Annotated in this window: 55 protein-coding genes and 1 pseudogene; 23 read left to right on the forward strand and 33 right to left on the reverse strand. The window is 72.8% G+C overall.

Translation table 11 applies throughout. The features are described 5' to 3' along the window. The 8 genes from ACWCPM_RS13305 to ACWCPM_RS13340 all read left to right on the forward strand — a co-directional run. The coding region (locus ACWCPM_RS13305) for a hypothetical protein (RefSeq protein WP_450976258.1) at positions 1–310 on the forward strand (310 nt) is incomplete at its 5' end. 138 nt (positions 311–448) lie between these two features. After that, positions 449–1,708 carry a helix-turn-helix domain-containing protein gene (locus tag ACWCPM_RS13310; RefSeq protein WP_450976259.1) on the forward strand — a complete coding sequence of 420 codons (1,260 nt, stop codon included), beginning with the start codon at positions 449–451 and terminating at the stop codon, positions 1,706–1,708. A 164-nt stretch (positions 1,709–1,872) separates the two neighbouring features. Next, complete coding sequence (locus tag ACWCPM_RS13315; protein ID WP_450976260.1) at positions 1,873–2,655, forward strand: ABC transporter ATP-binding protein; 783 nt, start codon at positions 1,873–1,875, stop codon at positions 2,653–2,655. Then, on the forward strand, positions 2,652–3,449 hold the full coding sequence (locus ACWCPM_RS13320; protein WP_450976261.1) for an ABC transporter ATP-binding protein: 798 nt from the start codon (positions 2,652–2,654) through the stop codon (positions 3,447–3,449). The genes ACWCPM_RS13315 and ACWCPM_RS13320 overlap by 4 nt, the downstream gene beginning before the upstream one ends. Then, on the forward strand, positions 3,446–4,342 hold the full coding sequence (locus ACWCPM_RS13325; RefSeq protein ID WP_450976262.1) for a branched-chain amino acid ABC transporter permease: 897 nt from the start codon (positions 3,446–3,448) through the stop codon (positions 4,340–4,342). The genes ACWCPM_RS13320 and ACWCPM_RS13325 overlap by 4 nt, the downstream gene beginning before the upstream one ends. Further along, a complete protein-coding gene (locus tag ACWCPM_RS13330) occupies positions 4,335–5,429 on the forward strand; it encodes a branched-chain amino acid ABC transporter permease (RefSeq protein ID WP_450976263.1) in 1,095 nt (364 codons plus the stop codon). The genes ACWCPM_RS13325 and ACWCPM_RS13330 overlap by 8 nt, the downstream gene beginning before the upstream one ends. Then, positions 5,426–6,694 carry an ABC transporter substrate-binding protein gene (locus tag ACWCPM_RS13335; RefSeq protein WP_450976264.1) on the forward strand — a complete coding sequence of 423 codons (1,269 nt, stop codon included), beginning with the start codon at positions 5,426–5,428 and terminating at the stop codon, positions 6,692–6,694. The genes ACWCPM_RS13330 and ACWCPM_RS13335 overlap by 4 nt, the downstream gene beginning before the upstream one ends. A 179-nt stretch (positions 6,695–6,873) precedes the next feature. Beyond that, positions 6,874–7,698 (forward strand): SAM-dependent methyltransferase, encoded by an 825-nt coding sequence (locus tag ACWCPM_RS13340; protein ID WP_450976388.1) that lies wholly within the window; start codon positions 6,874–6,876, stop codon positions 7,696–7,698. 53 nt (positions 7,699–7,751) lie between these two features. On the opposite strand, the gene ACWCPM_RS13345 is transcribed toward ACWCPM_RS13340, so the two are convergent. Both ACWCPM_RS13345 and ACWCPM_RS13350 read right to left on the reverse strand, forming a co-directional pair. Beyond that, positions 7,752–8,672 carry a helix-turn-helix domain-containing protein gene (locus tag ACWCPM_RS13345; protein ID WP_450976265.1) on the reverse strand — a complete coding sequence of 307 codons (921 nt, stop codon included), beginning with the start codon at positions 8,670–8,672 and terminating at the stop codon, positions 7,752–7,754. A gap of 73 nt (positions 8,673–8,745) precedes the next feature. After that, on the reverse strand, positions 8,746–8,976 hold the full coding sequence (locus ACWCPM_RS13350) for a DUF397 domain-containing protein (protein ID WP_450976266.1): 231 nt from the start codon (positions 8,974–8,976) through the stop codon (positions 8,746–8,748). Between the two features lie 209 nt (positions 8,977–9,185). Here ACWCPM_RS13350 and ACWCPM_RS13355 point away from each other — a divergent pair, with 209 nt between their 5' ends. After that, positions 9,186–9,725 (forward strand): hypothetical protein, encoded by a 540-nt coding sequence (locus tag ACWCPM_RS13355; protein ID WP_450976267.1) that lies wholly within the window; start codon positions 9,186–9,188, stop codon positions 9,723–9,725. A 180-nt stretch (positions 9,726–9,905) separates the two neighbouring features. Beyond that, positions 9,906–10,148, forward strand: coding sequence for a DUF5133 domain-containing protein (locus tag ACWCPM_RS13360; RefSeq protein ID WP_450976268.1), 243 nt, complete (start codon positions 9,906–9,908; stop codon positions 10,146–10,148). A 21-nt stretch (positions 10,149–10,169) separates the two neighbouring features. Here the strand turns inward: ACWCPM_RS13360 and tgmB are convergent, their stop codons facing one another. From tgmB to ACWCPM_RS13380, 4 genes are all read right to left on the reverse strand, one after another. Further along, the gene (gene tgmB / locus ACWCPM_RS13365) at positions 10,170–11,153 is read right to left on the reverse strand and encodes an ATP-grasp ribosomal peptide maturase (RefSeq protein WP_450976269.1); all 984 of its coding nucleotides are present in this window, start codon (positions 11,151–11,153) and stop codon (positions 10,170–10,172) included. Between the two features lie 16 nt (positions 11,154–11,169). Further along, positions 11,170–11,361, reverse strand: a complete 192-nt coding sequence (tgmA, locus tag ACWCPM_RS13370) for a putative ATP-grasp-modified RiPP (protein ID WP_450976270.1) — start codon at positions 11,359–11,361, stop codon at positions 11,170–11,172. Between the two features lie 314 nt (positions 11,362–11,675). Next, positions 11,676–11,990, reverse strand: a complete 315-nt coding sequence (locus ACWCPM_RS13375) for a DUF1232 domain-containing protein (protein ID WP_450976271.1) — start codon at positions 11,988–11,990, stop codon at positions 11,676–11,678. 204 nt (positions 11,991–12,194) lie between these two features. Then, entirely contained in the window at positions 12,195–13,388 is a 1,194-nt protein-coding gene (locus ACWCPM_RS13380; protein ID WP_450976272.1) for a hypothetical protein, read from the reverse strand. A gap of 181 nt (positions 13,389–13,569) precedes the next feature. Here ACWCPM_RS13380 and ACWCPM_RS13385 point away from each other — a divergent pair, with 181 nt between their 5' ends. Then, positions 13,570–14,364 carry an SDR family NAD(P)-dependent oxidoreductase gene (locus ACWCPM_RS13385; protein ID WP_450976273.1) on the forward strand — a complete coding sequence of 265 codons (795 nt, stop codon included), beginning with the start codon at positions 13,570–13,572 and terminating at the stop codon, positions 14,362–14,364. A 136-nt stretch (positions 14,365–14,500) separates the two neighbouring features. On the opposite strand, the gene ACWCPM_RS13390 is transcribed toward ACWCPM_RS13385, so the two are convergent. The 3 genes from ACWCPM_RS13390 to ACWCPM_RS13400 form a co-directional block, all read right to left on the reverse strand. Then, complete coding sequence (locus ACWCPM_RS13390; protein WP_450976274.1) at positions 14,501–15,865, reverse strand: FAD-dependent oxidoreductase; 1,365 nt, start codon at positions 15,863–15,865, stop codon at positions 14,501–14,503. Positions 15,866–16,404: 539 nt separating this feature from the next. Further along, the gene (locus ACWCPM_RS13395; RefSeq protein WP_450976275.1) at positions 16,405–17,295 is read right to left on the reverse strand and encodes an arginase family protein; all 891 of its coding nucleotides are present in this window, start codon (positions 17,293–17,295) and stop codon (positions 16,405–16,407) included. A gap of 81 nt (positions 17,296–17,376) precedes the next feature. Beyond that, a complete protein-coding gene (locus ACWCPM_RS13400; RefSeq protein ID WP_450976276.1) occupies positions 17,377–18,027 on the reverse strand; it encodes a class I SAM-dependent methyltransferase in 651 nt (216 codons plus the stop codon). Positions 18,028–18,132: 105 nt separating this feature from the next. Here ACWCPM_RS13400 and ACWCPM_RS13405 point away from each other — a divergent pair, with 105 nt between their 5' ends. Next, positions 18,133–18,588, forward strand: a complete 456-nt coding sequence (locus tag ACWCPM_RS13405) for a flavodoxin family protein (RefSeq protein WP_450976277.1) — start codon at positions 18,133–18,135, stop codon at positions 18,586–18,588. A 42-nt stretch (positions 18,589–18,630) separates the two neighbouring features. Here ACWCPM_RS13405 and ACWCPM_RS13410 read toward each other — a convergent pair whose 3' ends face one another. Then, positions 18,631–20,400 (reverse strand): hypothetical protein, encoded by a 1,770-nt coding sequence (locus ACWCPM_RS13410; protein ID WP_450976278.1) that lies wholly within the window; start codon positions 20,398–20,400, stop codon positions 18,631–18,633. Positions 20,401–20,509: 109 nt separating this feature from the next. Here ACWCPM_RS13410 and ACWCPM_RS13415 point away from each other — a divergent pair. After that, positions 20,510–20,810: pseudogene (locus tag ACWCPM_RS13415) on the forward strand (tripartite tricarboxylate transporter permease); the annotation flags it as partial. A gap of 280 nt (positions 20,811–21,090) precedes the next feature. Here the strand turns inward: ACWCPM_RS13415 and ACWCPM_RS13420 are convergent. From ACWCPM_RS13420 to ACWCPM_RS13430, 3 genes are all read right to left on the reverse strand, one after another. After that, positions 21,091–21,783: a GAF and ANTAR domain-containing protein gene (locus ACWCPM_RS13420; protein WP_450976279.1), complete on the reverse strand. Its 693-nt coding sequence runs from the start codon at positions 21,781–21,783 to the stop codon at positions 21,091–21,093. 264 nt (positions 21,784–22,047) lie between these two features. Further along, positions 22,048–23,298 carry a PP2C family protein-serine/threonine phosphatase gene (locus ACWCPM_RS13425; RefSeq protein ID WP_450976280.1) on the reverse strand — a complete coding sequence of 417 codons (1,251 nt, stop codon included), beginning with the start codon at positions 23,296–23,298 and terminating at the stop codon, positions 22,048–22,050. Beyond that, the gene (locus tag ACWCPM_RS13430) at positions 23,295–24,878 is read right to left on the reverse strand and encodes a sensor histidine kinase (RefSeq protein ID WP_450976281.1); all 1,584 of its coding nucleotides are present in this window, start codon (positions 24,876–24,878) and stop codon (positions 23,295–23,297) included. The genes ACWCPM_RS13425 and ACWCPM_RS13430 overlap by 4 nt, the downstream gene beginning before the upstream one ends. 160 nt (positions 24,879–25,038) lie before the next feature. Between ACWCPM_RS13430 and ACWCPM_RS13435 the strand changes: the two genes are divergently transcribed. From ACWCPM_RS13435 to ACWCPM_RS13450, 4 genes are all read left to right on the forward strand, one after another. Then, positions 25,039–25,362, forward strand: coding sequence for a hypothetical protein (locus ACWCPM_RS13435; protein WP_450976282.1), 324 nt, complete (start codon positions 25,039–25,041; stop codon positions 25,360–25,362). Positions 25,363–25,364: 2 nt separating this feature from the next. After that, positions 25,365–25,799, forward strand: a complete 435-nt coding sequence (locus tag ACWCPM_RS13440) for a response regulator (RefSeq protein WP_450976283.1) — start codon at positions 25,365–25,367, stop codon at positions 25,797–25,799. Between the two features lie 213 nt (positions 25,800–26,012). Further along, complete coding sequence (locus ACWCPM_RS13445) at positions 26,013–27,089, forward strand: NAD(P)H-dependent amine dehydrogenase family protein (protein ID WP_450976284.1); 1,077 nt, start codon at positions 26,013–26,015, stop codon at positions 27,087–27,089. A gap of 3 nt (positions 27,090–27,092) precedes the next feature. Continuing rightward, positions 27,093–27,578 carry a carboxymuconolactone decarboxylase family protein gene (locus ACWCPM_RS13450; protein WP_450976285.1) on the forward strand — a complete coding sequence of 162 codons (486 nt, stop codon included), beginning with the start codon at positions 27,093–27,095 and terminating at the stop codon, positions 27,576–27,578. Positions 27,579–27,584: 6 nt separating this feature from the next. Here the strand turns inward: ACWCPM_RS13450 and ACWCPM_RS13455 are convergent, their stop codons facing one another. Beyond that, entirely contained in the window at positions 27,585–29,228 is a 1,644-nt protein-coding gene (locus tag ACWCPM_RS13455; protein ID WP_450976286.1) for a GMC oxidoreductase, read from the reverse strand. Between the two features lie 214 nt (positions 29,229–29,442). Between ACWCPM_RS13455 and ACWCPM_RS13460 the strand changes: the two genes are divergently transcribed. After that, positions 29,443–30,663 (forward strand): alginate lyase family protein, encoded by a 1,221-nt coding sequence (locus ACWCPM_RS13460; protein ID WP_450976287.1) that lies wholly within the window; start codon positions 29,443–29,445, stop codon positions 30,661–30,663. A gap of 66 nt (positions 30,664–30,729) precedes the next feature. Here the strand turns inward: ACWCPM_RS13460 and ACWCPM_RS13465 are convergent, their stop codons facing one another. Further along, positions 30,730–31,494 (reverse strand): carbonic anhydrase, encoded by a 765-nt coding sequence (locus tag ACWCPM_RS13465; RefSeq protein WP_450976288.1) that lies wholly within the window; start codon positions 31,492–31,494, stop codon positions 30,730–30,732. Positions 31,495–31,768: 274 nt separating this feature from the next. Here ACWCPM_RS13465 and ACWCPM_RS13470 point away from each other — a divergent pair, with 274 nt between their 5' ends. Both ACWCPM_RS13470 and ACWCPM_RS13475 read left to right on the forward strand, forming a co-directional pair. Continuing rightward, positions 31,769–33,448, forward strand: coding sequence for a hypothetical protein (locus ACWCPM_RS13470; protein WP_450976289.1), 1,680 nt, complete (start codon positions 31,769–31,771; stop codon positions 33,446–33,448). Positions 33,449–33,664: 216 nt separating this feature from the next. Beyond that, positions 33,665–35,560 (forward strand): LamG-like jellyroll fold domain-containing protein, encoded by a 1,896-nt coding sequence (locus ACWCPM_RS13475; protein ID WP_450976290.1) that lies wholly within the window; start codon positions 33,665–33,667, stop codon positions 35,558–35,560. Between the two features lie 100 nt (positions 35,561–35,660). Here the strand turns inward: ACWCPM_RS13475 and ACWCPM_RS13480 are convergent, their stop codons facing one another. From ACWCPM_RS13480 to ACWCPM_RS13490, 3 genes are all read right to left on the reverse strand, one after another. Further along, entirely contained in the window at positions 35,661–36,281 is a 621-nt protein-coding gene (locus ACWCPM_RS13480) for a hypothetical protein (protein ID WP_450976291.1), read from the reverse strand. Between the two features lie 271 nt (positions 36,282–36,552). Continuing rightward, positions 36,553–37,713, reverse strand: a complete 1,161-nt coding sequence (locus ACWCPM_RS13485; protein ID WP_450976292.1) for a S1 family peptidase — start codon at positions 37,711–37,713, stop codon at positions 36,553–36,555. 191 nt (positions 37,714–37,904) lie between these two features. Continuing rightward, on the reverse strand, positions 37,905–38,357 hold the full coding sequence (locus ACWCPM_RS13490) for a hypothetical protein (protein WP_450976293.1): 453 nt from the start codon (positions 38,355–38,357) through the stop codon (positions 37,905–37,907). A gap of 281 nt (positions 38,358–38,638) precedes the next feature. On the opposite strand from ACWCPM_RS13490, the gene ACWCPM_RS13495 reads away from it, so the two are divergent. The 3 genes from ACWCPM_RS13495 (at position 38,639) to ACWCPM_RS13505 (ending at position 40,606) form a co-directional block, all read left to right on the forward strand. Next, the gene (locus ACWCPM_RS13495) at positions 38,639–40,033 is read left to right on the forward strand and encodes a diacylglycerol/lipid kinase family protein (protein ID WP_450976294.1); all 1,395 of its coding nucleotides are present in this window, start codon (positions 38,639–38,641) and stop codon (positions 40,031–40,033) included. Positions 40,034–40,140: 107 nt separating this feature from the next. Continuing rightward, complete coding sequence (locus ACWCPM_RS13500; RefSeq protein WP_450976295.1) at positions 40,141–40,392, forward strand: DUF6400 family protein; 252 nt, start codon at positions 40,141–40,143, stop codon at positions 40,390–40,392. After that, positions 40,376–40,606, forward strand: a complete 231-nt coding sequence (locus ACWCPM_RS13505; protein WP_450976296.1) for a hypothetical protein — start codon at positions 40,376–40,378, stop codon at positions 40,604–40,606. The genes ACWCPM_RS13500 and ACWCPM_RS13505 overlap by 17 nt, the downstream gene beginning before the upstream one ends. A 209-nt stretch (positions 40,607–40,815) precedes the next feature. On the opposite strand, the gene hypE is transcribed toward ACWCPM_RS13505, so the two are convergent. The 15 genes from hypE to ACWCPM_RS13580 all read right to left on the reverse strand — a co-directional run bounded on the left by hypE (position 40,816) and on the right by ACWCPM_RS13580 (position 55,684). After that, complete coding sequence (hypE, locus tag ACWCPM_RS13510) at positions 40,816–41,883, reverse strand: hydrogenase expression/formation protein HypE (protein WP_450976297.1); 1,068 nt, start codon at positions 41,881–41,883, stop codon at positions 40,816–40,818. Continuing rightward, positions 41,876–43,027, reverse strand: coding sequence for a hydrogenase formation protein HypD (hypD, locus tag ACWCPM_RS13515; protein WP_450976298.1), 1,152 nt, complete (start codon positions 43,025–43,027; stop codon positions 41,876–41,878). The genes hypE and hypD overlap by 8 nt, the downstream gene beginning before the upstream one ends. Beyond that, positions 43,024–43,323, reverse strand: a complete 300-nt coding sequence (locus ACWCPM_RS13520) for a HypC/HybG/HupF family hydrogenase formation chaperone (RefSeq protein WP_450976299.1) — start codon at positions 43,321–43,323, stop codon at positions 43,024–43,026. Before ACWCPM_RS13520 ends, hypD begins: the two co-directional genes overlap by 4 nt. 60 nt (positions 43,324–43,383) lie before the next feature. Then, entirely contained in the window at positions 43,384–45,759 is a 2,376-nt protein-coding gene (hypF, locus tag ACWCPM_RS13525; protein ID WP_450976300.1) for a carbamoyltransferase HypF, read from the reverse strand. Next, positions 45,756–46,451 carry a hydrogenase nickel incorporation protein HypB gene (gene hypB / locus ACWCPM_RS13530; protein ID WP_450976301.1) on the reverse strand — a complete coding sequence of 232 codons (696 nt, stop codon included), beginning with the start codon at positions 46,449–46,451 and terminating at the stop codon, positions 45,756–45,758. The genes hypF and hypB overlap by 4 nt, the downstream gene beginning before the upstream one ends. A 2-nt stretch (positions 46,452–46,453) precedes the next feature. Next, on the reverse strand, positions 46,454–46,849 hold the full coding sequence (locus ACWCPM_RS13535) for a hydrogenase maturation nickel metallochaperone HypA/HybF (RefSeq protein ID WP_450976302.1): 396 nt from the start codon (positions 46,847–46,849) through the stop codon (positions 46,454–46,456). 137 nt (positions 46,850–46,986) lie between these two features. Then, positions 46,987–47,103, reverse strand: a complete 117-nt coding sequence (locus ACWCPM_RS13540) for a DUF6893 family small protein (RefSeq protein ID WP_450976303.1) — start codon at positions 47,101–47,103, stop codon at positions 46,987–46,989. Between the two features lie 46 nt (positions 47,104–47,149). Next, a complete protein-coding gene (locus ACWCPM_RS13545) occupies positions 47,150–47,683 on the reverse strand; it encodes a hydrogenase maturation protease (protein WP_450976304.1) in 534 nt (177 codons plus the stop codon). Beyond that, positions 47,680–49,140, reverse strand: a complete 1,461-nt coding sequence (locus ACWCPM_RS13550; protein WP_450976305.1) for a hypothetical protein — start codon at positions 49,138–49,140, stop codon at positions 47,680–47,682. The genes ACWCPM_RS13545 and ACWCPM_RS13550 overlap by 4 nt, the downstream gene beginning before the upstream one ends. Then, on the reverse strand, positions 49,137–49,775 hold the full coding sequence (locus tag ACWCPM_RS13555) for a DUF6084 family protein (protein WP_450976306.1): 639 nt from the start codon (positions 49,773–49,775) through the stop codon (positions 49,137–49,139). The genes ACWCPM_RS13550 and ACWCPM_RS13555 overlap by 4 nt, the downstream gene beginning before the upstream one ends. After that, entirely contained in the window at positions 49,772–50,443 is a 672-nt protein-coding gene (locus ACWCPM_RS13560; RefSeq protein WP_450976307.1) for a DUF5947 family protein, read from the reverse strand. The genes ACWCPM_RS13555 and ACWCPM_RS13560 overlap by 4 nt, the downstream gene beginning before the upstream one ends. Further along, complete coding sequence (locus ACWCPM_RS13565) at positions 50,440–51,000, reverse strand: hypothetical protein (RefSeq protein WP_450976308.1); 561 nt, start codon at positions 50,998–51,000, stop codon at positions 50,440–50,442. Before ACWCPM_RS13565 ends, ACWCPM_RS13560 begins: the two co-directional genes overlap by 4 nt. After that, positions 50,997–52,778, reverse strand: coding sequence for a nickel-dependent hydrogenase large subunit (locus ACWCPM_RS13570; protein ID WP_450976309.1), 1,782 nt, complete (start codon positions 52,776–52,778; stop codon positions 50,997–50,999). The genes ACWCPM_RS13565 and ACWCPM_RS13570 overlap by 4 nt, the downstream gene beginning before the upstream one ends. A gap of 60 nt (positions 52,779–52,838) precedes the next feature. Beyond that, complete coding sequence (locus tag ACWCPM_RS13575; RefSeq protein ID WP_450976310.1) at positions 52,839–53,927, reverse strand: NADH-quinone oxidoreductase subunit B family protein; 1,089 nt, start codon at positions 53,925–53,927, stop codon at positions 52,839–52,841. Continuing rightward, on the reverse strand, positions 53,927–55,684 hold the full coding sequence (locus ACWCPM_RS13580) for a hydrogenase maturation protein (RefSeq protein WP_450976311.1): 1,758 nt from the start codon (positions 55,682–55,684) through the stop codon (positions 53,927–53,929). Before ACWCPM_RS13580 ends, ACWCPM_RS13575 begins: the two co-directional genes overlap by 1 nt. Between the last annotated feature and the right edge of the window lie 132 nt (positions 55,685–55,816).

Here is a 55,816-nt window from a genome sequence, read left to right on the forward strand (position 1 = left end):
CCGCGGTGAGGGGTCGGGAGCGCCGGCCGGGGGGACGCTCCGCGGTGAGGGGTCGGGAGCGCCGGCCGGGGGGACGCCCCGCGGCGAGGGGTCGGGAGCGCCGGCCCGGCTGACGCCGCAGCGGTGGCGGATCGCGCGCGGCGTGGCCGACGGCGCCGCGAACCGGGAGGCGGCCCGCAGCCTGTCGGTGAGCACCAGGACCGTCACGACCGTCGACCACCACCTGCGCGACGTCCACGTCGCGCTCGCGGTGCGCCCCCGGCCGGCCCGCGTCGTCGAACGGGCCGAGAAGTCCGGTGCACGCCTCTAGGGACCGACCGGGCGGTATGTCATTCTTCGGGGCAGCACCAGTCAGCCGCCGGCCGGCGCGCGGACCGCCCGGCCGACGGGGAACCGGCGGATGGTCCTCCGCGTGTGCGTCGACGGCCCACACCCTGGGGGAATCGCGATGCAGCAAGCCCTTCGGCCGCGAACGGTGTTCCGCAGCGCACCGGGACCCGTACCGCAGCCGCGGACGCGGCCCGGCCGGTCGCTGATCGACGCCGACGCCCTGCGTGTCCTGCACCGCGCGAGCCGGGTCCTGCTGGCCGACCTGCCCGAGCTGACCGACCGCCTCGTGGCCGTCCTGCAGGACGAGGAACCGGCCTACCGGGCCGCCATGGAGAACGACCCCGGCACGACCTGGGAGGAGGTACGGCGCTCGCTGCGGCACAGTGTGACCTCGCTGCTCGACCCGCGCGGCACCCGGGACGCGGCGCGCCGCTGCACCTGGCGGATCGGCGCCACACGCGCCGAACAGGGCCTGCCGCTCGACGCGTTGCTGCACGCGTTCCGGCTCGGCGGCTCCCTGGTGTGGCAGAGCCTGGTCGAGGAGACCTCACGGACGGCACCGGAGGACGTACGGCTCCTGGTGCATGTGGCGTCGGACGTGTGGAACTTCGTCGACGAGCACTGCACCCTCGTCGCCGACGCCTACCGGCAGACGGAACGGCAGCTGACCTGGCGGCGCGAGAACCGGGTGCGGCTGCTGACCGCCGCCCTGCTCGACGGCGCCGCCCGCATCGCCGACCTGCCCGAGGCCGCCCGGGCCCTGGAACTCCCCGAGCAGGGGCGGTACGTCGTCGTCGCCGTCGCGGGGGGCACGGCGGAGGGGTGCGCGGACGCCCGGTCCGCCGTGGCACCCGAGGGTGTGCGCGTGCACTGGCACACGGGCGTCGAGGTGGACTACGGCATAGTCCGGCTGGCGGAGGGTGAGCTTGCGGAACCCGTCTCCCCGCACCCTGGCCTGCGCATCGGCGTGGGCGGTGCCGTCGAGGGACTCGCCGCGGTGGGCGGCGCCCGCCGCCAGGCCGACACCGCGCTGCGGATCTGCCCCGCGGAGGGCGGCACGGTCCGGCTGGCCGCACACCTGCCCACGGCCCTGGTCATCTCCGGTCCCGAACTCGGCACCGCTCTCGCCGAGCAGGTCCTCGGCCCGCTGTCACGCCTGGAGCCCGCCGACCGAGAGGTACTGCTGGACACCCTGACCGCATGGCTGGACTGCGACGGTTCGGCCCAACGGGCCGGGCGACGGCTGTACTGCCATCGCAACACCGTCCTGAACCGGATCCGCCGCTTCGAGCAACTGACGGGCCGGTCCCTGTCCCGCCCCTCGGACCTGGTCGAGGTCAGTCTGGCACTGACCGCCCGCCGTCTGCTGCGCCCCTGAACCGCACCACCGCCGCTGGGCATCCGCACAACCCCGTCACCGGGCCCTTGGGATCCCGCCCCGACCGCGCCCCCAGGCCTGTACCGCTCTTCGCCGTCCGTGCTGTCGTGAGCATCCCTTCCCCCCGAAGCCCGCGCCGGCAGGCGCGGATCCGAGGAGTCGTGATGCCCCAAGCACCACCGGACGAGCGCGCCGTGCTGCGCGTCGAGGAACTCGACGTCCTGTACGGCCGCGCCCTGTCCGCCCTCCGCCAGGTCTCCCTGACGGTCCCGCCCGGCGCGGTCGTCGCCCTGCTCGGCGCCAACGGCGCGGGCAAGTCCACGCTGCTGCGCGCGGTGTCGGGAACCCTGCGCCTGCACCGCGGCGCGGTCACCGCGGGCCGCATCCGCTACGGCGACACCGCGCTCGACGGCCAGGACCCGGTCGCGGCGGTCCGCGCCGGGGTCGTCCAAGTTCCGGAGGGGAGACGGGTGTTCGCCGGGCTCACCGTCGACGAGAACCTGCGCGCCGGCGGCCTCGGCCTCGGCCGGCGCAGCCCCGCCGTGGTGCGGGAGGCCCGCGACCGCGTGTTCGCGCTCTTCCCCCTGCTCGCCGAGCGCACCGGTCAGGCCGCCGGTCTGCTGTCCGGAGGGGAACAGCAGATGCTGGCCATCGGCCGCGCCCTGATGGCCGCCCCGCGCCTGCTCCTGCTCGACGAGCCGTCCCTGGGCCTCGCGCCGCGCATGGTGGAACGGATCGCCGAGGTGATCCGCGAGATCAACGCCCAGGGCACCGCCGTCCTGCTGGTCGAGCAGAACGCCGGCATGGCACTGTCGCTCGCGCACCATGCCCACGTCCTGGAGGTCGGCGAGGTCCGCCTCTCCGGACCGGCCGCGGAACTCGCGCGGACGGACGCCGTACGCCGCCTCTACCTCGGCGAGGCCGCCGGCGAGCAGGGGGCCGCGTGAGCGCCCCCGCCGACCCGCCCGCCCTCGTGGTCGAGGACGTCACCGTCCGGTTCGCCGGTCTCACCGCCCTCGACGGCCTCTCCCTCACCGTCGCCCCGGGCACGGTGCACGCCCTCATCGGCCCCAACGGGGCGGGCAAGTCCACCTGCTTCAACGTCCTGTCCGGCCTGTGCCGCCCCGCCGGCGGCGCCGTCCGCCTCGGCGGCACCGAACTCACCCGGCTCGCCCCGCACCGCATCGCCGCCCTCGGCGTGGCCCGCACCTTCCAGAACATCGTCACCACCGAGGGCTCGGTCGCCGACAACCTGATGCTCGGCCGGCACGCCCTGTCCCGGGCCGGCTTCGCCGCCAGCGCGCTGCGGCTGCCCGCCGCCGTACGCGAACAGCGCGAACACCGGGCCAGATGCCGGGAGATCGCCGAACTCGTCGGCCTGGGGCCGCACTTCGACACCCCCGTCGCGGCGCTGTCGTACGGCGACCGCAAGCGCGTCGAGTTCGCCCGTGCCCTGTGCCTGGAACCGCGGGTGCTGCTGCTCGACGAGCCGGTGGCGGGCATGAACGCCGCCGAACGCCTGCGCACCGCCGAGGTCGTACGGGACGTACGGGCCCGACTCGGGCTGTCCGTCCTGCTCGTGGAGCACGACATGGGCCTGGTCATGCGGCTCGCCGACGAGGTCACCGTCCTCGACTTCGGCCGCCGCATCGCCCACGGCAGCCCCGAGGAGGTGCAGCGGGACCCCGAGGTGCTGCGCGCCTACCTCGGCACCGGGACCCCCGAGGAGGGCGCCGCATGACCGGACTGCTCGACCACGTCCTCGGCGGACTCGCCCTGGGCTCCGTCTACGCCCTGGTCGCCCTGGGCTTCGTCATCATCTTCAAGGCCTCGGGCGTGCTCAACTTCGCCCACGGCTCCCTGCTGCTGCTCGGCGGCTACCTCACCGCCGTGCTCCACGACGACCTCGGCTTCGCCGGCGCCCTCGCGCTCGCCGTCCTCGTCACGGCGGCCGTCGCCGGAGCCGTGGACCGGCTGCTGCTCCAGCGCATCGGCCAGGACCCGCGGGCCGCGCACGTGGCGACCATCGCCACCATCGGCGTCGACATCGTCCTGCTCACCGACCTGGCCCGGCGCATCGGCGGTGACCTGCTCACCCTCGGCGACCCCTGGGGCGACTCGGTGCGCGCCTTCGGCCCGGTGACCGTCGCCGACAGCCGGCTCGCCGCGATCGTCGTGTCCGCGGCCGTCATCGGGGCGGTCTTCGCGCTCTTCCGGTACACGTCCTGGGGGCTGTCGCTGCGCGCGGCGGCCGAGGACGTGGAGGCGGCCTCGCTGATGGGCGTACGGCTCACCCGGGTCCGCATGATCGCCTGGTGTCTGGCGGGCGGACTGGCCGCGCTGGCGGCGCTGTTCCTCGCCGCGTTCCCGGCACCCGGCCTGGAGCGCACCACCGGGCAGATCGCCCTGAAGGCGTTCCCGGCGGCGGTGCTCGGCGGTATGACCTCACCCCCGGGCGCCCTGGCCGGCAGCCTGCTCATCGGCCTGACCGAGGCGCTCGTCGCCGGATACCAGTCCGAGCTGCATGTGCTGGGCGAGGGGTTCGCGGACGTCGCCCCGTACGCCGTGATGGTCCTGGTGCTGCTGGTGCGCCCCACGGGACTGTTCGGCGCGAAGGGAGCGGACCGTGTCTGACCTCGTCAAGTGGGGCAGGCTCGCGCTGCCCGTCCTCGTGCTGTGCGCCCTGCCCTTCTACCTGGACGCGTTCTGGTTGCGCATCGGCCTGTTCGCCATGGCGGCGGCGATCGGCGCCGTCGGGCTCAACCTGCTCGCCGGCACCGCGGGCCAGCTCTCCCTGGGCCACGCCTTCTTCCTGGCCGTCGGCGCGTACGGCTACGCCTGGCTCGCGGGCGATCCGGGACCCGGGCTGCCCTCCGCGCTCGCCCTGGTCCTCGCGGTGCTGCTGGCGGGCGTCGCGGGAGGGCTGTTCAGTCCCGTCGCCGGCCGGGTGCGCGGCATCTACCTCGGCGTGGCCACCCTCGCGCTCGTCTTCCTCGGCCACCACGTCCTGCTCACGGCGGACTCGGTGACCGGCGGCTTCAACGGCCGCTCCGTGACCCCGCTCAGCATCGGCGGGTTCACCTTCGCGGACGGTGACCCCGAAGTCGTCCTGATCGGCGTGCCGTTCGGCGCCGAGGAACGGCTCTGGTACCTCGGCCTCGCGCTGTTCGCCCTCACCTGGTTCACCGCCCGCGGCATGCTCCGGGGCCGTCCGGGGCGCGCGCTGGTCGCCCTGCGCGACAGCGAGACCGCGGCCGCCGTCATGGGCGTCGACGTCGCCCGCCACCGTTCGGCGGCGTTCGTCGTCTCCTCGATGTACGCGGGCCTGGCCGGGGCGCTGCTCGCGCTCGGCTTCCGCCGTATCGTGCCCGACTACTTCGGGCTCGCCCTCTCGGTCGACTACCTCGCCATGATCGTCATCGGCGGCCTCGGATCGGTCGCCGGAGCCACCGCGGGCGCCGTCTTCGTCGTCGCCCTGCCGCTGCTGATGACCCGTTACGCCGACCACCTCCCCCTCGTGGCCGCACCCGGGTCCGACGGGGGAGTGGTGGGGCCGACCGAGGCCGCCCGCTACCTCTACGGCGCGGCGATCGTGCTGGTCCTGCTGTACGCCCCCGACGGCCTGCGCGGCCTGGCCGCACGCCTGCGCGTCCGCCTGCGCCGCCGTCCCGCCCCCGCCCCGCCCGCAACCGCCGTACGAGCCAAGGAGCACACCCCGTGAACGTCACCCACCCCGCAAAAATCCTCCTCGCCTCGGCCCTGTCGGCACTGCTGCTCGCCACGACGGGCTGCAGTTCCAAGGCGGGCGGCGGCGACGCCGGCGACGGCGCCGACGGCGTCAAGTCCGGGCCGGGAGTCACCGACAAGACCGTCAGACTGGGCGCCCTGACCGACCTCACCGGCCCCTACGCCACCCTCGGCAAGAGCATCGTGCAGGCGCAGCAGATGTGGGCCGACGAGACCAACGCCGACGGCGGGATCTGCGGCCGCAAGGTCGAGATCGTCGTCGAGGACCACGGCTACGACGTGCAGAAGGCGGTCACCGCGTACGCCGACATCTCCGCGGACGTGGTGGCGCTGCCCCAGGTCATCGGATCGCCGGTGGTCGCGGCGCTGATCGACGACATCGAGCGGGACCACATGCTGACCTTCCCGCAGGCATGGGCGGCCTCCCTGCTTGGCAAGGAGTCGGTGCAGGTGCTCGGCACCACCTACGACGTCGACATGATCGCCGCCGTGGACTTCCTGACCCGCACCAAGGGCCTGAAGAAGGGCGACAAGATAGGCCACGTGTACTTCGAGGGCGACTACGGCGCCAACGCGCTGGAGGGCTCCACCTGGGCGGCCGAGCGCGCCGGTCTCACGGTGACCGGCCAGAAGATCAAGGCGACGGACACCGACCTCACGGCGCAGGTGTCGGCGCTGCGCGCGGCCGGGGTGAAGGCGGTCCTGGTCAGCGCCGGTCCCGCGCAGACCGCCTCACTGGCCGGTGTCGCGGCCTCCCGTGGGCTCCAGGTGCCGATCGTCAGCAGCGCTCCGGGCTTCGCGCCCCAGCTGATGAAGACCCCGGCGGCCAAGGCGCTGGAGGCCATGTTGCACGTGGTGAGCGCCGCCCCGGCCGTCAGCTCGGACCTCCCCGGCGTCAAGTCCATGGTGGCCGCGTACCAGAAGAAGTACCCCGGCGCCCTGGTCGACTCGGGCGTCCTGTCCGGCTACAACGCCGCCCAGCTGATGGGCGCCGACCTGAAGAAGGCCTGTGAGGCGGGCAGCCTCGCCCGCGAGGACGTCGTCAAGGCGCACCGCTCCCAGAAGAACGCCGACACCGGCCTCGGCACCCCGCAGGACTTCTCCGACGTCAGCACCCCCGCCAGCGTGGAGACCTACGTCCTGCGCCCCGACGCCGAGGCCCTGGGCGCCCTGGTGATCGCGGAGGACGCCCACGAGGCACCCGGGGTGGCGGAGTACGTGGCGTCCCTCGGCGGCTGAGACCGGGACACCCTCCACCCCCGGCCGGCCCGCGGCACCGCCGCGGGCCGGCCCGGGCTCGGCGCCCGCACGCTGTCCCTGTTTCGTACTTGGGCTGGCACGGGCCGTCACCGTCTCCCTAGGATGTACTCCCTGTCATGCCAGCCGAGTTGGCGCTCGGCGCGAGAGCAGGGGGATCGATGCACACCGACAAGCCGCTGTCCAAGGAGATCGACGCCGGCGTCCCGACGGCAGCCCGGATGTACGACTACTACCTGGGCGGCAAGGACAACTACGCGGCGGACCGGGCGGCCTGCGACGAACTCGACAAGGTCGTCCCCAGCACTCGCCGGCTCGCCGTCAACAACCGCCGCTTCCTGCAGCGCGTGGTGCGTACGCTCGCCGCCGAGCACGGCATCCGCCAGTTCCTGGACCACGGCTCCGGCCTGCCCACCCAGGACAACGTCCACCAGGTCGCCCAGCAGTACGACCCCACCGCACACGTCGTCTACGTCGACAACGACCCGATGGTGCTGGTGCACGGCCGGGCGCTGCTGGAGCAGGACGAGCGCACCTGCGTGATCCACGCGGACATGCGGGACACGGACGCGATCTTCTCGCATCCCGACACCCAGCGCCTGATCGACCTCTCCCAGCCGGTCGCCGTGCTCTTCAACTCGGTCTTCCACTGCATCCCCGACAGCGACACCGACGGCCCGCAGGCCGTCGCCAGGCGCGTGGTCGAGCGGCTGGCCCCCGGCAGCTTCGTGCTGATGTGCCAGCTGGTCAGCGAGGACCCCGAGGTGCGCTCCTTCGTCACCGACTTCATGGACAAGGCGACGCAGGGGCACTGGGGGCGGGTCCGCGAGGAGAAGGACGTCGCCATGCTCTTCGAGGGGCTGGAGATCCTCGAACCGGGACTCGTGGAGGTGTCCACCTGGCGCCCGGACACCGACGTGGCACCACGTCAGCTCACCCACGAGTGGATCGAGTTCGGCGGCGTCGCCCGCGTCCCGGGTTCCTAGCCCGACTCTGTCGGGGATCCTCAAGATCCCCGACAGAGTCGAGCCAGGACCGGTCAGACCCGCGCGTAGCGCTGCTCCCGCGTCTGCCGGAGCAGCGCCAGGGACTCCCGCGGGGTGAGCGCCTCGTCGGCCAGCCGGTCCAGGGCGACGCGGTACTCCTCCGTCTCGTCCCGGTCCTCCAGGAAGTTCGCGCTCCGGATGTGCTCCAGATAGACCACGTCCGGCAGGTCGAGGCCGTCGAAGCGCAGATAGGTGATCGGGATCGACGGTGCCGACGCCTTGGTCACGTCCAGCGGCACGATCTGCACGGTCACCTGCGGCCGCTGGGCCATCTCGACCAGGTGCCCGAGCTGCTCGCGCATCACCGCCCGGTCGCCGAGCACTCGCAGCAGCACCGACTCGTCGATGATCGCCCACAGCTGGGGCGAGTCCGGGCGCGTCAGCAACTCGGTCCGCCGGGCGCGCAGTTCCACCCGGCGCCGCACCTCGTGCGATGACGCGACCGGCAGTCCGCGCTCCATCACCGCCCGCGCGTAGGCAGGGGTCTGGAGCAGTCCCGGCACGTACTGGATCTCGAAGGTACGGATCGCGGCGGCGGCCTCCTGCAGGCCGACCAGCCGGTCGAACCACTCGGGCATCAACCGCTTGTCGTACCGCTGCCACCAGCCCGGTTCACCGGCTCGCCGCAGCAGCTGGAGCAGCACCGACGCCTCGTACTCGTCCGCGCCGTACAGGTTCAGCAGTGCCAGGGTGTCGGGCTCGGTCGGGGGCCTGCGGCCCTTGCCGGCCTCGATGCGCGACAGCTTCGCCGGGCTGAACCCGAGGGCGCGGGCCGCTTGGTCCTGCGCGAGCCCCGCGTCCTCGCGAAAGCCCGCCAGCTGCACTCCGACCAGCATCTTCAACAGAGTCGGAGCGGGCTCCGCCCGGTCGAGATAGGGTCGGAGACGAGAGATGCGCTGTGAATCGGCGGACATCGGGGCTCCCTGCGGACCGGCAGAAGTATCCTTCACGCTACCGCACTTCACCGATCCGCAGCAGGCGGAGCTCTCACACCAGGTGGTCGAACTCGCCGTCCTTGGCCCCGGCCAGGAACGCCGCCAGCTCGGCCGCCGTGTACACGAGCGCCGGCCCGTCGGGATCACGTGAGTTGCGCAGCGCGATCCCGCCGTCCGTCAGCGCGGCCACCTCGACGCAGTTGCCCTCCGCGTTGCTGTGCCGGCTCTTGGTCCAGCGGGCGTCCAGCGCACTCGCCCGCACTCCGTTCGGCATCACCGACATCACGACCTCCCTCGGTTCACGGTGCTGTGTCCCTACCCGATTCTCGCGCAATTTCTCATGCAATTGCACGCGGGAGCTGACAGCGTGGATAATAGCCGTGGCGTCAACCCTGGGGACGCCGCGCGATCTTGACTTCGTATCAGGAAAAAGAGCAGGTCGGCAGGCCTGTCTCCCCGTCCGACACGACCGCTGCGGAAAGGCCCCACGCCATGCGCACCGCTTCGACGGGACATGAGAGCGACGAGCGCACCGGCCGCGAGACGCGGCCGAGCGGCGAAGTGACGCCGCTCCGAGCGCTGGGCGAGGTGCCCTGGCGCGACATCCGTGACTCCACGGGATCCGCGACGGCGATCCCGGTGCTGCTCGACACCATCGCGTGGGGCGGGCCGGGCGCCGCGAACCGGGCGCTCGACGAACTGCGGGACCGTATCTGCCAGTACGGCTTCGTCGTGGAGCAGGCCACGGCGGCCACCGTGCCGTTCCTGTGGGAGCTCGCCCAGCTGCCCGACGTGAGCTGCCGGGCCCGGATCATCCAGCTCCTCCAGAACATCGCCGACGCCCGGCAGTGGGAGCACACCGCCACGGCCTACCCCAAGCTGCTCAACCACCGGGAGAACCACGTGGTCTGGGAGCGCGCCGCCCGTAGCGCCGTCCACGCCCGCCGGGGCGTCCTCGGGCGACTGATGGCCGAGGAGGACGCGGAGGTCGCGGGCGCCTCCACCGAACTCGCCCGCTCCCTCGGCGAGTAGCCCCATCGCATCTCGCGCCCCCTTGACGCCCCGGGAGACCCCACCGGGTGAACCGCGGACGGGTGAGACTGTCCGGGTAGGCGACAGTATTGCGTCAAATGGGTGTCCGGGGCCGGGAGAGGCGACTGGTCCGGCCCCCTCCGGGCATACGGTGCGCAAAAGTCGAGAGAGGGGCGCCCCGTGCTTGTTCCGGACCCGAAGGTCGTCAGGAAGTTGCTGACCAGGTACGCATCGCTGCGCATCGCCCAGGCGGAGAGTGAGACGTCGTCGGCCGCACGGGAGTTGGAGGACGTCAGCTACACGCTGTGCGTGATGACGGGCACGACGAGCATCCATGACGCGATCGCCGAGGCGGACGCCCTGCTCACAGGTGGTCGCCCCACCGAGCCGGACGAGGAGAGCGGACTGTCGCTGGCCGTCTGACGCGCAGGCGGCCGAGCGCCGTCACCGCACCGTCGAAGTGGTGCCGTTGACCCGCCGCCGCTCGCCGCAGGCGGGTCCGGCCAGCCACTCGGCGATGGTCCGGGCGATCGGCAGACCCGTGTCGGCCTCGACGAAGCCGAACTGCCCGGACTGGTTGCACTCCAGGAACCACCACGTGCCGTCCCCGTCCTCGGCGAAGTCGAACGCGCCGTAGGCCAGTTCCGCGTCCCGCAGATACGCCCGCACGCCCTCGGCGACCCGCGGCGGCACCTCCGCGGTCTCCCACGGAGTGCGGTCCGTGGCGAAGCGGACGTCCACCTCGTCCGGATCGGCGTCCGGCGCGGTCGGCCGGCGCGCGGCCAGCAGCCGGTCCCCGGCCACGGTCAGCCGGATGTCGGCACGCTTGGCGACCCGCCGCTGCAACAGCGTCGGGCCGAACGCCACCGCGGCGAAGTCGGCGTCCGGCGCCACCCGGCTGGTCGGCACCGCCCTCGGCGGCTCCTGCGGATGCGCGCCCGAGACGGGTTTGACGACCAGGTCCGGGAAGCGCTCGGCGAAGTCCCGCGCGGCCTGCGGGAACGTCGTGATCAGCGTGGCCGGCACCGGCAGCCCGCACCCCTGGGCGAGCCGCAGCTGCCAGGGTTTGTGCCGGGCCCGGCGGGCCGCGTCCGGGTGGTTCATCCAGCGCGTGCCGGAGCTGCGCAGCATGCCGTACAGCGCTTGCGAGGACTCCTCCGTCAGCCAGGCGGAGGGCTCTGCCACCCGCGTGGCCGGTGCCCCCGGCCGGCGCACCCACACGGACCGCAGTCCGTCCATGCTCACCAGCCGGCCCGCGGACCACAGGTGTCCGCGGAAGGCGCCGTGCACATACTCGCCCGACAGGGCGGCACCCCCGATCAGATCGGCGGGATCGAGGCGGACCACCGGAACACCGGAGGCGTTCAGATGAACCACCACCATGTCCGCCGTGACGTCCTCGTCGTTGGTCAGGATCAGTACGGTCATCGTCGACGGCCCGGGATCAGTCGTCGAAGTGGGTCTTCGAGCCGGCGGTGGAAGTCGTCGTCGCCAGCTCTCTGAGCAGCGCGAGGTCCGTGGCGGCGACCCGCCCGTCGAACAGTACGTTCAACTGCAGGCCGGAGTCGTACGCGTACGGCGTGGCGACGTCCGACTCCACCGCCGGGCGTGCGTAGTTGAGCGCGAACGGTTGCATCGTCTCTCCCTCTGGGTGCTGCCCCGGTCAGGCCGGCGGCCTGGATGTGGTGGCGTCTTCCGCTCGATGTCCGGGGCTTCCATGGACTTATACGAATCGAACGGGTGGTTGGTTTCCTTACGCTGCGTGATCGCGGGCGAGTCGGTCGCTCTGAACCTGAGACGGCCGACGGAGTCGGTCGGTTGACTGGTCGCGGGGGCAGGTGCCGCGCACACGGAGCGGCGGTGGGGCGCATCGGGGCGGTCGCGGGGGCGCGTGACTCGGTCGTCGCCCGCCGGGAGGCGGTGCGGAGTGCGGTGTTCCGTCCGGAAACGTCAGGCGGGGTCGCCGGGCCGGTGCGCCTCGGCTGGTGTGCGGCGCGCCGTCCCGTCCAGGGGGGCGCGAAGGGTGCGCAGAGCGAAAAGCAGTACGCCGATGTCGTCCAGATACACCGGATCGGGCAGCAGATCGGCCGGCAGTACGAAATACAGGACGGCGCCCCAGAACACCCAGCGTGGCCCCGTCGGCAGTCCCGCCCGCCGCAGTCCGCGCCGGGCCCGGACGAGCCGTACGAGCAGCGCCACGGCCGCGGTGAGCGCGAGCGCCGCGGCCACGGCGACGACGGCGAGCACTGCTGTCGTGGAATCCACGGGCCCTCCTAGGTCCGGTGCACCGCTACGCGCGTGCCCTTCTTGGATTCCCTGATACGGCTTCTGTAGTGCCCCCGCCCGGGGCGTTTGTGCCGCTCGGCACACCCCTCCCCGGTACGGCTGGGCCAGGGCGGGCGTGCGGGCACACGAGAAACGGGGTGGCTCACGGCCGGACGGGAACCGGGCGCCGGTGGTGCCCGCGGGTCAGGCGCGTGTGCCGTCGGTGTCGTTCCCGCCGCCCCCGTCGCCCCCGTCGGCCTCGGAGCGGCCCTCGTCCCGTGCCCCGCCCGGCGGGCGCCATGCCTTCGTGCCGCCCTTGAAGCGTTCCAGGGTGCGGGTCAGCTGCTGGAGCGGAGACGCGGCGGCCCCCTCCTCCCGCGGCGCGCGGGCGACCGGCCCGGGATGACCGGCGGCCGACTCGCGGTAGCCGGCGAGGGCCTCGTGGGCGCGCTCGGCGGCCTCCCGGTACAGGTCCCGGGACCGCGTCATGGCCTCCAGCGCCTCGGCGTACATCTTCACCAGCGCCCGCTCGCGCGCCAGTTCCTCCCGCAGGGTCAGCAGGTGCCAGTCCTCCCGCAACGCGGTGAGCATCTCCGCGGCCCCTTCCGGCAGGGGCCGCGGCGACGCGGCGAGGCGGTTCACGGCCGCCAGCAACTCGGCCGGCTCCGAGCCGTCCAGGAAGACGCTCCGTACCGCGAAGTCGTCACCGTCGTACCCCTGCGGGGCAGGCGTGCCGGCCAGCACCACCGCGCCGCCGCGCGGCACCTGGACCCCGAACTCCTGCAGCGCCCAGTTGACGGACCGCAACTGGTGCGGCGCCGCCCGGTGCTCCACCACGCGGTGCCGCAACCCCGGCGGCAGCAGCCGGGCCAGCGGCAGCCGGCCCCGCGCGCCGGGGGTCATGGCCTCGTGCACGACGAAGTGGACGGCCCATCCGGCGCGCGCGGCGCCCCGCAGGACGCGCCGCAGCTCCTTGTCGTCCGCCGGCAGCGGGTTGACGTCCCGCAGCCGCAACCCGGCGCCGGTCTCCGCATCGAGGTCCCAGGCCGCGTCGGGATCGTCCGGCCAGAACATCGTCACCGGCGACGGCCAGCGCGGATCCCACGGCGCCTCGGCCTCCGCGACCAGCGTCCAGGCGCCCCCCTCCGCCGGTTCGAGCGCCAGGGACAGTCTCGCCCGGACGGTCACCCCCTCACCCGTCTCCCAGCGCGCCTCGAACACCCTCTCCGGCGCGCCCTCGGCCGCGGGCGACTCCAGCCAGTCGCGGATCACCCCGCTCTGCTTGAGCCGCCGCACCTGCCCGCGGAGTATGTCCTCCGCGGCGGGCCCGGCGTGGCGGCCGCGGGCCAGCCACACCGTGGGGGGAGTCATCGGGCGGTCGGAGCTGGAGGTCGGCATGAGTCCATCTGTGAACGGGGGCGGGGTGCGGGTGCCAGTATCGTCGCCGCGCGCGGCTCCCGTCACCCCGGGGTCACCCGACGGGCGGGCGGTCCACCTGCGGTCACGTGCGAGGTCGGCGATGGTGGGCAGGAGGAGATCGGCCGCCCCTGCGACGGCGAACCGAGAAGGAGTGACCCCTGTGAACGTGGACCTCGGCGGGCGAACCGCGCTGGTGACAGGCTCCTCCCAGGGCATCGGAGCGGCGATCGCGGTGGGCCTGGCCCGCGCGGGCGCCCGCGTGGGCGTCAACGGGCGTGACGCGGGACGCCTCGAAAGAAGCCTCGCGAAGCTGCGGACGCGGGCACCCGACGGGGAGTTCGTGGCCGTCGCCGCCGATCTGGCCACCGACGAGGGAGCCGCCCGCGCCGTGGACGCTCTGCCCGACGTCGACATCCTGGTCAACAACCTGGGCGTCTTCGGCCCCACCCCCGCCCTGGAGATCACCGACGACGAGTGGCGGCGCTACTTCGACGTCAACGTCCTGTCCGCGATCCGGCTGATCCGCTCGTACCTGCCCCGGATGATGGACCGGGGGTGGGGCCGGGCGATGAACATCGCCAGCGACTCGGCCGTCGTCATCCCGGCCGAGATGATCCACTACGGCATGTCGAAGACCGCGCTGCTCGCCGTCAGCCGCGGGTTCGCCAAGGAGGCCGCGGGCAGCGGTGTCACCGTCAACTCGGTCATCGTCGGCCCCACGCACACCGAGGGCGTCGAGGACTTCGTCTACCGGCTCGTCGACCGCGACCTGCCCTGGGACGAGGCCCAGCGGGCCTTCATGCGGGAGCATCGTCCGCAGTCGCTGCTCCAGCGTCTGATCGAGCCCGAGGAGATCGCGAACATGGTCGTCTACCTGAGCTCTCCCCAGGCGTCCGCCACGACGGGCGGGGCGGTGCGGGTCGACGGGGGATACGTGGACTCGATCCTGCCCTAGGCGCCGTGCCGTGCCGTCGCGGACCGCTCACCAGCCGGTCGACTACGGGCGGCGGGGCAGGAAGGCGCGGAGGGGCCCGGTAACCGTCGGCCGGGCCGACGGTCACCGGGCCCCTCCGCGCGGGTTCGCGAGGCGCTTACGCGCCGCTCTCCCTGAGCATGTCCTCGCGCTCGACGATCTTCACGCGCTCACGGCCCTCCGGCTCGCCCAGCGCCTTCTCGGCGGCGTCCAGCCGGTACCAGCCGTCCCACGTGGTGAAGCGGACGTCGCGCTCGGCGAGGAACGCGTCGACGGCCTCGGGGTCCGGCGCCGACGGGGTCTGCAGCCGGCTGTGGGCGAAGTCGTCCAGCAGGTTGGACACCGTCTCGTTCGCGTCGCCCTTGGTGTGGCCGATGAGGCCGACCGGGCCGCGCCGGATCCAGCCGGTGACGTACACCGACCGGAGGTGGGTGCCGCCCTCCTCGATGACGCGGCCGCCCTCGTCGGGGACCGTGCCCGAGTCGAGGTCCCAGGGCAGCTTGGGCAGCTTGTCGGAGAGGTAGCCGACGGCCCGGTAGACGGCCGTGACGTCCCAGTCGGTGAAGCTGCCGGTGCCCTTGACGTTGCCGGTGCCGTCCAGCTCGGTGCGCTCGGTGCGCAGGCCGACGACCTTGCCGTCCTCGCCCAGGATCTCGCTCGGCGACTCGAAGAAGTGCAGGAAGAGCTTGTGCGGCCGGTCGCCGACGTCGCGGATCGCCCAGTTCTCCAGCGTCTTGGCGACCATGTCGGCCTGCTTGTTGCCCCGCCGGGTCTCGATGGAGCCCTCGTCGTAGTCGATGTCCTCGGGGTCGACGATGACCTCGATGGTGGGGGAGTGGTCCAGCTCGCGCAGCTCCATCGGGCTGAACTTGGCCTGCGCCGGGCCGCGTCGGCCGAAGACGTGGATCTCCTTGGCCCGGTTGGCCTTCAGGCCCTCGTGGACGTTCGGCGGGATCTCCGTGGGCAGCAGCTCCTGCGCGGTCTTGGCGAGGACGCGGGCGACGTCGAGGGCCACGTTGCCGACGCCGAGGACGGCGACCTTCTCGGCCTCCAGCGGCCAGGTTCGCGGCACGTCCGGGTGGCCGTCGTACCAGGACACGAAGTCGGCCGCGCCGTACGAGCCGTCCAGCTCGATGCCCGGGACCGACAGCGCGCGGTCGGCCGTCGCGCCGGTGGAGAAGATCACCGCGTCGTAGAACGAGCGCAGGTCGTCCAGGCTGATGTCGGTCGGGTAGTCGACGTTGCCGAAGAGCCGTATCTGCGGCTTGTCGAGGACCTGGTGGAGGGCCGTGATGATGCCCTTGATGCGCGGGTGGTCCGGAGCGACGCCGTAGCGGATCAGGCCGAACGGGGCCGGCATCCGCTCGAAGAGGTCGATGGACACGCCGGGTTCGGCGGCCACGTCGGACTTGAGCAGGGCGTCGGCGGCGTAGATCCCGGCCGGGCCGGCTCCGACGATGGCTACCCGCAGCGGGCGCGTCATGATCAGTTTCCCTTCGAGCGATGATGAGGCGACTCGACGGGAAGCCTAAGCTAAGGCAAGCCTTACTTGGTACGCGGGTCCCTTCTATGAGCTCATAAGGCCAGCTTATGGGATCCATAAGGCCCGCGAGGTGGCCCGCGGAACGGGTTGTCCGCCGCGGTTCCCGGCCGTCCGCTCGGGGCCGTGAGCGCACGCCGCGGCGGCTTGTCGGCCCTCGATCCGCTTCCGACGTTCCTGCAGATCAACCGGTCGGGCTCGCCGTCGGCCGGCACCGGCAGCCCCGGGGCATGGCCTCAGCCGGTCCCCCCGGCGCGGGTCGCGCCGGGGGGCGGTTCCACCTCCGCCGGGCGCGGGGCCTCCCGCACGTCGTCGACAGGAACGCCGACGCGGAACAGGGCGCCGGGCACCCCCGGGCCCCGGGGGTGGTCCAGAGCCGCACTCCGCGGGCCTCGCTCCGGGGGCGATCACGTGGTCGAGGTGCTTCGGGCCCGTCGAGGCCGCCGAGTGGCGGCCGGCTCCGACGGACGCGCCACGGACCGTCAGCCCGCCTTCACCCGGGCCGACAGTCCGTGGCGCAGGCACTCGCTCAGATCGGCCGCGATGCTCCCGTCGGGGTCCAGACGCGGGTTGAAGATCGTGACGTCCAGGCCGACCGCCCGGTCGCCGGCCAGGGCGGTGCTCAGCACGTCCTCCAGCTCCAGCCACGTCAGCCCACCGGGCTGGCGGTAGTCGACGGCGGGCATCACCGCGTCGTCCAGGACGTCGACGTCGAGGTGCACCCAGTAGCCGCCCGGCACCCGGGACAGCCGTTCGACCGCCTGGCCCGCGGCGACCGCCGCGCCGACGGCACGCACGCCGTCGAGGTCCAGGGCGTACAACTCGGGAGGCAGGGGCTGCATGCCGAACTCGGCGGACTCCACGGCGTCGCGATAGCCGAGGACGACCACGTCCTCGTCGCGCACCAGGGGGCCGCGCCCTCCGAGATCGGTGAGGACGCGCGGCCCGCGGCCCGTGACCAGGGCGAGGTCCATCGAGGCGGCCTCACCCGCCGGTTCCGCCGCCGGCTGGTAGAAGTCGGTGTGCCCGTCGAGGAACAGCAGACCGTGGCGGCCGCGCCGCTTCAGAGCGAGCAGGTTGCCCAGCAGGATGCTGCAGTCGCCGCCGAGCACGACGGGGAAGCGGCCCGAGTCGAGCACGGCGCCGAGCGCGTCGGCGAGCCCCATGGAGTACCGCGCGATACCCGTGGTGTTCAGCACGCCGGTCTCGGGGTCCCGCCGCCCGTCGTACGGGGGCGGCTCCACCCGGCCGGCCCGCACCGCGCCGGGGACGTCGAGCAGCCCGGCGGCGAACAGGGCCGCCGGGAGCTCCTCCACCCCGCTCGGCCGCAGTCCCAGGACGGACGGCGCCTCGATGATCGCCAGTTCCCGCACGTCGAGTCCCTTCGCCGGTGGGCGGTGCCACGCCCCCGTCCCCGTGGCCCATCGTCGCGCAGAACCGAGGGGGGCGCCCTGTCAGACGGCAGGGTCCTCGTCGCGTCGGCAGTACAGGAACAGATGCGGCTCGGGGACCGCGTCCGGATGGGCGGGAGTGAAGACCGTACGCTCCTGACGCACCACCGTCAGTCCCACCTCGCGGGCCAGCGCCGCGAACTCCTCGGCGCCGAAGCTCGTCACCCGCACCGGCTGTCCCATGAAGACGGCGTCGACGTCCGCCACGTCCAGCGGCACCGTGGCGAGCACCAGGTCTCCGCCGGGCCGCACTGCCCGCACCAGCCGCGCGAGCAGACCGCGCTGCTCCGCGCGGGAGAGCTGGAGCAGGGAGAAGTACACGCACACCGCGTCGAACGAGCCGTCCGGCAGGGCCGTCTCGCGGATGTCGGCGCACCGGAAGGCGGCGCCCGGCACCTGCCGGGCCGCGAGGTCCACCATCACCGGCGAGACGTCGACGCCGAGGACGTCGTGGCCCGCGTCGGCGAGCGTCTGCGCGGTGGGACGCCCGGTCCCGCTGCCGACGTCCAGCACCCTGCTGCCGGGCGTCAGCCGCCCGAGCAGCCACTCCAGCGACGCCCGGTGCGCCTCGGAGCCGGCGAACGCCTCCTCGTAGGCCGCGCCGATCGCGTCGAACACGGTGGCGGCGCGCGGCCGGTGGTCCCCGTCGGTCACGATGCTTCCCTTCGTCACGGCTGGTGCCGGGCATCGTTCCACTCGGGGGCCGGGGTCACAACGGGCGGTTTGCGGCCGGAGGCGGCCGCACGGCAGGGTGCGGGAGTGACCACCTTGCTGATCGTGCATCACACGCCCTCGCCGAACTGCCAGGCCATGCTGGAGGCGGTGATCTCCGGGGCGACGACACCGGAGATCGAGAACGTCCGGGTGGTGCGCCGGGCGGCGCTGTCCGCCACCGCGTCCGACGTCCTGGCGACCGACGGCTGCCTCCTGGGCACCCCGGCCAATCTCGGCTACATGTCGGGTGCCCTCAAGCATTTCTTCGACCAGATCTACTATCCGTGCCTGGACGAGACGCGCGGCCGGCCGTTCGGGTACTACGTGCACGGCGGCAGCGACGTCACGGGCGCGGTGCGCGGCATCGAGTCGGTCACCACCGGCCTCGGCTGGCGGCGCGCCGCCGAGGCGGTCACCGTGACCGGCGAGCCGGACCGGGCCGACCTTGAGCGCTGCTGGGACCTGGGGGCGACGGTCGCCGCCGGGCTCATGACGCCGTAGCCGGGGCCGCCCGCGTGGGCTCGGCCCCGGCCGGCGCCGGTGTCATTCCGCGGTCCGGCCGGCCCCGGCCGTCGGACGGGGCGCCGGATACCGCTCGGCGAGCTGGACCATCACCAGCAGGAGCAGGGCCGCCAGCGAGGCCAGCGACGCGCTCACCGCCGTGAGCCCGGCGCTCCAGGGCGGGGCCACCGTGAGGTCCAGGGCCCGTGACAGGCCCGTGGAGTGGACCTGGCTCTCCAGGAGCCCGGCCCCCGCCAGTCCGGCCGGCATCAGCATCCCCGCCAGCAGCGCCGGGACGCTGGTGCGCACCGCCACCAGGACGGCGACGACGAGGCACGCCCCGGACATCGCGAGCGCCAGCGTGTAGACGTCGAGCGGCGCGTCGTCCCGGCGCAGCGGGAAGTACGCGGCGGCGCACACGACGAGAGCCGCGGCGGCCAGCCAACCCGGCCAGAACACCGGCTGCTCGGGTTCCGCGCCGCGCCGCGCGCGCCACAGTCGCGGGGGCCGCGCGACGCCTGGCCGGAAGCTCTCGTCCCGGTCCGGCGGGGCAGGCGCGTCCGTGTACGCCGGCCGGGAAGAGGCCGGCGGATCCGGTGGTGGCGGCGGATCGGTGGGCACCCCGGAGTGCGGGCGCAGCGCCGCCGCGGCGGCCAGGGCCTCGCGCTGCCGCTCCTGGCCCAGCCGGCCGATCAGCTCGACCAGTTCCTCCACGGGCCGCCCGATGGCGGCCGCGCGGACCGCCTCCTGCCCGCAGTGCGGCGGCAGTGACGTCTCGTGCAGCAGGGCCATCAGGCGGGACACGTCGTCGACGGAGCGCCGCGCGACCGCCACCCGGATGGTCTCGTCCGCGCTGTCCGCGTGACGCGGCGGCCGGGTCAACTGGGCGATGAGGTGGGCCACGTCCTCGACGGACCGGTCCAGGGCCACCGCCCGCAGCACCGCGGTGACGGTCTGGGCGTACTCGGGGGACTGCTCCATCAGCGTGACCAGCCGGACGATCTCCGCCAGCGGCCGGTCACTCACGGCGGCGTGGACGAGGTCACCGACCGGGTTGAGCGGCAAGGGGACCGACACCCGCTCCGCTCCAGCGGCCCCGGACGCCGTCACGGACCGGAGAACCGTCTCGTCCAGCGGGCCCGCGGCGTCGAGCAGCGCGGCCGTGTCGTGGGCGAGTACCGCGCCGACGACGTACGCCGTCTCGGCGGCCGGGGCGGGACGGGCCTGGGGCTCGCCTGCCAGGGCGCTGCGGACGGGCGGCTCGACGACGGGGGGCCGGTAGGCCGGTGGCTCGATGACGGCGGGCCGGTGGGCCGGTGGCTCGATGGCGGGGACCACGCGGACCGCTTCCCGGGCCAGGGGCGCACCCTGCACCGGCGGCTCGGCGGCAGGGGGGTGGTACACCGGGGGCACCAGGACGGGGGCGCCGTGGACCGGCGCCTGGGCCACGGGGGCGCTGTGGACCGGTGGCTCCGCGGCGGGGGGCCGGTAGGCCGGTGGCTCGATGACCGGGGCGCCGTGGACCGGTGCGTGGGCCAATGGGGTGCCGTGCACCGGGGGAACCGAGAGAGGGATGTGGTGGAGCGGCGGGTCGGCGGCGGGCACGCGGTACACGGGCGGCTCCGCGACAGGGGCGCGGTACACCGTCGCCTCGGCCACGGGCGTCCCGTGGACCGGCGGCTCCGCGGCAGGAGGGCTGTACGCCGGCGTCACGGCGACGGGGGCGACGGCGGAGGGCGGCTCGCCTGCGGCGGACGCGTCGCCGAAGAGTATGTGGGAGGAATTCGGCTCTGGGGATGAGCGCGTGGTCATGCTGGGCTCCAAGGGAGTCGTGCGGCCGCTCCTGCGCTACCGAAGCGCGACACGCGATGTCCCTGACCATTACTAGGGGCCCTGCCGACGCCTCGCCACCCGGGTGCGGCGAGCGTGTGACGACGGGCGCCCGTGGCTCGGCCGCGCCGATGTGCGGCGCACCTGGAAGTCCTGGCTGCGCGGCCCGTTCATCGGCTTCCCCTCGGCGCGATCCCCGCGGGCGGCGCCGAGATCCCCATCTTCCTCTCCTACGTCACCGAGAAGCGCCACTCCCGGCACAAGGACGAGTGGGGCTGATCGGATTCGGCATGCGCCGCTACGGGCTCCCCGTGCTGCCCGCCGTCCTCGGCGTCATCCTCGGCCCCAACGCCGAACAGCAGCTGCGCCGTGCCCTGCGGATCAGCGACGGCGTCCTGGACCCGGTGCCGGGGCCGGGCACCTCGGGGCCCGGCACCGGCCTCGCCATGGAGACCGGGTATCCCGAACGCGCTTTTCCCGGAGTGCCCGGTCATGGCACCGGTGCCCGGCACAGCGGTGCCGTGGCTCTGGTCCGAACCACGACACCTGGCGAAACCGATTCCGCGGCACCGGCTTCACCCTGCCCTCCAGGTACCCCCACTCGCCCTCGGCTGAATCGCCTCCGCCGGCATTCCGGGCGCCGGTCCCCGCGACAGGGGGACGCGCCGTCCCTCAGCTCTCCGGGACGGCCCTGGCGCGAATCGACTGCGCGACGTCACGGAGCTTGACGTTGTGCGTCTGGGAGATGCGCTTGAGCACGTCGAAGGCCGCTTCCTCGCTCATGTGGTGCCGCTCGCGCAGGATGCCCATGGCCTCGCCGATGGCGTGCCGGGTGTCCATGGCGTGTTCGAGCTGGTCGACCGTGCGGGCACTGGCCAGCGCCACGGCGGCGTGCGAGGCGAGCAGCCAGCCGGCCGTCTCCATCTCGGTGGTGAAGGCGCCGTACCGCCGGGAGTAGAGGTTCAGGGCGCCGAAGTCGTCGTCCTCGGTGTAGAGCAGGAAACCCATCATGCTGCCCACGCCCAGGTCACGGGCGGCGGGCGCGAAGCGCGGCCAGTCGGGCTGCGGCTTGCTCAGGTCCCTGATCCTGAAGAGCCGCTCGCCGTTGACGCGCCGTGCCGCGTCGAAGCACGGGCCCTCACCCAGTTCGCCCTGCAGACGGTCGGACTCCTCGACCATGTCCCCGTGCGCGGCCAGGGTCACCGCGCGGCCCTTGCGCAGGGCCAGGACGCCGGCCGCGTCGCAGTCGTCGATCAGCGCCACGGCCCGGTCGGCGATCGCGTCGAGCGTCTCCTGAGGGGAACTCCGTGCCAGCAGATGCCGGGCCAGGTCGGCCATCTGTTCGGCGAACTCACGCCAGTCCATCCGCGTCCACTGTCCGCTCGTCGTACCTTCGCGTCGGAAGGATCCCGAAGGCCGAGCACCGGGACCCTCCCGTCGGGACCCGACCCGACCACCGTCTGTTCCAGCCGGTCACGGACCGGTACGGCGCCGACCCGGCACCGGCGAGGCGGCCCTTTCGGCAGCGTACCGCTCCACCGCGGCCGGTGTCCGGCCGAGCGGTCATGCCCCTGCCGACCAACCGTCCTGCCGCCTCCCCAGGAGCGGCCGTGGCGGGTTCCGGGCGCCTCAGGTGCCGGCCACCCGACCGTGCGACTGCCCGGGTACCGTCCCCCGCCCGGTTCCGTCGCCGGTCATCCGGCCCGGCAGCGCCGTCCAGTCGAGGCGCAGGATCGCCAGGTCGTCCGTGTGCCGTTCGGCGTTGAGGGCACGGACCCGGCCGATCAGCTGGTCGAGATGCTTGCCGGGGTCGCCCTCCCGCGTCTCGTCGAGGATCCGCAGCAGGCCCTCGACCCCGAGCCGGTCCCGGTGGTCGCCCCCGTACCCCTCGATCAGGCCGTCGGTGTACGCGATCAGCGCGCCGTCGGGGGGCAGCCGCAGCGTCGCCGACGGCCACTGCCCGAGTCCGGGCACGATGCCGAGGGCGATGCCGTGCCGGGCGGTGACGATCTCGGCGCCGGCGGGGCCGACGAGCAGCGGCTCGTGGTGGCCGACCAGGTGCAGGGTGACGGTGGCCGTCGCCGGGTCGAGGGTGATGAGCGTGCAGGTCGTGAAGAGGTCGCTGCCGGTGCGCTCCGCCGTGTGGATCTGCTCCAGCAGACGCAGCAGCTCGTGGTCGCGGTGACCGCCCAGCGTCAGTGCCCGCCAGGCGATCCGCAGGCAGACGCCGAGGGCGGCGGCGTCCGGGCCGTGCCCGCTGACGTCACCGATGATCGCGTGGACCTTTCCGTCGTCGGTCTGCACGACATCCAGGAAGTCACCGCCGAGCAGCGCCTGTTCACGCCCGGGGAAGTAGCGGCTGGTGGCGGTGACCGAGGCGGTGGACAGGATCGGCGTGGGCAGCAGACCGCGCTCCAGGCGGGCGTTCTCCTCGGCCCGCAGCCGGCCGACCTGGAGATCCGCGCTGGCCCGCTCGGCCTGCTTGCGCTGGACGGCGTAGCGGACGGCCCGTTGCAGCAGGTCCGGGTCGACCTTGCCCTTGACGAGGTAGTCCTGGGCGCCGGCGGCCAGCGCGTCCACGCCCGCGTGCGACTCGGCCAGACCGGTGAGCACGATGACCGCGGCGCGCGTGTTCGTCCGGTGGATCGCCTCGACCGTGTCGAGACCGAGGGCGTCCGGCAGGTGCAGGTCGAGCAGCACGCAGTCGGAGTGCCGTGCCGCGAGTTCGGCGCGTGCCTCGCCGAGCGTCCGGCACCGCACGAGGGTGTGCGGGAGTTCCGTGTCGTACAGCAGTTCCTCGACCAGCAGGGCGTCGCCGTCGTCGTCCTCGACGAGGACGATGCGGTACGGCGCTTCCTGTCCGACGGCTGGCTCTGTCACGGGTGTGCCTCTCGCGCGCCGTCCGCCGTGGCGGAACGCCTGACGGGAAGGGTGAACACGACCCGGGTACCGGCCGTGTGCCCGGGGTCGATCCGGATGGATCCGCCGTGGAACTCCACGACCTTCTTGCACATGGCCAGCCCGATCCCGGTGCCCGGGTAGGCCTCCCGGGTGTGCAGCCGCTGGAAGAGGACGAAGACCTTCTCCTGGAACTCCGGCTCGATACCGATGCCGTTGTCGGTCACGGCGAACTCCAGGAAGCCGTCGCCGGTGGTGCGGACGCCGATCCGCACGTCCGGGGACCGGTCGGGCCAGCGGAACTTGATGGAGTTGGACAGCAGGTTCTGCCAGAGCATGCCCAGTTGGGTCGCGTCGCCGAAGACCCCCGGCAGCGGATCGTGCGTGACCCGCGCGCCGCTCTCCTCGATCGCCACGCTGAGATTGTCCAGCGTGCCTCCGAGGACGGCCTCCAGGTCGACCTCCTCGTGGTCGTTGAGCACCCGTCCGACCCGGGAGAACGCCAGCAGGTCGTTGATCAGGACCTGCATGCGGTTGGCCCCGTCCACCGCGAAGGCGATGTACTGGTCGGCCCGTTCGTCGAGCTGCTCACCGTAGCGCCGCTGGAGCAGCTGGGTGAAGCTGGAGACCTTCCGCAACGGCTCCTGGAGGTCGTGGGAGGCGACGTAGGCGAACTGTTCCAGCTCGGCGTTGGAGCGCTGCAGTTCGGCGGCCTGTTCGTCGAGGAGGCGCCGTGAGGTCTCGCTGAACTGCAGTTCCTCCACGAGGCGTCGGCGCATCGACTCCACGTCGGAGCCCAGCTGCCGCAGGTCGGCGGGGCCGGTGACGGCGATGGGCCGGTCGAAGCGGCCCGTGGCCACCTCGCGGGCCGTCTGCCCGAGCCGGCCCAGCGGGCCGGTGACGCCGCGCCGCAGCGCCTCGAACGCGAGCGCGGCGACCAGCACGATGACCAGCGCGATGCCCGTGAACGTCCAGTTCCGCAGGTTCGTGGCCCGCCGCAGCTCGCGCGACGCGGCCGTACGTTCCTCACCCAGGTAGGTCTGCTGCGCGGTCAGCGCACCGCGCAGGGCGTCGAAGCTCGTCTTGCCCTCCTGGGACAGAGCCGAGGCCAGCGACACCGCGCGGTCCGGGGCGGCGCTCGCGACGGGCACGGCGAAGCGGCTCTGCCAGCGGTGCGCGAGCTCCCGCACCTTGCGCAGTTCCTCCCGGGCGGCCCGGTCGTCGGCCACGAGCCGCTCCAGTTGCCGCAGCGCCTCCTTCTCCCTGTCCGCTCCCTGCCGGTACGGCTCGAGGAAGCTGGCCCGGCCCGTGAGCCCGTAGCCGCGCACGCCGGTCTCCTGGTTGACCAACGCGGCCTCCAGGCGGACCGAGTACGTCAGCGCGGGTCCCCTGCGGTCGACGATCCGGTCGGTCAGCTGGGACGTGCGGGCCGTGGCCCACACGCCGAGGGAGCCGAGCACGGTCAGCACCGCGAGGGTGAGGGCGACGCTCACCCGAAGCCAGCGGCGGGTGGACCAGTCCGCCGCGAAGTGGCGGGCGTCGGACACCGGGTCGTTCCTCACGGCCCGCTGACTCCTTCATGTCTGACAGGGCCGCGTCGAAAGGCCCCTGCGGACGCACCTTACCCGCGTCCGACAACGGTTGTTGTCGTGTCTTGTGACAGCCCCGTAGGGTGGGGGCATGTCTGCTTCCCACTTCTCTGTGCCCAGAGCGGAAGGGGAGATGACCGATCTCGTCACCGAGGCGGTCGAGGAACTCGCCCTGCGCTGCGCGCAACACGCGGTTCCGGCCCTGGACCCGACGGGTGAAGGGGACGCCTCGGCGCGTCATCACGCCCTTGCCCAACTGCTCGTGCTCGTTCAGGTGGAACGGGTGGCACAGCAGTTGGCGGACCGTGCCGCGCGCGCCGCGGCGGCGGCCGGTGCGGGCTACCCGGAGATCGGCCGGGCCTCCGGCATGAGCCGGCAAGGAGCCCGGCGCCGCTGGCCGGGCCTGATCACCAGCGGCACCCCACGTCACACCCCTTCCGCTTCCCGGAGTTCATAGCCATGTCCGTCCCCGTCCCCACCCGCCCCCACGACGTGCTGCTGGTCGAGGACGACATCGCCGACGCGATGCTCATCCAGGACGCCCTCGCCGAACGCGGCGCGCGCAACCTCACGCAGGTCGCCGACGGCATCGAGGCCCTGGAGTATCTGCGCGATCCGGCGAACCAGCGCCCCGACCTGATCGTCCTCGATCTCAACATGCCCCGTATGAACGGCCGGGAGTTCCTGGCCGTCGTCAAGGAGGACCCCGATCTGCGCACCATTCCCGTGGTGGTGCTGACGACGTCCGCGGCGCCCGACGACGTCTCCGGCGCCTACCGCCACCACGCGAACGCCTATGTCACCAAGCCGGTCAACCTGGAGGAGTTCGAGAAGGCGGTCCGCAGCATCGACACCTTCTACCTCGACGTGGCGATGAAGCCACCGCGGGCGTGACACCCGTGCCGCGGCGGTCCCGCCCCCCGCGCCGCGGCGATCCCGACACCCGCGCCGCCGCGGACCCGACACCCCCGCCGCCGCGGACCCGACACCCCCGCCGCACGGGCCGGACGTCCCGCGCCGTGACGGGCCGTGAAGATCCCTTTCCGGCCGGAAAGATCTCCCTGCACGGCTCTGGGAACCTTTGCCGTGCCTCGTTACCCTCCGCCCATGATTTCCACGGTTGTGTGGGGTACGGGCAATGTCGGCCGCGCGGCCATCCGCGCCGTCGACGCGCATCCGTCGCTGGAGCTGGTGGCCGTCCTGGTCGCCGATCCGGCCAAGGTCGGCCGCGACGCGGGCGAACTGAGCGACCTGGGGCGCCCGTTGGGCGTCGCGGCCACCGACGACGTCGCCGCGGTCCTCGCGACCGGTCCGCGCGCGGTCGTGTACGCGGCCTCCGGGGAAATCCGCCCCGACGACGCCCTGCGGGACCTCGAACGGGCCGTGCGGGCCGGGGCGGTCGTCGTCACGCCGTCCGTCTACGGCCTGTACGACCACAGAGGCGCCCCGCCCGAGATCAGGGACCCGCTGGTGGAGGCCGTCGCCGCCGGCGGCGGATCCCTCTTCGTCTCCGGTGTCGACCCGGGCTGGGCCAACGACATCCTGCCCCTGCTGGTCACCGGTCTCGGCTCGCGCATCGACGCGGTCCGCTGCCAGGAGATCTTCGACTACTCCACGTACGACCAGGAGGACTCCGTACGGAACCTGGTCGGCATGGGGCACCCGATGGACTACCAGCCGCCGATGCTCTTCGAGGGCGTACCGACGATGGTGTGGGGCGGTCAGCTGCGGATGATGGCCCGGGCCCTGGGCGTCGAACTCGACGAGATCCGCGAGACGCTGCAGCGACGCCCGCTGGAGGCCACCGTCACCACGACCACCATGGGCGAGTTCGCCGCCGGCACCCAGGGGGCCGTGCGCTTCGAGGTGCAGGGCCTGGTCGGCGGGGAGCCCCGCATCGTCGTCGAGCACGTCACCCGCATCCACGCCTCCTGCGCCCCCGACTGGCCGCAGCCCCCGGACGGCGGCGCCGGAGCCCACCGGGTGGTCGTCGAGGGCCGCCCCCGCATCGAGGTCACCGTCGAGGCGAGCGACGAGGGCGGCAACCGGTCGGCGGGCGGCAACGCCACCGCGGTCGGACGGCTGGTCAACGCCATCGACTGGCTCACCGAGGCCAAGCCCGGCCTCTACGACGCGCTCGACGTCCCGCTGCGCCCCGCGGCCGGCCGACTGGGAAGGACCTGACCGATGACCCTGCGCATCGACATCCCCGAGGGGGAGGACCCGATCCCCTACGTGTGGGGCGACATGGTTCCGGAGATAGGCATGGCGGCGTCGAACTTCTCGCTGGCCGTGTACGCCCACACCAGCCTGGGACTGAGCGAGTTCGAGGCGGCGCGACTGCGCATCGCGCAGATCAACGGCTGTGTCTTCTGCCTGGACTGGCGCACCGAACGCGACGGGCAGAAGGTGGAGGAGGGCTTCGCGGAGGCGGTCACCGCCTGGCGGACCACGGGCGACTTCGACGCGCGCACCCGTCTGGCCGCCGAGTACGCCGAGCGCTACGCACTGGACCACCACGGTCTGGACGAGGACTTCTGGCGCCGGATGACGGCTCACTACAGCCAGGCGGAGATCGTGGAGCTCAGTATGAGCATCGGGTCCTGGCTGGCGTTCGGCCGGCTCAACCATGTGCTGGGGCTGGACGGCGTCTGCGTCCTGCCCCAGCGTTGAGGCGGGTCAGAGGTCGGTGGCGATGATCTCCTCGATGTTCCGTTCGGCGAGTGCCGTGATGGTGACGAAGGGGTTCACGCTGGCATTGCCCGGGATCAGCGACCCGTCGACCACGTAGAGGCCGGAATGGCCGTGCAGGCGCCCGTAGTTGTCGGTCGCCTTGTCCAGCACCGCACCTCCCAGGGGATGGTAGGTGAGGTGGTCGCCCCAGATCTTGTAGAAACCGAACAGATCGGTGCGGTAGATCGTCCCCTCCTTCGCGTTGATCCGGTCGAATATCGACTTCGCCATGGTGATCGACGGCTGTTTCCAGGCCGTCTGCCAGTTGAGTTCCACCTTTCCGCTCGCCGCGTTCCAGGTGAACTCGGCGCGGTGCGGATTCTTGGTGATCGACAGATAGAAGGAGGCGTACGTCTCGATTCCGGTGGGCAGCGGCGCGACCTCGGCGAACGCGCCGCCCGCGGCCCAGTTGTCGATTCCCGCGGTGGGGATCGACGACTGCAGGGCGCCCGTCGGGTCCCACATGTGGTTGGCCCGCCCGCACATGACGTTGCCGTTCTCGCCCCAGCCCTTGCCGATCTCGCCGTTCAGGCCGGGCAGCGCGCCCTGTGCCTTGAGCCGGACCAGGAGCTTGCTGGTGCCGACGCTGCCGGCGGCGAAGAACACCCGGGCCGCGGTGACCGTCTTCGTGGCCGTGACGGCGCCGCCGGTGTCGAGCTGCTCGATGGTGACGGTGTACCCGCCCGAGGAGGCGGGGGTGACGGACGCGACTCTGTGCAGCGGGGAGACGGTGACCTTCCCGGTGGCCCGGGCCCGTGCCAGGTAGGTCTGCTGGAGGCTCTTCTTGCCGTGGTTGTTGCCGTAGAGGATCTCACCGGCCAGCGCCGACTTCGGGACCGTGCCGGCGGCCTCCTGCTTCATGTACTCCCAGTCGTAGACGTCGGGGACGAAGACGAAGGGGAAGCCCGACCGCTGCGCGTGTTTCCGGCCCACCCGGGCGTACTGGTAGCAGGCCGCGGTCTCGAACCACGCGGGGTCGATCGTGCCGACGCCCAGTTCCGCGTTGGCACGCGGATAGTAGACGTCGTACATCTCGTCGGGGTCGACGGACGGCAGGACGCCGCCGAAGTTCTCGCGCCGCGGTGTGACGGCCATGCCGCCGTTCACCAGTGATCCTCCGCCGACCCCACGGCCCTGGTAGACCGTGATCCCGCCCATCTCCTCGGCGTCGAGAATGCCGGTGTAACGGGGGACGTTCTTGTCGATCGGAAAACCCAGGAAGTTGCTGAGGGGTTGTTTGGTTCTGGTGCGCAGCCAGAACGAACGGTGGTCGGGAGTCGTGGTGTTGGCGAAGATCTTTCCGTCGGGGCCCGGGGTGTCCCAGGCCATTCCCATTTCGACCATGTGCACATCGACACCGGCCTGTGCGAGCCGGAGGGCGGTGACCGAACCGCCGTATCCGGTGCCGATCACCAGGACCGGAATGCGCGCACCCGGTTCGATCACGGCGGCGTTCTGCTGCGGAGCCGCCAGTGCGGGCGAGTTGTGTCCGCCGAGTAACACGGCGCCAGAAATGAAACCTGTTCCAGCGATGAATCGGCGACGGGGGATTCCGCTTAGTGGGGGTCTGTTCTGGAGGTCAGCGCTCATACGGCACTCCTCGATTTCGAGTGAATCGAAACGGGTTCTACTGCCGATGGCATACGAAGTCACGACATACCAATTGGTAACTTTTCGCGCACCACCTCCCAACGCCTCTTCTTTCCTTGCGTCTTGACGGAAGGCTGGTCCGTACCTATGGTCACGGCCAGTGTGTGCGTTCAGGAACTCACTCGTCGTTCATATACGAGAACGGACCCCCCGCATGACAGACGCTCCCGCTCGTCCCCGTCGCAGGTCCCGCCGTTCGCTCCTCGCCGTGACCACCGCCGCGGCGGCCGCACTCGTGGGGACCCTGGTCGCCGGTCCCGGCGCGCCCAGGGCCGACGCCGCCCCCGTCACCTTCGTCCACCCCGGCGTGACCGTGTCCAAGGGTCAGTTGGACTTCACCCGCGGCAGGGTCAACGCCGGTGCCCAGCCGTGGAAGAACGCCTTCGACCGGATGATGGCGAGCAAGTACGCGGACCTGAACCGCACACCCAGGCCGCGCGCCGTCGTCGAGTGCGGCTCCTACTCCAACCCCAACAACGGCTGCACCGACGAGCGCGAGGACGCGATCGCCGCGTACACGCACGCCCTGGCCTGGTACATCACGCGTGACGACCGGCACGCCCGCAAGGCCATCGAGCTGATGGACGCCTGGTCGGCGGTGATCCGCGACCACACCAACAGCAACGCTCCGCTGCAGACCGGCTGGGCGGGCTCCTCGTGGCCGAAGGCCGCCGAGATCATCAAGCACACGTACACCGGCGGCTGGGCGAACTCGGGCCGCTTCGCCACCATGCTCCGCGATGTCTACCTCCCCGAGATCATCAACGGCTCGAACTCCAACGGCAACTGGGAGCTGTCGATGATGGAGGCGGCGATCGGCATCTCCGTCTTCCTGGAGGACAAGGCCTCGTACGACAAGGCGATGGCGAAGTTCCGCACCCGCACCGCCGCCTACGTCTACCTGGAGTCCGACGGCGCCCTGCCGAAGACGGTCCCGAGCCAGAACCTCAACACCCGCGACAAGATCGTCAACTACTGGCAGGGCCAGGGCACGTTCGTCACCGGTCTCACCCAGGAGACCTGCCGCGACCTCACCCACACCGGCTACGGCATATCCGCCATCTCCCACGTCGCCGAGACCAGCCGCATCCAGGGCCAGGACCTGTACGGCACCGACGTCGGCGAACGGCTGCGGCACGCGCTCGGCTTCCAGGCCAGGTACGAGATGGGAACGGCCGTCCCGAGCTGGCTGTGCGGCGGCTCGCTGCACCTCGGGCTCGGCCCGATCACCGAGGTCGGCCACAACGCCCTGCACAACCGGCTCGGCCACGCCATGACCAACACCGAGGCGCTCACGGCGCGCAACCGCCCGTCCGGCACCAACAACCTCTTCGTCGCCTGGGAGACCCTCACACACGGCGACAACCCCGGCTGATCCACCGGAAGGGGGGAGCCCGAGGGGTCGGACGAGCCGGGGGGCCCGTCCGACCCCTCGCGTGTGTCAGGCGAGGAGGTGCACGCGCTGCGTCGTCAGCTCGTAGCGGGCGCCCACGATCGCGAGCCGGCCGGCGGCCACCTCCGCGGCCAGGTCGGGCTCGGCGGCGAGACGGGAGCGGACGAGCCGTATCTGGGCGTCTATGGTCGCGTCGACGCGGGCGTCGCCCTCCTTCGTGTGGTCGATGGCCGGGGTGATCTGGTCGGCCAGGTACTGGATGTGGGCCGGCAGCCGATCGCCGGACTCCTCCGCCTCGACGGCGGCCCGCACCGCCCCGCACGACTGGTGACCGAGGACCACGACCAGCGGCACGGCCAGTTCGAGCACCCCGTAGGCGACGCTGCCGAGCACGGCCTCGTCGAGCACCTCACCGGCGCTGCGCACGGTGAGCAGGTCGCCGAGCCCTTGGTCGAAGACCAGTTCCGGCGGTACGCGGGAGTCGACGCAGCCGAGAACCACAGCGAACGGATGCTGGCCCGACGTCAGCTCCCGCCGGACGGCCGGCGACTCGTGCGGATGCCGCTGGCGGTACGCGTGCCAGCGCCGGTTGCCCGACTCCAGCGCGCGCAGGGCCTGTGCGGGGGTGCCGGGGCGGTGGTGCGGCGCCGCGGTGACGGCGGACGCGGGGGAGGCGTCGAGGGCGAGGCCGGCACCGAGGGCCGTGGCGCCGGTCAGGGCGGCGCGCAGGAGGGAGCGGCGGTGGAGCACCGCCGTCGGGGACGAGGCAGGCTGACGGCCGGTGCCTCGGCGGGGGGTGTCATCGAGATTCACGGCTTCGAACGTATGCCTGGTGCCATGGGGGCAGGTTCACGCTGCGAAACCATGGTGCGGCATGGTGAATTCATGGCCACGGCTTGATCCGCTCTTGGTGCGGACGAGGGGTGCGCCTGGCCTCGCGAACGGGCCGCCCATGATCCCTCGTTCGTGTCGTCGCCGTCCCGCGCGTGCGTGCCGCCCGCCAACAGCCGGACGCCACGCGAGAATTGCGCGGGTCGGGAGCCGGCCGGCCGGTGCCGTGACGCCCACGCGATCCCAGGAGACCTGCATGGACTACTACGACCTCGGCAGCCACACCCGCACGGTGACGACCACGTCCCCCGAGGCCCAGCTGTGGTTCGACCGCGGCCTCGTCTGGACGTACGCCTTCCACCACGAGGAGGCCGTCTCCTGCTTCGAGGCCGCCGCGGCGGCCGACCCCGACTGCGCCATGGCGTACTGGGGCATCGCCTACGCCCTCGGCCCCAACTACAACAAGCCCTGGGAGGCGTTCGACGCACAGGAACTGCTCCGCACCGTCGACCGCACCCACACCGCGGTGGAGCGCGCGCACGAGGCGTCGTCCGGTGCCGCCCCCGTCGAACGCGCCCTGATCGAGGCCCTGCGCGCCCGCTACCCGCAGCGGGAGGCCGTCGAGGACTGCTCCGTGTGGAACGCGCCCTACGCCGAGCGGATGCGCGCCGTCCACGCACTCGCCCCCGGCGATCTCGACGTCGCCACCCTGTACGCCGACGCCCTGATGAACCTGACGCCCTGGCAGCTGTGGGACATCCGCACCGGGGAGCCGGCCCGGGGCGCCCGCACCCTGGAGGCCAAGGACGTCCTCGAGCACGCGCTCGCGAGTGAGGACGGGACACGGCACCCCGGCGTGCTGCACATGTACATCCACCTGATGGAGATGTCCGCCACCCCCGAGGCGGCCCTCACGGTCGCCGACCGGCTGCGCGGACTGGTGCCCGACGCCGGTCACCTCCAGCACATGCCCTCGCACCTGGACGTGCTCTGCGGCGACTACCGGCGCGTGGTCTCCGGCAACAGCGAGGCGATCGCCGCCGACGAGAAGTTCCTCGCCCGGTCCGGCGCGATGAACTTCTACACCCTCTACCGCGCGCACAACCACCACTTCAAGATCTACGGCGCGATGTTCCTCGGCCGGTACCGGACCGCCGTGGAGACCGCCGCCGAGCTGGAGGCCACCGTCACGGAGGAGCTGCTGCGGGTGCAGAGCCCGCCCATGGCCGACTGGCTGGAGGGCTTCCTCGCCATGCGGGTCCATGTACTGATCCGCTTCGGACGCTGGGCCGACATCCTGGACCTGCCGTTCCCCGAGGACGCGCGGCTGTACTGCGTGACGACCGCGATGCTCCACTACGCCCGCGGCGTCGCCCTCTCCGCGACCGGCCGGGTCGAGGAGGCCGAGGCCGAGCGCCGCCTGTTCCGGGAGGCGCGCACCCGGGTACCGCTCTCCCGCACGCTGTTCAACAACACCTGCGCCGACATCCTCGCCGTCGCCTCGGAGATGCTCGACGGCGAAGTCGACTACCGCAAGGGCGACCACTCCGCCGCCTTCGCGGCGCTGGAGCGCGCGATCGCGCTCGACGACGGCCTTCCCTACGACGAGCCCTGGGGCTGGATGCAGCCCACCCGGCACGCTTATGGCGCCCTGCTCCTCGAACAGGGCCGGGTCGCCGAGGCCGAGGCGGTCTACCGGGCGGACCTCGGACTCGACGCGACGCTGCCCCGGCCGCAGCAGCACCCGGGCAACGTGTGGTCCCTGCACGGCTTCCACGAGTGCCTCACGCGACTGGGCAGGACGGCCGAGGCGGCGATCGTGGCCCAGCAACTGAAGTTCGCCACCGCCCTGGCGGACGTACCGATCGCGTCGTCCTGCTACTGCCGCACGGAGCCGACGCCCGGCCGGCGGGACGGCTGTGACCGGCGGCGGTGAGGCACCATCCCGGCCGCCCACGCCCCCTGGGACGGCCACCGGATCCGGCGCCGGACGAGTCGCCGGCCCCGGGACGGGCAGCGCGGGCGCGGAAGGCGCAGCAGGCGTGATGTCCGGCACTTCCCAGTTGATGTTCAGCTGATCGCTACCGGGTGGTCAGCATGGATGCGCAGCGTGTGCCGTGTCCAGAGGCAATTCACCACAACTGGAGCAGTCATGGGCGCAGTCAAGGGCGCTGGAGAAGAGCAGAACCCCGTACAGAGACGCGCGTTGCTGCGCGCCGCGGTCGCGGTGCCGGCGGCCGGCGCGGCCGGTATGGCCCTCGCCGGGCCGGCGGCCGCGCACGCGCAGACCTCCGAGGGGGCGCGCGGCGGCCGGTTCGACGCGGAGAGCCCCCGCTTCGCGCTCGCCGTCCTGCCCGACACGCAGTACCTCTTCGACGCCGACAGCGCAGACCCGACGCCGCTGCGGGAGACCTTCCGGTACCTCGCCGCCGAGCGCGCCTCGGCCAACATCGCTTTCATGACGCACCTCGGCGACGTCACCGAGCACGGCACCGAGGACGAGATCGAACTCGCCGCCGACACCTTCCGCACGCTGCACGGCAAGGTGCCCTACAGCGTCCTCGCGGGCAACCACGACATCCGCTCCTCCACCGACGACCAGCGCGGCGACTCGGCCTACCTCGCCGCGTTCGGCCCCGCGCGCTACGCCTCCATGCCCACGTACGGCGGCGCCTCGCCCGACGGCTACAACACGTACCACGTGCTGCGCGCCGCGGGCCGCGAGTGGCTCGTGCTCGCCCTGGACTGGCGGGTGTCGGACAAGGGACTGCGCTGGGCGCAGGGGGTGCTGGACAAGCACCGGACCCTGCCCGCCGTCCTCACCACGCACGACATCGCCTGGGCCGACGACGAGGGCCACGCGACGCTGTCGGGCAACGGCGAGCGCCTGTGGAACGGTCTGATCAAGGGCAACGACCAGATCTTCCTCGCGCTGGGCGGCCACTACTGGCCCTCGGGGCGCACGGTCCTGTCCAACGACTTCGACAACGATGTCCACGTGCACATCACCAACTACCAGGAGCGCTACTACGGCGGCGCCGGGATGATCCGCACCTACGGGTTCGACCTGGCGCGGGGCGTCATCGACGTGGAGACGTTCTCGCCGTGGTTCCTGGCCCGGGACCCGGAGAAGCGGTCGCCGCTGGAGGCCGAGACGATCGAGCTCACCGGTGACGTCGACCGGTTCAGCCTGACCGTCGACTTCGACAAGCGCTTCGAGCGCTTCGCCCCGGTCACCCCGCCCGCCCCGCGTCCGCCGTCGGCGGTGATGCCGCGCGGCACCCTCGCCTACTGGCGCTTCGACGCCTCCGGCACCAAGGCGCCTGGCGCGCCCGGCACGCCCGTGGCGAACGGCGTCGTCGTGCGGGACCTCTCCGGCAACGGCAACGACCTGACGGTCAGCCGGCTGCACGCCGGCGGGCCCGACGCCCTCACCTGGTCCGGGGACCACCACCACGGCCAGCCCGCCCACGCCAGCCTCCGGTTCGACGGCGGCAAGAACCCCGACCGCGGCGCGATCCTGACCACCTCCGCGCACGCGCCGCTGAACGGCGAGAAGTTCCTGCGGGGCTACACCATCGAGACCTTCGTCCGGCTGCCCGAGCCCTTCGAGGGCGACCACAACTGGATGGGCATCCTCAGCTGGATCGGCCGCAGCGGCGACGCGGGCAAGACCACCGGGTGGTCCCCGCTGGAGTCCACGTGCAGCCTCAACCTGTCGCCGGAGCGGTTCCTCCAGTACGTGGTCTACGCCCACGTCCAGGACGCCGACCCGACGTCCTGGAGCCACGCGGTGCCCGTCGGCCGGTGGATGCACATCGCCGTGGTCAACGACGGCCGCCGCACGGTGATGTACGTGGACGGCTCGAAGATCGCCCGCAACCCGACCCAGACGTCCACCGGCATCGCCACCCTCGGCAAGCCCTTCGTCCTCGGCGCCACCGCCTTCGACGAGCGCTTCGGGCAGGGCTTCTACGGCTGGATCGGCGACACCCGGATCGTCGGCCGCCCGCTGTCGCGCGACGAGTTCCTCGCTCTCCGCGACTGACCGGCAGGGTGGTGGGCCGGCAGGGGCCGGTGACACCGCACCCGGGCAGGACGCCGCGGCCCCGGCACGTACACGTGCCGGGGCCGCGGCGTCGCCACGCTCAGTAGAGCTTCTTGACGGCCTTCACCGTCGTCGCCTTGAAGTCGGCGACCTGCGCGTGCTGGAAGTTCCCCATCTGCGCCCACTTGACGACCGTCACGGTCCTGCCGTCCCGGCCGACGGAGAACAGGGCGATGTCGGAGGGGCCCCAGTAGTGCGCGGTGTGGAGGCCGTAGACGTGGGCGCCCTCCTCGACGTTCAGCCGGCCGTAGTACCTCTTGGTCGCCGTCATGTCGGGGTCCTGCTGCATCAGCTTCTTGGCACAGCCGGCGAGGTCCTTGCGCAGCCGCTCGGCGAACGCCTTGGCCCGCCGCTCGTTCCGCGCCACGGCGGTGACCTGAAGGGCGCCCGTGTCGAACTCTGTCGAGTAGGTGCGGTGCGAGGCGGTCGACGGCAGGGCGGCGCCGAAGCAGATCGGCAGCGGGTCCGGCTGTCCGGCGGTGACGCGCCCGGCGTACCAGGGCGAGACCGGGTGCGGCGGGAGTTCGCGCGGCGCCAGGAAGCGGGGCTTGCCGGGTGCGGCCGGGCCGGCCGAGGCCGGGACGGCGGTGAGGGTGACGGCGGCGCCGGCCGCGAGGGCGGCGATACCGAGGCGGGTGCGGAGTCGGGCGCGGACGGTCATGTTTCCCCCAATGTGTCGTGCGCTGTCCCGTCGTTACATCTGATTCGACTCGCTTCTCCGGCTTTTCGTTGCCCTGGTTCCATGCCACGACTTCGTCACGTATGTCACCGACGCGTAACACTGCGGTGATCACCCTATTGGTGCGGATGTGCCGGGAGTGCGGAGTGTGCCGAGTGCGGCGGTGATGTGGCAGAGGTGAGGCGAGGGTTCCGCCGGGTGACCGGCGGAACCCTCTTTCTGCCGTGCCTTCAGCGCTCGCGCCGTGGCGGCGTCACGCCGTGTGCAGCCTCAGCCCGTACCGGTTCAGGATCTCGTTGACCGGCTGGAACCAGGTCTGCCCGCCGCCGGCGCAGTTCCCCCAGCCGCCCGAGGTGACGCCCTGCGCCTGGTCGCCGCTGATGAACGAGCCGCCGGAATCACCGGGTTCGGCGCAGACGCTGGTCTTGGTCATCTGGTGCACCGCGCCCTGGCTGTAGTTGACCGTCTCGTTCCTGGCCAGCACGGTGCCGCAGTGCCAGCGTGTGGTGGAGCCGGAGCGGCAGATCGAGGTGCCCACGGGCGCCTCGGCCGAGCCGCGTACGAGCCGGTCCGGGACGGTTCCCCAGCCGAGGACCACCGGGACGGTCCACCAGCCGCTGCCGACGCTGACCCAGGCGTAGTCGTCGCCCGGGAACGACGAGCCCTGGAACGTGCCGATGTGCGTGCCGTCCCAGCCCCGGACCGCGGCGCCGCCCCCGCCGCAGTGCCCGGCGGTGACGAACCCGCCGTGCACCGAGAAGCCTATGGAGCAGCGGACGTTGCCGGTGTAGTACGGGTCCCCGCCGACCGTCCCGGCCGCGAAGGTGCCGGGCGCGGCGGGCACCGCCGCGACGGTGACCGGACCGGCCGCGCGGGCGCGGGCGACGAACTTGCGGACATCGTTGTCGTTCCGGTGGCCGTCGACGACATCGACGACCACGGTGTTGGCCACCGGATCGGCGTGCCAACCGCTCACGCCCCGGGGCGCGTCGGTGCGGTCGAGGCGGGCCACGGCCGCGTCGAGTTCGCGCGCGCTGTGTTCCACGGTGCGCACCGCGGCGCCGGTGGAGCGGACGGCCCGCAGGGTCGCGGTGGAGGCGTCGGCGGTGACGGCCACGGTCAGCCGGTCGCTGCCGGCGTCGAACCACGAGCCGCCGTACGCCGCTCCGGCGGCCCGGCGGGCGGCGGGCGCGATGTCCCGGGCCTCGGCCTCGGCCGCGAGGCGGGTCTCGGCCTCGGCCCTGGTCAGCCCGAAGTCCCGCTGCATCGCCTCGACGAGTCCCGCGGAGGCCTGTGGGGCGCCGGCCGTGGGGGAGGAGTCGCTCGCCGAGGCGGGGAGGGTTCCCGCGGCGGTCCAGCTGCCGAGCAGGAGCAGGGCGGCCAGACCGGCACGCGTGAGTCGCTTGCGTCTCAAGGGAGTTGCCCTTCGTCGTTCCAGCAAGGTGGGGGTGGAACAACCGCAATTGAGAGCGCTCTCACAGGGTCTGGGCAGAGCTTAGCCAGGCATGCAAGTCAGGTCCATGCCAATGCGGGCCCTTTCGGCAAGGGCCCGCTGGGGCATGGACCTTCAGTGAGATGTCGTGTAACGGCCGGGCCTGCCGCGGCTCAACTCCACAGGGGGTAGGTCTCCACCTTCGTGAACCCCTCCGGCCGGCCCTCCGGGTAGGTCAGGCTCATCTTGCCGTACTGCTGCATCTCCGGGTTCTTCTTCCACGGCTTGGGTTCCTCCAGCCGCACGGTCACGGGATACGACCGGAACCGCCCCGCCGCGCAGTACGGCTTGCAGTCGTTGACCCAGTTGACCCCCCGGGCCATCGCCGCCTCCCCGTCCCAGCGCAGCCACTTCAGCGAGGCGAGACGGCTGTTGCCGTCGCCGCAGGCCAGCATGAAGTCGTCGGGACGCACCGTGGTGCGCCAGAAGCAGTCGACCAGCACCGGCTCCTTTGCCTCGTGCGCCGTGCTCGCGCGGGACGGCGCACCGGAGGCGGTACCCAGGGTCGCCGCGAGCGCCGCCGCCATACAGAGCGTGACGGCCGCCCTCGTGCTGTGCCTCTTCATCTCCGCTCCCCGCCGTCGGTGCGCGTCGATCGGATCGACTGGTTCCGACGCTACGACCGTGTGGAGGAACGCACCACTCGAACGGACCAGGGGACGGGGCGCCGCGCACGGCCCGGCCGGACACGGAGTCCGCAGGTCACCGCCTCGCGATCCGCCGCGCCCCTCGCCATGCCGTCGCGGCCGTCCACGCGCCCCGGGCCCTCTGTGCCGCCTTCGGCCCGCATGAGACCTTGGAAGCGCACGGACGGCGCGGCCGGGCCGGCAGCGGGTGGAGGGGACCTGTGAAAGCGACATCGTTCGAATGGCGGCATCGTCGGCAGACCTGGGCCGCCAGGGCCTCCCTCGCGGCCGCGGCGATCGCGCTGCTGCTGCCCCTGGCACAGGCCGGTGTGGGCGGCGTGATCCTGCTCGTCGTGGGGCTCGCGGGCCTCGGCCTCACCTGTGCCGCGCTCTGGTGGACCCTGTCGCGGCGAGGCCCCGCACGGGTCGGCGCCGCGCTGCTGGCCCTCGCCAGTCCCGTCGGCGTGATCGTGCTCTTCGCCCGGGTGAACCTCCTGTGGGTGGTGACCGTCTCCGCGCTGCTGTGGTGGGCGGCCGTGTCCTGCGGACGCTACGCGCTGCGCAGCACGGGCCTGCGCCAGGGGCGGCTGCGCGAGTACCGCACCCCGCCCCCGCGGCGTCCGTTCCTGCTGCTCAACCCGCGCTCGGGGGGTGGCAAGGTGGAGAAGTTCTCGCTGCGGGAGAAGGCCGAGAGCCTCGGTGCCCACGTGGTGCTGCTGGACCCCGGACACCATCAGGACGTCGCCGCCCTCGCACGGGAGGCGGTGGCCGACGGCGCCGACCTCCTGGGCGTCGCGGGCGGCGACGGCACCCAGGCGCTGGTCGCGGCGGTGGCCGCGGAGCACGGACTGCCGTTCCTCGTGATCTCGGCCGGCACCCGCAACCACTTCGCGATGGACCTCGGCCTGGACCGCGACGACCCCGCCGCCTGTCTGGACGCGCTCACGGACGGTGTCGAGCTCCGGGTCGACCTGTGCTTCGCGGGCGACCGCCCGTTCGTCAACAACGCCTCCTTCGGCGTCTACGGCGCGGTCGTGCAGTCCCCGGGCTACCGGGACGACAAGGTCGGCACGGCGCTGGACCTGCTGCCCGACCTGCTCACCCGGCAGCGGGGCCCGCGCCTGACCGCACGCGCCGACGGCAGGACGTTCACCGACCCGCAGGCCGTGCTGGTGAGCAACAACCCGTACCGCATCGACGACCCCCTCGGCTTCGGCCGGCGTCAGCGGCTGAACTCCGGCAGGCTCGGCGTGCTGTCCGTGAAGGTCGACAGCGCCCTGGAGGCGGCCGAGCTGCTGTTCGACCCGCAGGGGTTCGGGGCGTTCACGGCCCAAGAGGTGATCATCGAGGCGGACGAGCCGCGGTTGCAGGTCGGCCTCGACGGCGAGGCCACGACCCTCGGCACCCCCGTGCGCTGCCGCATCGAACGCCGCGCCCTGCGCGTGCGTGTCCCGCGCGACCGGCCGGGAGTCCCCGATCTCCCGCCCCGCCTGGACTGGCGCCGGCTGTGCAAACTGGCCGCCGCGGTCGGACGTACCGCCGCTCCCGCGCGCTCCGGCCGGACGGCCCGCCCGTACCGCGGCGAGCCCGGGCGGCGGGAGGATCCGGCGGCCTGAGCGCGCCGGTCGCGGCCGGTGGCATAGGTCACATCCGCTTCACGCGGAGCGGAACGCCTGGTAGACGTGGCTGGATCAGGACGTTCCCCCACGAAAGCCCCACCCTCATGGATGACAGCTCCGGTCGCGACCACGTGCCCTTCAGTATCGACCTCACGCGGGAGGAAGCCCGCCGGCGGGCCGAGGTGTTCGCCGCCCTGGAGCCCGACTGGGATCCCGTGGCCGCGCTGCGGTCGGAGGAGGCGGCCCACGCCCTGCTCTACTCCGGCCTCGACGAGGAGCAGGAGCGCATGTACGCCATGCTGGTCGCGGCCGGTGTGCTGCCGGGACGGGACGCGGGCGATGCGACTTCCCATTGACCCGCAGGCCGACCGGGCCCGCCGGGCCTGGCTGCCCTGCCCCGGCTGCGACGACGCCCGCGACTGCGTGACCTGCGCCGCCCGGCGCAACTGCCCCACGCACTGGCGCTACCTCATCTCCAACCAGGGTGCCCGAATCCATCTCCAGTGCCCCGGCTGCACCCACACCTGGACCCTCGACACCCGACCGGGACGCCGGGGCCCCAGCCGCTGACGCAGCCCCGGGCCGGTTGGCCGACGAAGGCGAGGACGTGCGCGCGGCGGGCCCGGCCGCCCGCCACCGGGCGGGCGCCCGAGCGCCCAGGAGCCGGAACCCCGTCACGCAGAGGCGCCTCTCTGATTGCGCACAGGTGCGCAATCAGAGAGGCGCCTCACATAAGCGCTGGTCAACGCGCCCGCAGTCGGTGGGGGGCGGCCGGGGACTCAGCAGATCCGAGGCAGTTGCTCGCCGAGCGGCAGGTCCACCACCCGGGTGCCGCCGAGCCCGGTGCGGGCCACGACCATCCCCGGATGCTCCTCGACGACCTCGCCGACGACCGCCGCCTCCGCGCCCCGCTCGTGCGCCCGCATCGCGGCCAGCACCGCGTCCGCGTGCTCGCGGGGGACGAAGGCGACGAGCTTGCCCTCGTTCGCCACGTACATAGGGTCCAGGCCCAGCATGGCGCAGGCGCTCGCCACCGGGGGCGGCACCGGCACGGCACTCTCCTGGACGACGACCCCGGTGCGCGAGGCCGCGGCGATCTCGTTGAGGGAGGCGGCCAGCCCCCCGCGGGTCGGGTCGCGCAGGACGTGCAGGTCGGGTGTGACGGCGAGCATCGCCTCCACGAGCCCGGCGAGCGGGGCGCAGTCGCTCTCGATCTCGACCTCGAACCGCAGGTTCTCGCGCTCGCTCATGATGGCCACGCCGTGCACGCCGAGGGCGCCGCTGACGATGACGACGTCCCCGGGGACGACCCGCTCCGGGCGCAGGTCGACACCGGCCGGGATCAGCCCGATCCCGGAGGTGTTGATGTAGACGCCGTCGCCGTGCCCGGCCTCGACGACCTTGGTGTCCCCGGTCACGACCTGCACCCCGGCCGCCTTCGCCGCCGCCCCGAGCGCCTCCGCGACGCGGGCGACGGTGGCGATCTCGACGCCCTCCTCCAGGATGAGCCCGCACGACAGGAAGGCCGGACGGGCCCCGCTCATGGCCAGGTCGTTGACCGTGCCGTTGACGGCCAGGTCACCGATGCTGCCGCCGGGGAAGAACAGCGGCCGCACGACGAAGGAGTCGGTGGAGAAGGCGAGCCGCGCACCGCCCAGCTCGACGGTCGCGGAGTCGGTCAGCGGGGCCGGCTCGGGGCCGCCCAGCGCGGGCAGGAGGACCTGCTCGACGAGCTCGGCGGACAGTGCGCCGCCACCGCCGTGGCCCATCATCACCCGGGGCCGGTCCCGCAGGGGCGCCGGGCAGGTCCAGGAGAGCATGTCCGGCGCCGCGGTGGTCTCAGACAAGGGAGGTGCCCTCCTGGCTCGGGGCGGTCACGGCCGCCGGCGTCCTGCGGTCGGGCAGCTCCAGCCGCCGGTACAGGTAGTACGCCGCACAGGCGCCCTCGCTGGACACCATCGTCGCCCCCAGCGGCGTACGCGGCGTGCACGTCGTGCCGAAGGCCTCGCACTCGTGCGGCTTCAGCAGCCCCTGCAGCACCTCGCCGCTGCGGCACTCGGCCGGCTCCCGCGTCATGATGTCGCCGACCTGGAAACGATGCTCGGCGTCGTGGTCCCGGTAGCGGTCCGACAGCCGCCAGCCGCTGCCCGGGATGACCCCGATGCCGCGCCAGGCGCGGTCGGTGACCTCGAAGACGTCGTCCAGCATCGCCCGCGCCGCCGGGTTGCCCTCCGGCCGGACCGCGCGCTGATAGGCGTTGACGACGGTGTGCTCGCCGCGCTCCAGCTGCCGCACGGCCTGCCGGACGCCCTCCAGGATGTCCAGCGGTTCGAACCCGGTCACCACGATCGGCACCCGGAACCGCTCCGCGAGCGCCGGATACTCCTCGACGCCCATCACGCTGCACACATGTCCCGCCGCGAGGAAGCCCTGCACCCGGCAGTCCGGTGACTGCATGATCGCCTCGATGGCGGGCGGGACCCGGACGTGGCTGACGAGCAGGCTGAAGTTGCGGATGTCCCGCTTGCGGGCCTGATACACCGTCATCGCGTTGGGCGGTGCCGTCGTCTCGAAACCGATGCCGAAGAAGACCACCTGCCGGCCCGGGTTCTCCTCGGCGATCCGCAGCGCGTCGAGCGGCGAGTACACCACCCGGACGTCGCCGCCCTCCCCGCGCACCTGGAACAGGTCACGTCCGGTCCCGGGAACGCGCAGCATGTCGCCGAAGGAACAGAAGATGACCTCCGGCCGCGAGGCGATCTCCAGCGCCTTGTCGATCACCTCCAGCGGCGTCACACACACCGGACAGCCCGGCCCGTGGATCAACTCCAGTTCGTCGGGCAGCAGTTGGTCGATGCCGTGCCGGATGATGGTGTGGGTCTGGCCGCCGCACACCTCCATCAGGGCCCACGGCCGGGTCACCGTGGCCCTGATGTCGTCGAGCAGCCGCGCCGCCAGCTCCGGGTCCTGGAACTCGTCGATGTACTTCACGGCCGCACCTCCCCGGAGCCGGTCCCCGAGGACTGCTCGGCCTGCTCCCACGGGTCGCCGAACTCCTCCTGGAGCATGCCGAGGTTCTCGAACAGCTCCAGCGTGCGACGGGCGGACTCCTCGTCCAGCCGCTGCAGGGCGAACCCGACGTGGACGATGGCGTACTCACCGACCTGGAGGTCCGGCAGGTACTCCAGGCACACCTCCTTGACCACGCCGCCGAAGTCGACGGTGGCCATGCGGGTGCCGTCCCGCTCCTCCACGCCCAGCACTCTGCCGGGTACCGCCAGGCACATATCTGTCTCCTTTGACTCCTCGTCGGGCGGGTGACTCCATGCCGGGCGGGCCCGCTCCCGTCATCCGGGTCCGGGCCGCCGTGCCGTGCGGGCGGCCACGACGAGCTGCCCGAGGGCCAGCCCGCCGTCGTTCGGCGGGACACTCCGGTGCCGCAGGACGGTGAACCCGTCCGCGCGCAGCCCGCGGGCGCAGGCCGACGACAGCAGCGTGTTCGCGAACACCCCGCCGCTCAGGGCCACGGTCTCCAGCCCCGTCGCGGTACGGGCCGCGGCGCACACCGTCCGCACCAGACGGGCCACGGCGAGATGGAAGCGGACCGCGATCACGGCCGGGGGCACGCCCGCGCGCACATCCTCGACGACGGCCGCGAGCAGCGGCCCCGCGTCCGCGGTGACCGGATCGGCGCCCGCCGTCCGGAAGGCGTACCGCGGGTCGTCGTCCTCGCCGGCGGCGGACACGGCGGCGCCCTCCAGCTCGATCGCCGCCTGCGCCTCGTAGCCCACGTGCTGGCAGACACCCGACAGGGACGCAACGGCGTCGAAGAGCCGCCCCATGCTGGACGTGGGCACGCAGTTCAGCCCCCGCTCCAACTGCGTCCCCAGCAGCGAGAGTTCGGCACTCGGGCAGGCGGCGACGCACGGCAGGTCCGGGCCGGGCGCGAGGCCGGCGGCGCGCAGATGCGCCAGCGCCATGCGGTACGGCCGCCGCACCGCCGCGTCCCCGCCGGGCAGCGGCACATACGCCAGGTGCGCGAACCGGCGGAAACCGGCGTAGCCGGCGAGCAGGAACTCACCGCCCCACACGGCCCCGTCGTCCCCGTGCCCGGTCCCGTCGAAGGCGACCCCGATCACCCTGCTGTCCGCGGGCAGGCCGTGCTCGGCCATCACGGCGGCGACATGGGCGTGATGGTGCTGGACCGGGACGACCGGACGCCCGCCGGCGTGTCGCCGTGCCCATGCGCCGGACCGGTAGCCGGGGTGCGTGTCGGTGGCGAGGAGAGCCGGCCGCACTCCCGTGATCGACTCCAGCTGTCGCTCCGCGCGGTCGAACGCCCGCTGCGTGGCGAGGTCGTCCATGTCCCCGACGTGCGCGGACAGCCAGGCTTTACGGCCCTCGCCGAGACAGAAGACGTTCTTGAGGTCCCCGCCGACGGCGAGCGCGGGGGACACCGGCACCGGCAGGGTGACCGGCAGGGGCGCGTAGCCGCGCGAGCGGCGCAGCACCAGGGGCTCGCCGTCGCACACCCGCACGACGGAGTCGTCGCACGGCACATGGATGGGCCGGTCGTGGGTGAGCCAGGCGTCGGCCAGGATCGCCAGCCGTTCGAAGGCCTCGGCGTCGTCGGTGACGATGGGCTCACCGGAGAGGTTGCCGCTCGTCATCACCAGCAGCCGGGGCGCGTCCCCGCCCTCGAACAGCAGATGGTGCACCGGCGTGTACGGCAGCATGACGCCGAGGTCCGGACTGCCGGGCGCCACGCCGTCCGCGGGCACCGGCGCTCCCGGGGCGGTGCGGCCCCCGGCGCGGCGGCGCATCAGGACGATGGGCCGCACCCGGCCGGTGAGCAACTCCCGTTCGGCGGGCCCGACGCGCACCAGGTGCTCGACGTCGCCCACGTCCTTGGCCATCAGGGCGAACGGCTTGTCCCCGCGTGCCTTGCGGCGCCGCAGCTCGGCGACCGCCTCGGGGTCGGTGGCGTCGCACGCGAGGTGGTAGCCGCCGACGCCCTTCACGGCGAGGACGGCACCCTCGGCGAGCAGGGCACGCGCCGCCTCGACCGGATCGCCCTCCGGTGTCTCGCCCCGCGCCCCGGTCAGCCTCAGCCGCGGGCCGCACGAGGGGCAGGCGACGGGCTGGGCGTGGAAACGCCGGTCGGACGGGTCGTCGTACTCACGGGCGCACCCGGGGCACAGGGGGAAGTCCGCCATCGTGGTGTGCGCGCGGTCGTAGGGCAGGCCCGTCACGATGGTGAAGCGCGGCCCGCAGTGCGTGCAGGTGATGAACGGGTGGCGGTGGCGCCGGTCGGCGGGGTCGGTCAGTTCGGCGAGGCAGTTGGCGCAGGTGGCGGTGTCGGGAGCGACGAGCGTCCGGGCGGAGCCGGCCGCGCGGGAGGGGACGATGCTGAAGCCGCTGCCTCCCGTGGGCGGCAGCTCGGTGGCCTCCACCGTCTCGACCAGCGCGAGCGGCGGGGCGCCGGGCGCGATGCCCGTACAGAACCGCGCGACGGCATCCGGCGCCCCCTCCACCTCGGCGAGCACGCCGTCCCCGGTGTTGGTGACATGCCCGGCCAGTCGCAACTGGGTGGCGAGCCCGTACAGATACGGCCGGAAACCCACTCCCTGCACCACACCCCGGACGACGACTTTGGCCCGTCGCACTGCGGGCGCGCCGGGCGTGTCCGAGGCCGCGGTGTCCGCCTCCGGCGCCGTGCTCACGCCTCGGCCCGGGCCATCACCGGCGCGTGGACGGGGTGCCCCTCGGCCGCCGCGAGCGCCCGGTCGACCAGCACACCGGCGCCCTCACCACCGCGCACCGAGGTCAGCACCACCTCGACACCCGGGTTGACCCGCTGCACATGGGCGCGGAAGGCGGCCTCGTCGAACTCGGCCGGGCCCGCCAGGTCGGACTTGGTGACCAGCACCAGCTGGGCCAGCCCGAACGCGGTCGGGTACTTCAGCGGCTTGTCCTCGCCCTCCGTGACCGACGCCAGGACCACCCGCAGCGACTCGCCGAGGTCGTAGGAGGCGGGGCACACCAGGTTGCCGACGTTCTCCACGAACAGCAGGCGGGTGTCCTCGGGCAGCCACTCGTGCAGATGCCCGGCCAGCATGTCCGCCTCCAGATGGCAGAGCCCGTCGGTCAGCACCTGCTTGACCGGCACGCCCGAACGCGCCAGCCGCACGGCGTCGTTCTCGGTGGCGAGGTCCGCGGTGAGGGCGGCGGTCGTCACGCCACGCTCCCGGGCGAGCAGCAACTCCCGCTCCAGCAGCGCCGTCTTGCCACTGCCCGGACTGGACAGCAGGTTGACCACCGTCGTGCCCCGGGCCGTCAGTTCGGTGCGCAGGACGCGGGCCGCCATGGTGTTCTTGGCGAGCACCGCCTGCCGTAGGTCCACTACGCGGCACATGGTCAGCTCTCCTCGAAGGGGGTGGTGGGGGTGGTCGCGGGCGGGTCCGCGGGGTCGGCCCAGCGCACCTCGGCGATGCGCAGTTCCCGGCCCGCCGGCAGGTCGGTGGCGCCGGAACCGCAGCCCGCGCAGACCATGTCGGGCGGCATCCCGGTGTCCCAGACCCGCCCGCACGGCGCGCAGGACGCCCGGCCGGGCACGAGCCGGGTGGTCAGTACGGCGCCCTCCAGCACGGTCCCGGCACAGGCCAGTCCGAAGCAGAACTCCAGCGAGTCGGACACCACCCCGGCCAGCTCGCCGATGTCGAGACGCACGGCACGGACGCCGGAGAAGCCCCGTGCGTGCGCCGCTCGTTCGACCTGGTCCACGACCGACAGGGCGACGGACATTTCGTGCATCGGTCTCCGTCCCGGCCCGGCTGACGTCCTGGGCGCCCATTACACGGCGGGGGCCCGGCGGCCGGCCGAGCGGCACGCCGGGGTCACACGGATGCCTGGCCCGTTCGGTGCACCCGGGCCCCGGCGGGCGGTCCGGGTCACATATGGCGGATGCGCAGGTAGCGCTTGATGTCGGGCAGGACGTGCGTGACCAGCGCGGCGAGCGCGGTGGCGGCGGTCGCTGCGGCCGCGCCGCTGATGAGGCGCTTCTTCATGGTGCTCTCCCTGGAGTGAGGGGTGCCTCGGCGAAGCCCTCGGCACCTACAGGACTGCTTCATCGCCCTCCTTCACGGCGGCCGGATCGCGTAGCAATCCGACGACCAGGCGTACCGCTTCGGGCAGCGCGGCGGCGACGGCCGGACTGAGGCCCATGCCTTCCTCGACGGTGGCGGGTTCGCACCCCACCACCAGCGTGCGGCGCGGCGGGGGCGTACCGGTGCCGGCGCACAGGGTGTCCAGCAGGGCCAGCACCGCGTCGGGCGACATCCGGTGGCCGTCGAGCGGCACGTCCCGCGGCGGACGGCGACCGCCCGGCTCGGCCGCGTCGATGACGTAGAGCGTCCCGGGGCTGCCGCCGCGGGCCGTCGCGTCGAGCAGGACGAGGGTGTCGTAGCCGTCGAGCAGCCGGTACGCCAGGTGCACACCGCGGATGCCGATGTCGGCGACCTCGACGCCGGGCGGCAGTTCCCGCCCGGACAGCAGACGTGCCGCCTCGACGCCGAAGCCGTCGTCGCCGAGGAAGACGTTGCCCACCCCGGCGACCAGCGTGCGGCGGGGTGCGGTGGTGGCGCTCACGCGTCCTCCCGGAGCTCGGCGACGGACACCTCGTCGGGCTGGAAGTAGAGGAAACGCCCTTGCTCCCGGCGGATGTCGGCGCCCGGGTCGTCCTCCAGGGTGACCGCGACGTGCACGCCGCCGTCCACGTCGTGCAGCACCGCCTCCACCAGCGCGTACCGCCCGTCGACGAACAGGTCCTGCGCGTCGGTGTGCCGCAGCCGGGGCCGCAGCAGGACCCGGCAGCCGGCCCGGACCGGCTGTCCGTCCACCAGCACGTGGTCGCGGGCAGGATCCACGGCGGTGTCCCCGCCCGGGTCCCACCACGGGGTGTCGGGGCGCATGACGCCGTTCCGCGCCGGGGGACCGGCCTCGGCGGGTGTGCGGTACGCCGGCACACCGTCCGTGGCGGGCGTGCCCGGCCCGGTGATCTCCCGCAGTCCGCGCACCGCCCCGTGCAGCCGCTCCAGCACCTCCGGCGGCATCGAGTCGGCCAGGTCGATCACCGCGGCCGCCCGCGCGTCCGTGCCCCGGGCCTCACGCTTCTCCTCGTCGGTGAGGGCGGCGGTGCGCAGGGCGAGGATCTCGTCGATCTCCGTGGCGTCGTACAGGGCGCCGGGGCTCTCGGGGGCGATCGCGGGGTGGTCCTCCAGGATGATCGGCGAGGAGAGCACCAGGTCGCCGCGGCCCGGCTCACCGGCGAGCACCGGCCAGGTGTGCAGGTTGCGGCAGGCGGCGGTGGCGCCCTCGGCCCACTCCGGCGGGTCGGTCAGCGACAGGAACCGCCCGGCGTCCAGGCACAGCAGCGTGTGGCTCGCCACCAGCGAACGGGGCAGGGCGGCGTCACGGTCGGCGCCCTCCGGGGGCAGCCAGTCACCGGTGTTCTCCACGACCACGCTCAACCGCTGCGTCCGGTACGGCCCGTCCAGCTCGCTCACCGACAGGCGCAGGGTGCCGCTCAGCTCCTCGCGGCGCCGCACCAGCCGGCCCACCGTCGTGCCGGCGCCGTCCGCCACCGGCTCGGTGTCCTCGGCCGCCGCCATGCCGAACGGCACGACGACGTCACCCTCCACCAGCTTCGCCACCGGCACGGTGAGCCGCACCTGCTCCTCGTGCCCCTCGTCCCAGGGCACCAGCAGCCGGTCCTCCAGGGCCAGTTCGGGCACCGTCTCGAAGTCGCCGTCGGGGCGGGCCCGCTGCACGGTGCGCCGCCGGGCGTGCAGGAAGCGCACCTCCACGGCGAGCGTCGCGCCCGGCTTCGGTTCCATCAGCAACTCGGTGTGCTGGAAGTCGTGCTCCTCGGTGGCCGCGCTCCACGCCGGGGGCACCAGCACGCCGAACTGCCAGCGCAGCCGGTTCTTCGCGGCGGAGGCACGGTAGGGGTAGAGCACGTACCCCTCGAACAGGACGGCGTCGGCGACCTGCCGGGCGACGGCCAGGCGGGCCTCGGTCTCGGGGCGGAAGGTCGTCGTGATCACGGTGTCCTCTCCCCGGCCGCCGCCAGGAGCGTCTCGACGGTCTCCTGCCAGGACGGCAGCGCGTGCCGCGACCGGTACGCCACCAGCGCGTCCATGGTGTCCCGGGGCAGCCTGATCCACCCCGAGCCCGGGAAGTGCGCCTCGACCATCTCCCGCCACGTCTTCACCGGCATCCGGAAGCCGGCCTCCTTGTCCCAGGGGACCGGCTCCACGCGGAAGCCGCCCTCGCCGGTGAAGGCGGTGCCGGAGAACAGCATCAGCAGCGGCACCTCGCCGTCCTCCAGGGCGTCGAAGTAGCGGGTGGACGCGATGTCCATGTCGTAGGTGCAGGGCACGACGACATCGGTCTCGACCTCGCCGGTGAACCCGGGCACCATCACCTGCACCTGCGCGAACTGCACCGGCTTGAGGCTGCTGCCCCACCGGGACCGCTCACCGAACAGGTCGGTCAGGGCCGCCGCCTCCCCGTCGCCGTAGCCGCGCCGGGCGGGCTCGATCCGGATCTGGCAGCGCAGCGCCAGCGCGTGCACCCGGGTCGCCGGGGACGCCGTGACACGCAGCCGGAACACCAGGGTGGGGCCCAGGGCGTAGGGGTCGGCGCGCACCCCCGTGCACGTGAACGCGAACTCGGTCACGACCGGCTCCCTCGCGGCTCACGGGCCTGTTCGCCGACGTGCGCGAAGAACGCCTCCAGGTCGGCACGGGCCTCCGCGCCGCCGTCGAAGCCCTGCCAGCGCAGCCGCATCCGGCCGACCAGTTCGTAACAGACGTCGACCGGGACCAGGAAGCACTCCACCCGGTCCTCGTGGCGGCGCAGCAGCAGCGCCTCGACATCGGGCGCCAGCAGCCCGGCCAGTTCGGTGGCGGCCAGCACGGACTGCCAGCTCTCCGGGTCCAGTTCGCTCTCCGTCGCCCCGGCCGGGCTCGGGTACAGGGCGACCAGCCGGTCGAGCGCCGAGTTGCGGAAGAAGAACGCGACGCCGACGGGGATGCCGAGCCGTTCCCAGGCCCGCTCGTCGATCCGGTGGCCGGGATCGCGCAGATACCGCCCGGGCACGGTGCGGAACCGTCCCTCCGCGCCCTCGGAGCCGGAGCGGTCGAGCAGTTGGGCGCAGGGATCACAGGCGCAGGCCAGGGCCCGCTTCTCGACATCGACGAGGTGCCGGTGGCGTGCGTCGGCGAGGGGCGCGGCGCAGAGCTCGCAGCGCTCCTCACGGGGCCGGCGCGGAGTGGTGAAGCGGCGCAGGCCCCGGGGCCCGGTGCCGTGCCGCAGCAGCCCCGGGCCGGTCCGCGGCGCGCTCACCGCGCGCCGGCCGACGAGCGGCCGCCCGTCCCGGCCCCGGGTGGCGCGGAGCCGATCTGCAGCAACGCGGGCTCCCGCACCGGTGCCTCCATCTCCACCGAGGTCACCTCCGGCGCGAAGCACGCCAGCGCGTCCCGGGCCGCCTCCTCGACGCCCCCGGCCCCACCGCAACCGCAGCCGCCCGAACCGGCGGGCCGCAGCCGCAGCACCCCGGTCTCCGGGTCGAAGCCGGCGTTCTCGACCGGCTGGGGAAGGCCGTCGAGCGCGCGGGCGATGCGGGTACGCGCGTCCTCCGGATGCAGCCCGTGCAGCACCAGCAGGCTCGCCACCAGGTCGTCGCCGAGCAGCGCGCCGAACGCGCCGCGGGCGCCGGTGTCGCGCTCGACCAGGTCCAGGACGCGCGCCAGGCCGGCGCCGTAGAACTCCATGAGGACGCGCACGAGTTCCTCGGCCGCCTCGCACGCCGCGGGGTCGCCGGACGCGGCCAGCCGGTCGAGGACCTCCTCGACGAGCCTGCCGGCCGCCTCCGCGGTCACCGTGCCGTGCGCCGCGCTCATCCGGCCAGGCCGCTCAGACCGGTGGGGACGTGCATCGCCTTCGTCGTACGGCCGTCACCGACGTACATGTGCACACCGCACGGCAGACACGGGTCGAAGCTGCGCACGGCGCGCATGATGTCGATGCCCTTGAAGTTCTCCGGGGTGTTCTCCTCGAAGATCGGCGTGTTCTGCACCGCGTCCTCGTAGGGGCCCGGGGTCCCGAAGGTGTCGCGGGTGGAGGCGTTCCACGGGGTCGGCGGGTACGGGTGGTAGTTGGCGATCTTGCCGTCCCGGATGACCATGTGGTGCGAGAGCACCCCGCGCACCGCCTCGGTGAAGCCGACGCCGATCGCCTCGTCCGGCACGTCGAACTTCTCCCACGTCCGGGTGCGCCCGGCGCGCACCTCGGCGAGGCCCATCTCCGCGCTGTGCAGCGCCACCGCGGCGGCGTACGCCTGGAAGTAGGTGCGGGCGCGGTTGCGTTCGAGGGCGTTGCTCCACTTCGGGATCTTCCACTCGAAGGTGGTCTCCGGCTTGGTGAGCGTGCGCGGCAGGTTGATGACCACGCTGTGCCCGGTGGCCTTCACGTACCCGATGTCCACCAGGCCCGACAGCGCCGTCGACCACAGCCGGGCGAGGGGGCCGCCGCCGGTGTCCAGCGGCAGGTGGTCCTTGCCGTCGAACCAGCGCGGCGACATCACCCAGCTGTACTTGTCGTCGAAGTTCCGCTTCTGCGGGGCGGGGATGGTGTGCTGGTTCCACGGGTGGCGCGGGTCGACCGGATTGCCGAGCGGGTCGTGCGTGACGAACTGCTCCTGGCCCGCCCAGTCCTCGTAGTACGAGCTGCCCAGCAGGATGCGGATGCCGAGGTTGATCTCGGTGAGGTCGTTGGTGACCAGCTTGCCGTCCACGACGACGCCGGGGGTGACGAGCATCCGTCGGCCCCAGTCCGTCATGTTGGCGTAGGTGAAGTCGCAGTACTCGGGGTCGTTGAACGCCCCCCAGCAGCCGAGCAGCACCCGGCGGCGGCCGACCTCCTCGTAGCCGGGCAGCGCCTCGTAGAAGAAGTCGAACAGGTCGTCGTGGAGCGGCACGACGCGCTTCATGAACTCCACGTACCGCATCAGGCGGGACATGTAGTCCGTGAAGAGCTGCACCGAGCCGATGGTGCCGACGCCGCCCGGGTAGAGCGTGGAGGGGTGCACATGGCGCCCCTCCATCAGGCAGAACATCTCCCGGGTGTAGCGGCTGACCGAGAGCGCCTCGCGGTAGAACTCGCCCTCCAGCGGGTTCAGGGCGCGCATGATGTCGGCGATGGTGCGGTAGCCGTGTTCGGCGGCGTGCGGCGCCTGGGTGCGCTCGGCGAGCTCCAGGACGCCCGGGTTGGTCTCGCGGACCATCTTCTCGCAGTAGTCGACCCCGACCAGGTTCTCCTGGAAGATGTTGTGGTCGAACATGAACTCCGCGGACTCACCGCAGTTGATGATCCACTCGCCGAGGTGCGGCGGCTTCACCCCGTACGCCATGTTCTGCGCGTACACCGAGCAGGTGGCGTGGTTGTCGCCGCAGATGCCGCAGATGCGGCTGGTGATGAAGTGCGCGTCGCGCGGGTCCTTGCCCCGCATGAAGACGCTGTAGCCGCGGAAGACCGACGAGGTGCTGTAGCACTCGGCGACCCGCTTCTGCTTGAAGTCGATCTTCGTGTGGATGCCGAGGCTGCCCACGATCCGGGTGATCGGGTCCCACGCCATCTCCACCAGCCCGGTGCCGTCACCGGGAGTCGTCGAGGTCGCCATGTCTCTGTGATGCCCTTCGGTCGTTCGGGTCTGCGAGGGGGAGTGGCCGGGGGAGCGCGGTCACCAAGGAGGCCGGTAGCCGGTGGTGATCTCCCGGCCCGTGTGCCGCCACTTGGGTTCCTTGTCCAGGGTCTTCGCCGTGATGGACCGCAGCCTGCGGATCACCGCGCCGTACGCACCGCTGGCGGTGCTGGAGAGCCTGCCGCCGGGCGGCTCGTCCATGAACGGCATGAACTTGTCGGGGAAACCGGGCATCGTGCAGGCGATGCAGATGCCGCCCACGTTCGGGCAGCCGCCGACGCCGTTCATCCAGCCCCGCTTGGGCACGTTGCACTTGACGACGGGACCCCAGCAGCCGAGCTTCACCAGGCACTCGGGCGAGTCGTACTCCGTCGCGAACTGGCCCTGCTCGTAGTAGCCGGCCCGGTCGCAGCCCTCGTGCACGGTCGCCCCGAACAGCCAGGTCGGCCGGAGCTTGTCGTCCAGCGGGATCATCGGGGCCGACCCCACCGCCTGGTACAGCAGATAGGTCAGCGTCTCGGCGAAGTTGTCCGGCTGGATCGGGCAGCCCGGCACGCACACGATCGGGATGCCCGCCTTCGACTTCCAGTCCCAGCCCAGGTAGTCGGGCACCCCCATCGCGCCCGTCGGGTTGCCGGCCATGGCGTGGATTCCGCCGTATGTGGCGCAGGTGCCGATCGCGACGACGGCCAGGGCCTTCGGCGCGAGCCGGTCGATCCACTCACTGGTGGTGATGGGCTGGCCGGTCTCCGGGTTGTCGCCGAAGCCGCACCAGTAGCCCTCCTGCTTGATCGCCTCGTTCGGGACGGACCCCTCGACGACGAGGACGAACGGGTCGATCTCCCCGCGCTCGCCCTTGAAGAACCACTCGATGAACGTGTCGGCGCCGCCGACCGGGCCGCACTCGAAGTCGATCAGCGGCCAGTGCACCGCGATCTTCGGCAGCCCCGGCAGCGCCCCCAGGACGATCTCCTCGATGCTCGGCTGCATGGCGGCGGTCAGGGCGACCGAGTCGCCGTCGCAACTCAGCCCCGCGTTGATCCAGAGGATGTGGATCGGCTGCTCGTCCGTGCCGGGCGAGCCGGCCGCGCCCGGTTCCTGAGCCGTGGTCGGCGATGCTGCGTTCATCAACTGCCTCCCGGGGAGGAAAAGCCTCGGAGCCGACGAGTCGGCGCATGTTCCAGCCAAGCGTCGGGCAGCGCGGCAGCCCCCGCATCCGTGGCGGCCGGTCCGGCCGGCGCCCGCTCCTTGCGCGCGAACGCCCGGCGCAGGGCGTGATAGGGCGCGTCGGGGTCCGAGAAGATCCTCCGCATCCGGCGCAGTTCCCGCTGCCGGACCGCCGCCAGCGGGGTGACGGCCTCCCGGCGTTCGTGCTCGGCCTTCTTCGCGGCGAGACGCGGCTGCGCGGCCGAGGAGTTCGCCAGCCGATGGGCCAGGAGAGTGACGTCGGCGGTGAAACGCGCCGCGGGACAGGCGACGACCCGGTCGACCAGCCCGATGTCCCGGGCGCGGGCGGCGGTGACCGGCAGCGCCTCCTCGGTGAGCCGCCGCGCCATGGCCGCACCGACCCGTCGGGGCAGGCTGTACGTCCAGTACTCCGAGCCGTACAGCCCCATGCGCCGGTAGTGCGGATGGAGCACCGAGCCGGCCCGGCACCACACCTCGTCGGCGGCCAGCGCCAGCATCACGCCCCCGGCCGCGGCGTTGCCGCCGACGGCGCTCACCACGAGCCGGTCGGTGGTGGTGAGGACCGCCTCGACGAGGTCGTCCATCGCGTTGATGTTGGCCCAGGACTCCGCGGCCGGATCGGCGGCGGCCTCGATGACACCGAGGTGGATCCCGTTGGAGAAGAAGTCGCGCCCGGCGCCCAGCACCAGCACGGTGGTCGGCCGCTCGCACGCGGCCCGGTAGGCGGCCAGCAGCCTTCGGCACCGGTCGGTGGACATCGCCCCGCCCGGGAAGGCGAACGACAGGAACCCCACCGGACCGTCCTCCCGGTAGCGGATGTCCGACCAGCAGGCGTCCCCCGACGGTTCCGGTGCGGGCAGCGAGGGGAGCCGCGCGCCCAGGGCGGTCACGGCGGGCAGCTTGCACGCGCGCGGGGCGCCGGGGGCCGTACGCTCCCGCAGCTCGGGGATCCAGACCGCGCCGTCCGCCGTGGCCCGGCAGATCGCGCCCGCGCGCGTCGCCAGCAGCTCCCCGGGCCGCCCCCGCAGCCGGAACTCGGGATGCCCGCCGTGCAGGAACCACTGAGCGCCGAGCAGTTCGTCGAGCACGCCGGGCTGCGAGTCGGCGGCGCGCAGGGCACACAGCACGGTCTCGGTGGAGTCGTCGGCCCAGGTGACACGGCGGTCCGCCTGGCGCATCGCGGGTCTGGTCCGCGCGCCGGCCGCCCTCGGCAGGGTGGCCTGGTCCCGCGGCACGTGACCGCCGGAGCCGAACCGCTCCACGGCGAGCAGCACCGCCTCGACCGCCGCGTCGGACACCTCGTTGCGGTACAGATCGCTCTTGCCCACGCCGGGCAGCGGGCAGGCGGCCGTCGCCCAGACCGGCCCGGCGTCCATCTCCTCGTCGGCCTGGAGTACGGTCACGCCCCACTCGGCGGCGCCGTCGTGCAGGGCCCAGTCCAGCGAGGAGGGGCCCCGGTCGCCGACGGGACCGGGGTGGACGATCAGGCAGGTGCGGGCCGACCACACGTCGCGCGGGACGACCGTCCTCAGCATCGGTGCCACGACCAGCTCGGGCGCGTGCCGTCCGACGGCCGCCCGCACGTCGTCGCCGTGGGGCGTCACCTCGACGGCGACATCGTGCCCGCGCTCGCGCAGCTCCGCGTGCACACGCTGGGTGAGGCTGTTGTAGGCGCTGCCGATGAGCAGGATGCGCATGCCCGTGATGGTCATACAGGCGCATCGGTGGACGGCGCCGCGAATCCCGTCGGTCACCCGTAGGGGGTGGGCTTCCCGCCATATGCCTCGCCCGGCTCCGGGTACGACCCGGCCGGGGAGCACGCGCCGGAG

It is taken from the genome of Streptomyces sp. NPDC002309 (assembly GCF_053593375.1).

What these genes read in the sequence shown, in the direction of transcription:
- ACWCPM_RS13380 (WP_450976272.1), bottom strand. Translation starts at nt 13,388, where the DNA reads ATGCCGACCTCCAGCTCCGACCGCCCGATGACTCCCCCCACGGTGTGG.
- ACWCPM_RS13500 (WP_450976295.1), top strand. Translation starts at nt 40,141, where the DNA reads ATGGATGACAGCTCCGGTCGCGACCACGTGCCCTTCAGTATCGACCTC.
- ACWCPM_RS13355 (WP_450976267.1), top strand. Translation starts at nt 9,186, where the DNA reads ATGCGCACCGCTTCGACGGGACATGAGAGCGACGAGCGCACCGGCCGC.
- ACWCPM_RS13475 (WP_450976290.1), top strand. Translation starts at nt 33,665, where the DNA reads ATGGGCGCAGTCAAGGGCGCTGGAGAAGAGCAGAACCCCGTACAGAGA.
- ACWCPM_RS13520 (WP_450976299.1), bottom strand. Translation starts at nt 43,323, where the DNA reads ATGTGCCTGGCGGTACCCGGCAGAGTGCTGGGCGTGGAGGAGCGGGAC.
- ACWCPM_RS13505 (WP_450976296.1), top strand. Translation starts at nt 40,376, where the DNA reads ATGCGACTTCCCATTGACCCGCAGGCCGACCGGGCCCGCCGGGCCTGG.
- ACWCPM_RS13460 (WP_450976287.1), top strand. Translation starts at nt 29,443, where the DNA reads ATGACAGACGCTCCCGCTCGTCCCCGTCGCAGGTCCCGCCGTTCGCTC.
- ACWCPM_RS13435 (WP_450976282.1), top strand. Translation starts at nt 25,039, where the DNA reads ATGACCGATCTCGTCACCGAGGCGGTCGAGGAACTCGCCCTGCGCTGC.
- ACWCPM_RS13440 (WP_450976283.1), top strand. Translation starts at nt 25,365, where the DNA reads ATGTCCGTCCCCGTCCCCACCCGCCCCCACGACGTGCTGCTGGTCGAG.
- ACWCPM_RS13455 (WP_450976286.1), bottom strand. Translation starts at nt 29,228, where the DNA reads ATGAGCGCTGACCTCCAGAACAGACCCCCACTAAGCGGAATCCCCCGT.
- ACWCPM_RS13310 (WP_450976259.1), top strand. Translation starts at nt 449, where the DNA reads ATGCAGCAAGCCCTTCGGCCGCGAACGGTGTTCCGCAGCGCACCGGGA.
- ACWCPM_RS13450 (WP_450976285.1), top strand. Translation starts at nt 27,093, where the DNA reads ATGACCCTGCGCATCGACATCCCCGAGGGGGAGGACCCGATCCCCTAC.
- ACWCPM_RS13350 (WP_450976266.1), bottom strand. Translation starts at nt 8,976, where the DNA reads ATGTCGGTGATGCCGAACGGAGTGCGGGCGAGTGCGCTGGACGCCCGC.
- ACWCPM_RS13390 (WP_450976274.1), bottom strand. Translation starts at nt 15,865, where the DNA reads ATGACGCGCCCGCTGCGGGTAGCCATCGTCGGAGCCGGCCCGGCCGGG.
- ACWCPM_RS13420 (WP_450976279.1), bottom strand. Translation starts at nt 21,783, where the DNA reads ATGGACTGGCGTGAGTTCGCCGAACAGATGGCCGACCTGGCCCGGCAT.
- tgmA (WP_450976270.1), bottom strand. Translation starts at nt 11,361, where the DNA reads ATGCAACCGTTCGCGCTCAACTACGCACGCCCGGCGGTGGAGTCGGAC.
- ACWCPM_RS13570 (WP_450976309.1), bottom strand. Translation starts at nt 52,778, where the DNA reads ATGGCGACCTCGACGACTCCCGGTGACGGCACCGGGCTGGTGGAGATG.
- ACWCPM_RS13470 (WP_450976289.1), top strand. Translation starts at nt 31,769, where the DNA reads ATGGACTACTACGACCTCGGCAGCCACACCCGCACGGTGACGACCACG.
- ACWCPM_RS13445 (WP_450976284.1), top strand. Translation starts at nt 26,013, where the DNA reads ATGATTTCCACGGTTGTGTGGGGTACGGGCAATGTCGGCCGCGCGGCC.
- ACWCPM_RS13325 (WP_450976262.1), top strand. Translation starts at nt 3,446, where the DNA reads ATGACCGGACTGCTCGACCACGTCCTCGGCGGACTCGCCCTGGGCTCC.
- ACWCPM_RS13315 (WP_450976260.1), top strand. Translation starts at nt 1,873, where the DNA reads ATGCCCCAAGCACCACCGGACGAGCGCGCCGTGCTGCGCGTCGAGGAA.
- hypB (WP_450976301.1), bottom strand. Translation starts at nt 46,451, where the DNA reads ATGTGCCGCGTAGTGGACCTACGGCAGGCGGTGCTCGCCAAGAACACC.
- ACWCPM_RS13480 (WP_450976291.1), bottom strand. Translation starts at nt 36,281, where the DNA reads ATGACCGTCCGCGCCCGACTCCGCACCCGCCTCGGTATCGCCGCCCTC.
- tgmB (WP_450976269.1), bottom strand. Translation starts at nt 11,153, where the DNA reads ATGACCGTACTGATCCTGACCAACGACGAGGACGTCACGGCGGACATG.
- ACWCPM_RS13340 (WP_450976388.1), top strand. Translation starts at nt 6,874, where the DNA reads ATGCACACCGACAAGCCGCTGTCCAAGGAGATCGACGCCGGCGTCCCG.
- ACWCPM_RS13535 (WP_450976302.1), bottom strand. Translation starts at nt 46,849, where the DNA reads ATGCACGAAATGTCCGTCGCCCTGTCGGTCGTGGACCAGGTCGAACGA.
- ACWCPM_RS13345 (WP_450976265.1), bottom strand. Translation starts at nt 8,672, where the DNA reads ATGTCCGCCGATTCACAGCGCATCTCTCGTCTCCGACCCTATCTCGAC.
- ACWCPM_RS13410 (WP_450976278.1), bottom strand. Translation starts at nt 20,400, where the DNA reads ATGACCACGCGCTCATCCCCAGAGCCGAATTCCTCCCACATACTCTTC.
- ACWCPM_RS13580 (WP_450976311.1), bottom strand. Translation starts at nt 55,684, where the DNA reads ATGCGCATCCTGCTCATCGGCAGCGCCTACAACAGCCTCACCCAGCGT.
- ACWCPM_RS13540 (WP_450976303.1), bottom strand. Translation starts at nt 47,103, where the DNA reads ATGAAGAAGCGCCTCATCAGCGGCGCGGCCGCAGCGACCGCCGCCACC.
- ACWCPM_RS13490 (WP_450976293.1), bottom strand. Translation starts at nt 38,357, where the DNA reads ATGAAGAGGCACAGCACGAGGGCGGCCGTCACGCTCTGTATGGCGGCG.
- ACWCPM_RS13565 (WP_450976308.1), bottom strand. Translation starts at nt 51,000, where the DNA reads ATGAGCGCGGCGCACGGCACGGTGACCGCGGAGGCGGCCGGCAGGCTC.
- ACWCPM_RS13575 (WP_450976310.1), bottom strand. Translation starts at nt 53,927, where the DNA reads ATGAACGCAGCATCGCCGACCACGGCTCAGGAACCGGGCGCGGCCGGC.